This is a genomic window from Pedococcus sp. 2YAF34, assembly GCF_052114585.1.
Taxonomy (GTDB): domain Bacteria; phylum Actinomycetota; class Actinomycetes; order Actinomycetales; family Dermatophilaceae; genus Pedococcus.
Genome location: NZ_JBFRFA010000029.1, coordinates 1 through 47,912 on the forward strand (window position 1 = coordinate 1; position 47,912 = coordinate 47,912).

Genomic DNA, 47,912 nt, shown 5'->3' on the forward strand with positions numbered 1-47,912 from the left:
GCGCTGCACCGGGCGCGTCGGGGTCCAGCCCGGCGCGTCGGCACCGTCTCCGCGCCCGGTGGTGGGGGAGGGCGCGGGGCCATCGGTGGCCGGCCGGCTTCCGCGCTCGCCGTGGGCGGAGCGGGGTGCCGGGGCGTCCCCGTCCGTCGTCGCGCGTTCGTTCGGTGCGGTCGGCCGCCACCCCGGGCCCGCCGCGACCGTGGTCGTCGTGGTGGTCTTGGTGCTGGGCATGGTGGTGGTCAGGGGTGGGGGCGTCGTCGAGGCCATGGCGGCGGCGGGCGCCAGTGCGCCACCCACGGCGACACCGACGAGTGCTGCGGCGACGCGACGGGACACCGCAGGCGCGGCGCCGGCGGCGAGTCGCCCGCACCATCGACCCGGTCGCCCCTGCAGGTGGGACCCGACCGCGACCAGGGTTCCCAGCCCCCACCACAGCACCAGTGCGGCAGCAGCTGCGGAGGACGTGAGGCCGAGGACCTCGTCGAGGGTGGCCGGCCCTGGGGCGGCGACCGCGTCCCACGCCCAGCGCGTCGCCGCCACCAGCCCCACCTGCAGGGCCACCGTCGCCGCCCCAGCCACCGTCGCCGCTCCGGCAACCCGTGCCGTCGTCACCCTACGACGTCCTCTGTCTTCTTTTCGTCGCCTGCTCATGTCAACCCCCTGATACATGCATTTGCTTACGTTTGCTTATGTTAGAACGTAGCAAGGTGCGTTGGCGAACGCAATGGGTGCCTACTACAGTCACCAGCGGGGGTCGGGTGGGCTCGGACGCGGCTCGACATGATGGGCACGGCGACAAGGGGGATGGCGCATGCGGTGGGACGAGCTGTTCGGCGACCTGTCGGCGCAGTGGGATGCCGAGGTGCGCCGCGAGCTCGATGCCGAGGTGGCCGACCGCACGCGCCGGGAGAGGGCGGCGCTGGGTCTCTACGAGCGGCTGGGCGCTGCAGGCGACGCCCGGGTCGGGCTCGGGCTGCGTACCGGCACGACGCTCAGCGGACGCGTCGCCGACGTCGGCGACGGGTGGGTGCTCCTGACCGGTGAGGCCGGGCGGATGGCGCTCGTGCCCTTCGGGGGCCTCGCCGCGGTCACCGGCCTCAGCGGCCGGACGGGTGGGTCAGCGATGGGCCGCTCGTTCGGGTTCGGCTACGCGCTGCGCGGCCTGAGCCGCGACCGGGCCGTCGTGACGCTGACCGACCACTCGGGGGCGGGCGTCACCGGCACGATCGACGGGGTCGGCCGCGACGTGCTCGACCTCTCCGAGCACGCAGCCGACCTGCCCCGGCGCCCGGAGAACGTCACGGGCCGCCGACTTGTCCCGTTCGAGGCCGTCGTGGTCGTCAGCGCGACCTGAGCCCTCACGCTGCGAGCCCGGGCCGCGAGGGTCCGGGCTCGCACCATCGGGCTCCGGTCAGTCGGTGCCCTGGCCGAACGGGTGTGCGGCGACGAAGGTCTTGGTCTCGGAGTACATCCGCTGGATGTACGTCTCGAGCTCGGCGACCTCGACGCGCCACTGGCCGCGTCCGCCGACCTTGATGGCCGGGAGCTCTCCGGACCGGACCAGGGCGTAGGCCTGGGCCGAGGAGATGTCGAGGATCTCGGACACCTCTGACAACTGGATGAACCGCTTGGCCATCATGGGCCCCCTGTCTTTACCTGCCATCGACTGCTCTTGACGGAACCATGGCGTCCCTTGACCAAATTTTTACCATGTCGGTGTGTCCGCGTCCGGTCGATCGCCAAAGTCTCTCATTGTCAGCCGTTTGGGGGAGTTGGCGCCCAAGACCTGTGGATGACCCCGAACCTGTGGATTCGCTGGGCGGCAACCCGCCGCCCTGCGCCATGATGGCTCCGCCGGCTGCCCAAAGCCGGGCAAACCATGCCGTAGGGGGACGACGACGTGAGTGACCTGCCGGTGCCCAGCGCACGACGACTGCAGAAGCCGGGATGGCGCGACGCGAGACTGGTCGTCGGGCTGGTGCTCGTGCTCGCCTCGGTGGCGCTCGGTTCGGTGGTCGTGTCGTCCGCCGACGACCGCACCCCGGTGTATGCCGCCCGTGGGCCGCTGGTCCCCGGCCGCCCCCTCAGCGCCGACGACCTCACGCGCGTCGACGTGCAGCTGGGCTCCAGGACGGACCAGTACCTCCCGGCCGACTCCGGGCTGGCGCCGGGGCGCTTCGTCCTCCGGGAGGTGGGCGAGGGCGAGCTCGTCCCGCGCGTGGCGGTCGGCAGCCGGGAGCAGGTCGGGGTGCAGCCGCTGGTGCTCTCCGTCGACGCGGGGTCCGTCGCCGCCCTGACCGTGGGCAGCAGGGTCGACGTCTACGTCAACCCCGTCGACCCGGCCGCGACGGGGGCGACCAAGTTCACCGGTCCCGAGCTGGCGCTTGCCGGCGTCTCCGTCGGGGGCCTGCCGAAGGCCGCGGGAGGGCTCTCCGGTGGTGCCGGAGGCGATCGTCCCGTGCAGGTGATGGCGCCTTCGTCCCGCATCAAGGACATCATCGGCCAGGTCGACGCGGGCGCCCGGGTGACCCTCGTGGCGGTGCCGGGCGGCACCGCCGAGGCCGACCAGTGAGCCACCCGGTCGTCACGGCACTGACCGGCCCCGGCGAGTCCGACCTCGTCACCGCGCTGGGGGCCACGGCCGAGTACGCCGTCGCCCGGCGGTGCGCGGACCTGCCGGACCTCCTCGCGGCTGCGGCCGCCGGGCTGGGTGAGGTGGCCCTGGTCTCCCCGGACCTTCGTGCCCTGGACCGCAGCGCCTTGCACGAGCTGGCCAGCCACGGCGTCGTGGTCGGGGGTGTGACCGAGCCCGGGGACGAGCTGGGCGAGCGTCGGCTGCGGCAGCTGGGTCTCGACGTGGTGGTGCGCACCGACATCACGGCACCGGAGCTCGAGGACCTCCTCGACGGCCTCGTCCGCGACGGCCTGGTCCTCGCCCACGGCGCGCACCTGACCCAGGACGGACCGGCTGCCGACGCGCAGGGGGAGGCACCCGACGTGCCGGACCTGCCCGCCCCGCCCGAGGCGCCGTGCCGGGTCATCGCCGTCTGGGGACCTGCCGGCGCACCGGGGCGCAGCACGGTCGCCCTCAACCTGGCCGCGGAGCTGGCGGTGCACGGGCCCACCCTGCTCGTCGACTGCGACACCTACGGCTCGTCGGTGGCCCAGGCACTCGGCCTGCTCGACGAGGCGCCGGGGATGGCAGCCGCGTGCCGGGCGGCCGACCAGGGCACGCTCGACCTCATGGCCCTGGCGCGGCTCGCGCCGGAGGTCACCCCGGACCTGCGGGTCCTCACCGGGATCCCGCGCGCCGACCGCTGGACCGAGCTGAGGGCTGCTTCCGTGGCACACGTGGTCGAGGTCGCCCGGCAGCTCGGGGCCTACGTCGTCGTGGACTGCGGCTTCTGCGTCGAGGACGACGAGGAGCTCTCCTACGACACCCTCGCGCCCCGCCGCAACGCCGCCACCCTCGTCGCGCTGGAGTCGGCGGACGACCTGCTCGTCGTCGGTTCCGGTGACCCCATCGGCCTGCAGCGGCTGGTCAGGGCGGTGCAGGACCTCGCCTCGGTCCCGTCACCGGCATCGCCGCGGGTCGTCGTCAACAAGGTGCGCGCTTCGGCCGTCGGCTCGCGGCCCGAGCGCCGCATCGCCGAGGCGCTCGGACGGTTCGCCGGGATGGAGGAGCTGAGCTACCTGCCCTGGGACCAGGCGACCCTCGACGGCGCCATGTTCGCCGGGAAGTCGCTGGCAGAGTACGCACCGGCGAGCGAGCTGCGCCGCGCGTTCGTCGGGCTCACCGAGGCGTATGCCGCGGTGGAGCCGCGCTACCGCCGCCGGCGGCGTCGCCGCTGAACACCACGACGGACGGGTCAGGAGCTGAAGAGCAGCGTCAGGCCACCCACGGTGTAGACGACCATGAGGGCGAGCAGCGGGAGCTGACCGAGGACGGCCGCCCGCCGCGGGAACAGCGCGACGGCCCGCTCATGGGCCAGCACGACGCCGAGCACGTGCCCGGTGATGATCGAGACGACCTGGACGCCGGCGACGAACCCGGGGGCGATGAGGGACTGCGGTGCCTCGAGACCTGCCGTCCCGAGCAGGTTGGCGCCGGTGCCGAGGGGGTCGGACATCTTCGCCAGCCCGTGCGTGCCCTCCCAGACCCACAGCGACCAGTAGTGGGCGATGAGGTACCCGGCGGCGATGGGCACCAGTGACGGCGCGAACGCGCTGGCGACCCCGCGCGGCGACACCCCTGCCAACCGTGCGGAGAGCACGGCGGCCAGGGCGAGCGAACCAGCCACCACGAGGCAGAATGTGACCAGCGCGGTCGTCTCCCAGAAGGCGGCAGGGAGGCTGGAGGACTGGACGAAGGAGTACCAGCGGGTCTCGCCGGAGAAGCCGTCGTAGGCGGTGGTCCCCAGCATCACCGAGGTCACCGCGAGCAGGCCCGGTTGCGCGTCGATCATCAGCGGGCCGTGCAGCGGCGTCCGCAGCACCCAGCGACCGTCGGCGCGGCGGCCGAGCGGGCTGAGCGTGCCGTAGACGGAGGACCAGGCGGTGAAGGGGTCGCCGGTGCGCAGGTAGGCCGGCCCGAAGGCGAGGCCGAGCACCAGGCTGACCAGGAGGTAGCCGAAGACCGCGATGCGCATCGTCAGCAGGTCGGCGTTGTTCGGCGCGACCAGCTCCAGCCACGCGAAGGCGAGCAGCCCGGCCGCGGCCGGCCAGTACCCGAGCCGGTACTCCGTCAGCGCGAAGTCCTCCTCGATGCGGCCGAGGGCGAGCAGCCCGCGACGCAGCCAGCGCACCGGGTTGACGAGCCTCCAGTAGCCACCGAACAGCATGGAGGAGAACGCCAGCCCGACCCAGAGCCAGACGTAGACGACGCTGGGCACGGGGTTGTTCGCGGTGTCGGCGCCTGCGACGAGTGCGACCAGGGTCCATCCGGTGATGACCAGCGAGAGGGCGACGAAGACTGCCCGCACGGGCGCCGAGTCCAGCGCCAGCGACACCATGATCGGCAGCAGGCGGCCGTCCTCGCGGCGCAGGCGGGGTTGCTTCCACAGCGCGCCCAGGGCGACGAACGACACGACGAGGGCGAGTCCGGCGCCGACCAGCAGCAGGTGGAACGGCAGGGGCAGGTCCTCGCGCGACCCCACGCCGTGGGCCGGCAGCATCGCGAGGGGCCCGACGGCTGGGGTCACCGGACCGCGATCTTGAGCAGCCGCAGGGGCGGCTCGTGGGTCTCGACCTCGTAGACGCCCGGGTCCTTCCCGGTCACCGTCACGGTCGTCGGCACGCCCGCCTTGAGCTTGTCCTCGACGTCGAAGCCGTGCAGGTGCAGCTCGTCGTCGTGGTCGCTGGTGACCACGAGGGTGAGCTTCTCGCCGACGGCGAGGTCGACGGTGGCGGGGGCGGGGACCACCTTCTTGCCGGTGATGGTGATCGTCAGCCCGCGGCCCTGGGACGCCGGGCTGGTGGAGCTGGACGACGACGAGGACGAGGACGACGAGGGGGATGACGAGGACGTCGAGGAGCTCGACGTCGTGGACCCCGAGACCGCCGAGTCGTCGCCTCCACAGGCGGTGAGGCCGAGGGCGAGCACCAGCCCGGCGGCATACGGAGTCGTCGTGCGCAGCGTCATCTTCGTCACGAATCGAAGTCTAGACAGCGGGTTCTGCCACGATGTGGGGGTGCCTGACCGCCTGAGCTCCCTCGACGCGTCGTTCCTCTACCTCGAGGAGTCGACCACGCCGATGCACGTCGGGTCCGTGATGGTGTTCGACCCGCCGGAGGAGGGCTTCGACTACGACCGGCTGGTGCAGCTCATCTCGACGCGGATCGCCTTCGTGCCGCGCTACAGACAGCGGATCAGGCAGATCCCCGGCCGGCTCGCCAACCCGGTCTGGGTCGACGACGAGAACTTCGACGTCACCTACCACGTGCGCCGCTCGGCGCTGCCCAAGCCGGGCACGGACGAGCAGCTGCAGGAGTTCGTCGCGCGGATCCAGCCGCGGGCCCTGGACCGCAAGCGACCGCTGTGGGAGGTCTACCTCGTCGAGGGGCTCGAGCACGGCCGCTTCGCGATCGTCACCAAGTCCCACCAGGCCCTCGTCGACGGGATCAACGCCGTCGACATCGCGCACGTCATCGTCGACGGTGACCCCGCGGCCGAGGGGCTGGTCACCGACACGTGGCGGCCCTCGCGGGAGCCGAGCGACGTCGAGCTGCTCACCGGTGCGCTCGTCGACGCCGTACGGCGCCCCAGCGAGATCGTCGAGAACATCCGCGGCGGCATCGTCGACGTCAAGGCCGTCGGCAACCGGGCGCTGTCGGCTGCGGGTGACGTGGTGTCGACGCTGGCCCGGACCGCCGCCCGGCCCGCCCCCCACTCGCCGCTCAACGCGCACGTGGGCGAGGCGCGCCGCTACGTCATGATCGGCACCGACCTCGAGGACTACCGCAAGGTCCGCAGCAGGCTGGCGCGCGGGCGCTACGCCGACGACGTCAGCATCAACGACGTGGTGCTCGCGACGATCTCGGGCGCATTCCGCTCGTGGCTGCTCACGCGGGGCGAGGCGGTGCACTCCGGCACGACCGTGCGCGCGATGGTGCCCGTGAGCATGTACGACGCGGAGGCACGGCACGTGGGCAGCCGCCTGACCGCCTGCTTCGTCGACCTGCCCGTGGGGGAGCCGGGCCCCTCGATGCGGCTGCACCAGATCGCGTTCGCGATGCGCCAGCAGATGGAGGGCGGTCAGGCGGTCGGCGCCGAGTCGCTCGCAGGCCTCGCCGGGTTCGCCCCACCGACCCTGCACTCGCTCGGGGCGCGGCTGGGCTCGGCCGTCTCGCGGCGCCTGTTCAACGTCGTCATCACCAACGTGCCCGGCCCGCAGCACACCCTGTACGCCGGGGACGCACGGATGCTGTCGACCTACCCCGTGATGCCCCTGGCCCGGGGGCAGGCGCTGTCGATCGGGCTCACGTCCTACGACGGCGGGGTCTACTACGGCCTCAACGGCGACCGCGACTCCATGCCGGACGTCGACGTCCTCGGCCAGAGCATCGTCGACTCCCTCGCCGAGCTCCTCGACAGCCACCGGTCGCCGTCGAGATGAGCCCGGCGCGTCGGACCGCTGCTCCACGCCGAGGCCTGGTGCTCGGTGGGGGCGGCGTGCTCGGGGCAGCCTGGATGGTGGGTGCACTGTCGGCGCTGCAGGACGAGCTGGGTGTCGACGTGCGCGAGTTCGACGAGGTCGTCGGCACGTCGGCGGGATCGGTCGTGGCCGCACTGGTCGGCGCGGGCGTGTCCGTCACCGACCTGCTGCACCACCAGCTCGTCGGCGACATCGACGTCGGGCCGCTGGCCGGGTACTCGTGGAACTACGAGCGCGACACCGGCGGCGACCGCCCAGGCCGACCGCGGATGGCGCTGGGGTCACGAGAGCTGTTGCGCCGCAACGCCCTCCACCTGCGCTCGCTGCCCCCTACCGCCGTCCTCTCGGCCATCCTCCCCGAGGGCAGGGGCAGCATCGAGGCCGTCGGTGCCCTGGTCGGGCACGTCGTCCCGTCCGGGTGGGCGCCACGCACCGGGGTGACCGTCGTGGCGCTCGACTTCGACACCGGCGCCCGCGTGCCCTTCGGCCGGCCCGAGGCGCCGGCGGTCGACCTCGCGCCCGCCGTGATGGCCTCGTGCGCGATCCCCGGGTGGTACCAGCCGGTCCGCATCGGCGAGCACCGCTACATCGACGGCGGTGCCTGGTCCTCGACCAACCTCGACCTCATGGTGGGCAGGGGGCTCGACGAGGTGTACGTGCTGGCCCCGCAGGTGAGCTTCGTGAAGGACGCGCCGACCCAGTGGCGCACGCGGGTGGAGCGCCAGTGGCGCAACCGCGTCACCCTGCGCGCGCTGCGCGAGCTGGCACGGGTGCACGCCGACGGTGCCGAGGTGACCATGCTCGGTCCCGGCGAGGAGGACCTGGAAGCCTTCGGCTCCAACCTCATGGACGTCACCCGGCGCCCACGCGTCATCGAGACGTCCCTGCGGACGTCGGCGGTGGCCCTGCGCGACCCCGCACCACTGCCCGACCGCTCCGCTTTCGAAGATGTTGGACGACTCAACGAGGACGTGGGATGACCCAGACCCGGATCTACCTCCCCCTGGACGCCGAGGGCGTCCGCCGGCTCGCGAGCGAGCGCGAGGTGGCATCGCCACCGATCGCGGCGTTCGCCGTCACCGAGCGGCTCGAGCGCTCGCAACCGGCCGGCGACGAGGAGGAGTGGGAGTACGCAGCGATGGGCGAGGCGCTCGCCGCAGCGGCCCGTGCGCAGAGCGGCCCCGCCCGCAAGCGCGTCGTCCTGGCCGCCGACGTCGACCCTGCCTGGGTCTCACCGAGACCGGGTGACGACCTGGCCGGGGTGCTCGTTGCCGAAGCGCTGCCGCTGGCTCGCGTCGTCTCCTTCCACGTCGACGAGACGGCCGGTGACGACGGCATGGACGACCTGCTCTGGTACGACGTCACCGAGCTCGACGAGGTCCTGCGCCTGCTCTGACCACGGCGAGATCCTGACCTCGGAGACCGCCCCGGAACGCGGGCTCAGCGGGCGTGCTCAGTGGGCGTGCTGGGCCAGGAACGGGTCGACCAGGGCGTGGTAGGCGTCGGCGTCGTCACGGCGGATGCAGTGACCGGTTCCGGCGACCACGTGCAGGTCCAGGTGGGGGTTGTCGAGCTCCACCGCCCGGAGACGCGCCTGCGGTGACACCGGCCCACCGCGCCCGGCGAGCAGCACCAGCGCGGGGACAGTGATGGCGGCGGCGATGTCGTCCCAGGGCTCGAGCAGGTTGGCGATGCCAAGCTCGAGGAAGCCGAGGTCGACCTCGGTCTTGGACCGGGCCCACGGCTCGAGCTCGGCCTCGGGCCAGGTGGGGTTGTCGGCGCGGCCCTGCTCGAGCTCGGCGTCGAGGTGCTCGACGAAGGCGAGGCAGTCCGCGACCCGTTCCCGGACGACGTCCCGGGGCTGCACCCGCTCGGCTGGGTCGCGCCAGGCGGGGTCCTCCAGGACGGCTGCCGCCACGAGGTCGGGGCGACGCGCGGCCAGAGCCGCGGCGATCCCGCCGCCCATCGAGTGCCCGACCAGCACGACGGGGCCCCCGTGCGCGGTCACCACCTCCGTGAGGGTGCGCTCCGTCGCTGCATACATCTCCTCCATGGGGTCAGGTGCCGCGAGCTGCTCAGGGGTGAACCGCGGCGAGCGCCCGTGGCCGGAGGCGTCGACGCCCACGACGCGGTGCGTGGGGGACCACCGGCGTACCGCGTCGGGCCAGCAGTCGCCGGAGTCGCCGAGGCCGTGCAGCAGGACGAGGGTGGGCGTGGCGGGGTCCGCCGGACCGGCCCAGCGGTAGGCGAGGGATGCGTCGTCGGCGTGGTGGGGGCTGCTCGGCATACGTGACACCATAGGTGCGCCCTTCCGCCGTCCGACCACCGTCGAAGCAACCCGAGGAGCTCCCCGCCATGGATGCCGTCACCCAGGTGCCCACCCCCGTCAACGAACCCGTCCTCGACTACGCGCCCGGCAGCCCCGAGCGCGCGTCGCTGGAGGTGGCGCTGGCCGAGCTGGGGAGCACGAGCATCGACCTTCCGCACACCATCGCCGGCAAGCGGGTCATGGGCACCGGTCGGAAGATCGACGTGCGCCAGCCGCACGCGCGGCGCAAGGTCCTCGGCACCATGCGCAACGCCACCCTCGGCGACGCCCAGGCCGCGGTGGACGCCGCCAAGGCCGCGGCCCCCGGCTGGCGTGAACTCTCGTTCGACGACCGGGCGGCGATCCTGCTCAAGGCCGCCGAGCTGCTGTCGGGTCCGTGGCGCGCCCACCTCAACGCCGCCACGATGCTCGGCCAGAGCAAGACGGCCTACCAGGCCGAGATCGACGCGGCGTGCGAGCTCATCGACTTCTGGCGCATCAACGTCCACTTTGCCCGCCAGATCCTCGCCGAGCAGCCGCCGCTCAACGCCAAGGGCATCTGGAACCGCACCGACCACCGCCCGCTCGAGGGCTTCGTCTACGCGATCACGCCGTTCAACTTCACCGCCATCGCCGGCAACCTCCCGACCGCCCCCGCCCTCATGGGCAACACCGTCGTCTGGAAGCCCAGCCCCACCCAGCAGTTCGCCGCGCACCTCACCATGGCGCTGCTCGAGGAGGCGGGTATGCCGCCGGGCGTCATCAACCTCGTCACCGGCGACGGCCTCAACGTCTCGAAGGTGGCGCTCGCTGACCCCGACCTCGCGGGCATCCACTTCACCGGCTCGACGCCGACGTTCCAGCACCTGTGGCAGGAGGTCGGCGCCAACCTGCCGAAGTACCGCACCTACCCGCGGCTCGTCGGCGAGACCGGCGGCAAGGACTTCATCCTCGCCCACCCGTCCGCGGACCCGGATGTGTTGCGCACGGCCATGATCCGCGGCGCGTTCGAGTTCCAGGGCCAGAAGTGCTCGGCCGCCTCACGGGCCTACGTCCCGCGCTCGCTGTGGAAGAAGATCAAGGCCGACCTGGTCTCGATCACCGACGGGCTCACCCAGGGTGACGTCACCGACCTGTCCAACTTCATGGGCGCCGTCATCGACGACCGGGCGTTCGCCAAGCACAAGGACGCGATCGACCGCGCGCACGCCTCGGCCGGCGTGGACGTCGTGGCCGGTGGCACCTACGACGACAGCGAGGGCTGGTTCGTGCGCCCGACCGTCCTCGAGGTCGACGACCCCACCGACGAGTCGTTCCGCACCGAGTACTTCGGCCCGATCCTGTCGGTGCACGTCTACCCGGACCGCCAGTACGACAAGGTCCTCGACCAGATGGAGTCGTTCGCGCCGTTCGGCCTGACCGGCTCGATCATCGCCCAGGACCGGATGGCCATCGCCGACGCCACGAAGCGGCTGCGGTTCGCCGCCGGCAACTTCTACGTCAACGACAAGCCGACCGGTGCCGTCGTCGGGCAGCAGCCCTTCGGTGGTGGTCGCGCGTCGGGCACCAACGACAAGGCCGGCGCCGCGCAGAACCTGCTGCGCTGGACCAGCGCCCGCTCCATCAAGGAGACGTTCGACCCGCCGAAGTCGCACGGCTACCCCCACATGGGCTGAGCGTCGCCGCAGGCGCTGCGGAGCGCCACACGACGAAAGGCTCGGAACCGTTGCGGTTCCGAGCCTTTCGCGTACCCGGTGTGGCCGGGTGAGAGAGGGTGCGTCAGCGCGCGAGCCACTCCTTGACGGTGGCGGCCTCGATGTCGATGGCCTCCTCGATCGGCGGAGCCGCGGCCTTCTCGATCTTGCCGCCGATGAGCGGCACCTTGGCCTTGAGCTCGGCGTCGAGCTTCTCCACGGTGCCGGCGCCGCCCGGGCCGAGGGCCAGCGTCCCGTTCAGGGCGACGGGGACCCCGGCCACGGACATCTCGACGGTGCCGCTGCGGCTGCCGTCGGCGGCAGCCGCGCCCCAGGTCTGCGTCTCGACGACCTTGAGCGTCTCGCCCACCATGTTCCGGGCGAAGTCGGGCAGGCCGTCGGCGGGGAGGATGCGCTCGGTCGTGATGGTGGCGCCGCCGCCGTTGGCCTTCACCGCCGCCGTGTACTTGATGGCTGCGGTGGCAGCGCACTTGGCCTCCTGGAAGGCCTGGTCGGACAGCACCGCGAACACCTCCTCAGGGGTGCCTGCGTAGTCCATCGTGGTGGCGATCTTCATGCGTCTCTCCTCGGAAGGGGCGATGCCGCTGGGCCCCCCAGGGTCTGGCGGCGGACCGCGCCAGCGTAGCGACGTCAGCGACGACCCCGCGCGGCGAGGAGCCGCAGCCGCACCGCCTGGCCCGGTGCGAGCTGCGCAGCGTGGTCGGAGGCACGCTCGGTCAGGACGGCGACGACGGGGTAGCCGCCGGTCACCGGGTGGTCGGCGAGGAAGACGACGGGCACGCCGTCGGCAGGGACCTGTACGGCGCCGCGCACCAGCCCCTGGCTGGGCACCTCTGCCTCCCGGTGGGCCGCGCCACGGACCAGCGCCGCCCCGGCCAGCCGGACGCCCACGCGGTCGCTGTCGGCCGCCACGGTCCAGGTCGGGGCGTCGACCTGTGCGGTCTCGGCCAGCCAGTGCAGGTGCGGGCCGGGGAGGGCGTCGAGGACGACGGTGCCGGGGGTCCGCTGGTCGACCGGCGCGATGTCGACGAGCAGGTGGCCCCGCCGCGGTCCCACGACCAGCCGGTCGCCGGCACGCAGCGGGGGCGGACCCAGGCCGGCGAGGGTGTCGTGCGACCGCGATCCGAGGGCTGCAGTGGTGGCGATGCCTCCGCGGACCGTGAGGTAGGAGCGGAGCCCCGAGCTCGGTCGCCCGATCCGGAGCACCTGGCCGGCGCGGACGAGGACGGGGGCGTTGCACGGCACGGGGCGGTCGTCCACGTGGACCGGGCACGGCGCACCGGTCACCACCGCGGTGACGCTGCCGTGGGCCCTCACGACCAGGCCCCCCAGCACCTCGACCGCGGCCTCTGCCGCGTCCTGCCCCACGAGCCGGGCGCCGAGCGCGAACGCCGCACGGTCCGCGGCGCCGGACGGCCCGACGCCCAGCGCCGCCAGTCCCGGCCGCCCGCCGTCCTGGACCAGCGAGAGGATGCCCGGGTCCAGCACCTCCAGCCAGGGCCCGACGGGGTCCGGACCGTCGGCGGAGGTCGGCGGGTCGCCCGCCGACGAGAGGGCACCCTCCGACGGAGGGTCACCCGCCGACGACGGGGCGCCTGCGGCGCGAGGGACTGCGGCGTCGTCAGCGTCGGTGAAGCGCACGCGGAGGCCTGGCCGCAGCAGCGCGGGTGGGTCACGGTCCAGGTCCCAGAGCGCCACGTCGGTGTGCCCGACCAGCTGCCACCCACCGGGCGAGGTCCGGGGGTAGACCCCGCTGTACTCGTCGGCGAGGCCCACCGCGCCGGCGGGAACGCGCGGGCGCGGGCTCGACCGGCGCGGTACCCGCAGTCGTGGGTCGCCGCCGACCAGGTAGGCGAAGCCTGGGGCGAACCCCACGAACCCGACCTGCCAGGCCTGACCCGTGTGCGCGTCGACGACCTCCTCGGGCGTGAGTCCCGTGTGCTCGGCGACCTCGTCGAGGTCGTCGCCGTCGTAGTGCACCGGCACCTCGACGACCTCGGGCTCGGACGGTGGATCGGCCTGCTTGGCAGCATCATCGACGCGCGGGTCCACGCGTGTGAGGTGGGCGAGCGCGCGCTCGGCTGCTGCCCGCACGGCCGGCAGGGATGCCGGGGTGTCCGCGACGAGCACCACTGTGCACGCACCGGGGACGGCGTCGGCCAGCCCCTCCAGCGCCACGTCGCGCAGGACCAGCGCGTGCACGGCCAGCGCGGCGGCCAGGTCCTCCAGCTCGACGAGGAGGGCCCGCTCGCCGTACGACAGCAGTCGCCGGGGCATCAGCCCTCGCGCGGCGGCACGAACGCCCGGACGTCGACCCCGGCCGACTCGAGCGCACGACGGACGGCGGTCGCCATCGCGACCGCACCCGGTGAGTCGCCGTGGACGCAGACCGAGTCCGCCTGCACCTCGACCCGGCTGCCGTCAGCAGCGGTGAGCGACCCCTCGACGACGAGCTCGACGACCCGGGCAGCCACGACGTCGGGGTCGTCGAGCACTGCGCCGGGCCGCGAGCGCGGCACCAGCGTGCCGTCGGGCTGGTAGGCGCGGTCGGCGAACGCCTCGGTGACCGTGGGCAGGCCGGCGGCTCGGGCCAGCCGCAGGGAGGCCGCCCCCGGCAGTCCGACGAGGGGCATCGTCGGGTCGACGAGGCAGACCGCCTCCACCACGGCGGCCGCCTGGCGCTCGTGGCTCACGACGGCGTTGTAGAGGGCGCCGTGCGGCTTGACGTAGCCGACGCTGGTGCCGGCGGCACGGGCCAGCGCGTCGAGGGCGCCCACCTGGTAGACGATCTCGGCGGTGAGCTCGGCCGGGTCGACGTCGATGAAGCGGCGTCCGAAGCCAGCGAGGTCGTGGTAGCTGACCTGTGCGCCGACCCGCACCCCGGCGGCAGCCGCCGCGCGGCACACGCGCAACAGCGTCGAGGGGTCGCCGGCGTGGAAGCCGCAGGCCAGGTTGGCGCTGGTGACGACCTCGAGCATGGCGAGGTCGTCACCGAGCTCCCACCGGCCGTAGGACTCCGCGAGGTCGGCGTTGAGGTCGACGGCGGTCATCGGCACAACCCGTCGGTGGTCACCGGCGCAGCCCGTCGGCGTGCCCGGCCAGGACGTCCGTCGAGGCGGTGACGGCCGATGCCAGCCGCTGGCGCCGCGCGGCCAGCACGTGGCGGAGCTGGTCGAGCTCGCGCTGCAGCTCGGCACGGACCTGCTCCCGGTCCGCCGTCGCGGCGACGTCGGCGAGACCGCTGACGCCCCAGACCGGAGCCACCACGCCGTCGACCACCCGCAGGCCCGCGGCCTCGGCCCGCGCCTCCAGCCGTCGGGCGTCGGCAACGGCTTCCGCGAGGTCGGCCGCGTGGTCCTGCAGGACGGACCCGACCCGGTCGAGCTCGTGGGCCGCGGCCGCAGCGGCGTCGCCGAGCCTCCCGGCCCGGCGCAGCGAGCGCACCACGACGGCGCCCGGCCGGGGCTCCTCGCGTGCCTGCGCCACGACGGCGTCGACAGCCCGCGCCTCGGTGCGCAGCGACGCGGCGAGCCGGCGCAGCGAGCCACCGACGCGAGAGCAGGATGCCGCGTCGCCGGCCACGGCGCTCACCGTGCGGTCTCCCTCGACGCGCGCGGCCGGCCCTCCGCGGACGCGGTCGGCCCCGCGGTCGGCTCGGGCGCCGCCTTGCTGGGGGTGGCGAGGTCGAGGCGGTCCGCGACCTCGGAGGCCGAGGCGTCGACCTCGCGCAGGAGGTCGGCCACCTGGTCGAGGTAGGCGTCGACCGCCGACTGCAGCTCGCGGTCGCCGAGATCCGGCAGGTGGGAGAGCACCTCGTCGGCGCCATCGCGCGCGCAGTCGCGCAAGGGCCGCAGAGCGGCCCCGAGGGTGGGGGACCGGTCGCGACCGTCCTGGGCAGGCGGCATACCGGCCACTCTAGTGAGGAACGACGAACGGCCCCCGCCGAAACCCACATGGGGTCGGCGAGGGCCGCACGAGGTGCTCCGGCCAACGATCAGTACCAGTGCTTCCTGCCACCGATGGCACGGCCCGTGCCACCGAGGACGGCCAGGACGAGCCCGACCACGATGAGGATGGCACCGATGGTCACGAGGACCTTCAGGCTGGCGACCAGCAGGCCAATGATCAGCAAGATGATGCCGAGGATGATCACGTGGAGCTCCTTCTTCTGTTCGTGAGCTGAACTGCAACTCTTCACCACACATCGGGTGCACCACATACTTTGACGTGCACCGATGTATTGCGCCACTCGGGGAGCCGACGGGTTCTGCGGCCCTGTCCCCGGCGGCTGTCCCGGGCGATAGTCTCGAGCCGGTGCACAACGACGTGCGCCGTGCATGCACGACGACCCCGTGAGGATGACGACCACAAGCATGTCTGCGTCGCTGGAGCAGTCCCGTCAGCAACTTCTGCACTCCGCAGCGGAGCGCGTGGAGCACGGTGGGGGTGAGGCGGTCCAGCAGTTCCTGCAGGCCTACTACCGCCACGTCGCCACCGAGGACCTCCTGGCCCGCGCGCCCGAGGACCTGCTGGGCGCGGCGCTCGCGCACCGCGACCTCGCGCGCAGCAGGCCGGTCGGCACGGCGAAGGTCGACGTGTTCAACCCCGAGCTCGCCGAGCAGGGCTGGACGAGCGGGCACACCGTCGTGCAGGTCGTCACCGACGACATGCCGTTCCTCGTCGACTCCGTCAGCGCCGAGCTCCAGCGCACCGACCGTGCGGTCCACCTCGTGGTGCACCCGACGATGCGCGTACGCCGCGACGCCGCCGGCGAGCTCGAGGAGGTGCTCCTCGGCAACGGCGACGGCCTCGAGGGGCGCGGTGACGGCCGTGGCTTCGGTGAGGTGCGCGAGTCGTGGATGCACCTCGAGATCGACCGCGACAGCAACGAGGACGACCTGAAGGCGATCGCGGACGGGCTGCGCGGTGTGCTGGCCAACGTCCGCGAGGCGGTCGAGGACTGGCCGAAGATGAAGGCCATGTGCGGCCGGGTCGCGGACGAGCTCACCACCCACCCGCCGCACGGCATCCCACCCGAGGAGGTGGCCCAGGCCAAGGGCCTGCTCGAGTGGCTCGACGACAACCACTTCACCTTCCTCGGCTACCGCGAGTACGCCCTGCACCACGGTGGCGAGGCCGACACCCTGCAGGCCGTGCACGGCACCGGGCTGGGGCTGCTGCGCTACGACCCCACAGGTGCGGGTGTACGGCTCAGCGAGCAGGCACGCACGGTGGCGCGCGCCCCCGAGCTGCTCGTCATCACCAAGGCCAACTCGCGGGCGACCGTGCACCGCAACACCTACCTCGACTACGTCAGCGTCAAGCAGTTCGACGACGCGGGCGAGGTGACGGGGGAGAAGCGCTTCCTGGGCCTGTTCACCTCCAGCGCCTACACCGAGTCGGTCACCCGCGTGCCGGTGCTGCGCGACAAGGTGGAGGCGGTCTTCCGGCGCACCGGCTTCCTGCCCGACAGCCACTCGGGCAAGGACCTGCTCGAGGTCCTCGAGACCTACCCGCGCGATGAGCTGTTCCAGGCCGACGAGGAGTCGCTCTACGACAACGCGACGGAGGTGCTGCACCTCCAGGAGCGTCGCAAGACCAAGCTCTTCCTGCGCCGCGACCGCTTCGGCCGCTTCGTCTCCTGCCTCGTCTACATCCCGCGCGACCGCTACAACACCGCGGTGCGGCTGAAGATGGACGCCATCCTGCGCAGGGCGTTCCCGGGCGCGACGGTCGACTACACCACGCGCGTCTCGGAGTCGGTGCTCGCCCGGCTGCACTTCGTCGTGCGCGTGCCCTCCGGGGAGTCGATCCCCGAGGTCGACGAGGCGGTGCTCGAGCGCCAGCTCGTCGACGCGACCCGCACTTGGGAGGAGGACCTCAACGAGGCCGCCCGTGCGGAGCACGGTGAGGAGGTCGCCGGCCGGCTGAGCGGTCTGTACGGCCGCGCGTTCCCCGAGGCCTACAAGGAGGACTTCTCCTCACGCGTCGGGGTCGTCGACATCAGGCACATGGACGCCCTGGACGACGAGGACGCCACGGGCCTGAACATGTACCAGGAGCCCGGCGCGCCCGCCCACGAGCGCCGCTTCAAGCTCTACCGCCGCAGCCCGCTGTCGCTGACCCAGGTGCTGCCGATGTTCACCCACATGGGGGTCGAGGTCGTCGACGAGCGACCCTATGAGGTGCACCGCTCCGACGGCGTCGACCTGTGGGTCTACGACTTCGGCCTGCGGGTCCGCAACGACAAGATCTGGTCCGGCGAGGGTGGCCGCGACCGGCTGCGCGACCTGTTCCAGGACGCTGTCGACGCCGTGTGGAACGGCCGGGCCGAGTCCGACGGGTTCAACGCACTGGTCCTCGGTGCCGGGCTGACCTGGCGGCAGGTCGTCATCCTGCGCACGGTCGCCAAGTACCTGCGCCAGACCGGGTCGACGTTCTCCCAGGACTACGTCGAGTCGGCCCTCGTGCAGAACCTGCGGCTCGCCGGGCGCCTCGTCGCGCTCTTCGAGGCGCGCTTCGACCCCCGGTACGGCGCCGCTGCCGGCCCCGAGCGCGAGGCCGCGCAGGGCGCGCTGTGCGAGGAGATCACCAAGGACCTCGACGAGGTGCGCTCCCTCGACCACGACCGGATCATCCGGGCGTTCCTGGGGGTCATCACGGCGACGCTGCGGACGAACTTCTACCAGGCCGACGCCGACGGCCACGACAAGCCGTACGTGTCGATCAAGCTGAACCCCAAGAAGGTGCCCGACCTGCCCGCGCCACGGCCGCAGTTCGAGATCTTCGTCTACTCGCCGCGGGTCGAGGGCGTGCACCTGCGCTTCGGGCCCGTCGCGCGAGGCGGCCTGCGCTGGTCGGACCGGCGAGAGGACTTCCGCACCGAGGTGCTCGGGCTGGTCAAGGCGCAGATGGTCAAGAACGCCGTCATCGTGCCCACCGGTTCCAAGGGCGGCTTCTACGCCAAGCAGCTCCCCGACCCGTCGGTGGACCGCGACGCCTGGCTGGCCGAGGGCATCGGCTCCTACAAGGTGTTCATCTCCGGCCTGCTCGACCTCACCGACAACCGCGTCAGCGGCGAGATCGTCCCGCCTGCCTCGGTGGTCCGCCACGACGAGGACGACTCCTACCTCGTGGTCGCCGCCGACAAGGGCACCGCCACCTTCTCCGACATCGCCAACGGCGTCGCCCAGTCCTACGGGTTCTGGCTCGACGATGCGTTCGCCTCCGGCGGCTCGGCCGGCTACGACCACAAGGCCATGGGCATCACCGCCCGGGGCGCCTGGGAGTCGGTGAAGCGCCACTTCCGCGAGATGGGCGTGGACACCCAGACGCAGGACTTCACCGCCGTCGGCATCGGCGACATGAGCGGCGACGTCTTCGGCAACGGCATGCTGCTCTCGGAGCACATCCGGCTCGTGGCGGCGTTCGACCACCGCCACATCTTCGTCGACCCGGATCCCGTTGCGGCGTCGAGCTTTGCGGAGCGCAAGCGGCTGTTCGACCTGCCGCGGTCCTCGTGGGCCGACTACGACAGCTCGCTCATCAGCGCGGGCGGCGGTGTGTTCGACCGGTCGCTCAAGGCGGTCCGCGTCACGCCCGAGATGACCCAGGCGCTGGGCCTGCCCAACGGCACGACGTCGATGACGCCGGCCGAGCTCATGAAGGCGATCCTCCAGGCCCCGGTCGACCTGCTGTGGAACGGCGGCATCGGCACCTACGTCAAGGCGGGCAGCGAGTCCAACGCCGACATCGGCGACCGGGCCAACGACGCCATCCGCGTCGACGGCAACGCGTTGCGCTGCAAGGTCGTCGGCGAGGGCGGCAACCTCGGCCTGTCCCAGCTCGGCCGTATCGAGGCGTCGCTGCACGGCGTGCGCGTCAACACCGACGCCATCGACAACTCGGCCGGGGTCGACACCTCCGACCACGAGGTCAACATCAAGATCCTGCTCACCGACCTGGTCCGTAGCGGTGACATGACGCTCAAGCAGCGCAACACCCTGCTCGCGTCGATGACCGACGACGTCGCCGCCCAGGTGCTGCGCGACAACTACGAGCAGAACGTCCTGCTGGGCAACGCCCGGGCGCAGGAGCACCCGATGCTCCCGGTCCACGCGCGGCTCATCCACTGGCTGGAGGAGCGCGGCGACCTCGACCGCGGGCTGGAGTTCCTGCCGGGCGACAGCGAGATCGACCGGCGCCACCAGGAGGGCCTGGGCCTGAAGTCGCCCGAGTTCTCGGTGCTGGTCGCCTACGCCAAGCTCGCGCTCAAGGAGGACCTGCTGCCGTCCGAGCTGCCGGACGACCCGTGGTTCCAGCAGACGCTGACCGACTACTTCCCGCCCGCGCTGCGTGAGCAGTTCGCCGGGGAGCTGGCCGACCACCCGCTGCGTCGCGAGATCATCACCAACTCGGTGGTCAACTCGATGGTCAACCGCGGTGGCATCACGTTCGCCTTCCGCGCGATGGAGGAGACGGGTGCGACGCCGGAGCAGATCGCCCGCGCGTTCGTCGTCTGCCGCGAGATCTTCGACCTGCCGAGCTTCGTGCGCGAGGTCGAGGAGCTCGACAACGTCGTCGCGACCGACGTGCAGAGCCAGCTCTACCTCGAGTTCCGCCGTCTCATCGACCGCTCGATCCGCTGGTTCCTCACCTCGCGGCCCTCGCGGCTCGACGTCGCCAGCGAGGTGGCCCGCTTCGGTGCCGTGGCGCGCGAGTTCGCCCCGAGGATCCCCGAGCTGCTGCAGGGCGCGGAGCTGAAGCGCCTGCAGCGCAACGCCTCCAAGCTCGAGAAGCGTGGTGTGCCGGAGGAGCTCGCGCTGCGCTCGGCGAGCCTGCTCGACCAGTTCTCGCTGCTCGACATCGTCGACATCGCGACCGACACGGGGGAGCAGCCCTCCGACATCGCGTCGCTCTACTTCGTGCTGTCGGAGAAGTTCGGGATCGACGCCATGCTCACGCGCGTCACCAACCTGCCGCGTGACGACCGCTGGGACGCCCTCGCCCGTGGGGCCCTGCGCGACGACCTCTACGCGGTGCTCGAGAGCCTCGTGCGCTCCGTCATGGACGCGTCGACGTCGGGCGGCGCCCCCGTCGAGCGCTACCAGCAGTGGGCGCGCGCCAACGCCGAGTCACTGACCCGCGCCACGACGGCGCTCTCGGGCATCGAGCGGCTCGACAAGCCCAACATCGCGGCGCTCTCGGTCGCCCTGCGCACCCTGCGTTCGGTCATCCGCTCGGGAGCCGCCACCTCGTGACGACGTCTCCTGACAAGGCTCCTTCGGGTGCCGTCGTGGCGCTGCAGTGCTTTCCCGTGAAGTCGATGGGTGGCGTCGCCGCGCCCGGCCTCGACGTCGCCGCGCACGGGGTCGTCGGCGACCGGGACTGGGCGGTGTACGACGCGGCGGGCAAGCTCGCGAGTGGCAAGCACACGCGCCGGTTCCGCCGCATGGACCCGGTGTTCGCCCTCGTCGCGCGCCGGGAGGGTGGCGATGTCGTGGTCACCCGCCCCGACGGCACCGAGCTCGTGGCCGGTCACCCCGCGACCGACGAGGTCCTGTCGGCCCACTTCGGTGAGCCCGTCCGGCTCGGGCGGGACGACGGCGTACGCCACCAGGACGCCGCCGCGGTCTCCCTGGTGGGCACCGCCACCCTGGCCGAGCTCGGCCGCTACGAGGGTGACGGCCGCGTGCTCGACCCGCGTCACCTGCGGGCCAACCTCGTCGTGGAGACCGACGAGCCGTACGCCGAGGACACCTGGGTCGGCCATGAGGTCACCGTGGGTGGGGTGCGGCTGCGCGTCACCGGGAGGACCCAGCGATGCCGCATGGTCGGGGTCGCGCAGGTGGGGCTGGCAGCGCGCGCGGACATGCTGCGGGTGGTGTCCGAGCAGCACGGGCTGATGGCCGGTGTCTACGCCCAGGTGGTCGAGCCGGGCCGGGTGGCCCTCGGCGACGAGGTCGCGCCCTCCTGACCTAGGCTGCGTGCGTGCCCACGTTGAACGAGGTGCTCCACGCGTCGACCGACCTCGCCCCGGGCGAGGTGGAGTGGCTGCAGCTCCTCGTCGGGGACTGGCAGCTCATCTCCGACCTGTCGTTCGCCGACCTCGTCCTGTGGGTCCCGGGTGGCCTCGAGGGCTGGCTCGCCGTCGCGCACGTGCGCCCCACCACCGGCCAGATGGTGTTCTTCGAGGACGTCGTCGGCCGGCGCACGCACCGTGGGCGGCAGTCGCTGCTCGACCAGGCGTATGCCGACCGGCGCATCGTGCGCGAGCGCGACCCCATCTTCCGCGAGGACATGCCCGTTCGCGAGGAGGCCATCCCGGTGGTCAAGGCGGGAAGGGCGCTGGCGGTCATCACCCGCCACACCAACCTCGCCGCCATGCGCACCCCGAGCCGGCTCGAGCTGACCTACCAGGCCCTGGCCGACGCCCTCGCCCGGATGATCGCCGCGGGGGAGTTCCCCAACGTCTCCGCACCGACCGGGCAGCGTCGCGGCGCACCCCGGGTCGGTGACGGCGTGATCCGCCTCGACGTCAACGGGGTCGTCTCCTACGCCAGCCCCAACGCCCTGTCGGCGATCCACCGCCTCGGCCACGTCGGCGACGTCATCGGTGAGCTGCTGGCCAAGGTCATCGCCGACCTGCTGCGCGACGAGTCCCCGGTCGACGAGTCGCTGGCCGTCGTGGTCACCGGGCGCGCGCCGTGGCGCACCGAGGTGAGCTCCCGCGGGTCGAGCGTCTCCATGCGCGCCATACCCCTCACCGAGGGGGGCCAGCGCGTCGGCGCCCTGCTGCTGCTGCGTGACGTCTCCGAGCTGCGCCGACGCGAGCGCGAGCTGATGACCAAGGACGCCACGATCCGCGAGATCCACCACCGGGTGAAGAACAACCTCCAGACCGTGGCGGCGCTGCTGCGGCTGCAGGCCCGGCGGCTTCCCGAGGGGGAGGCCGGGCGGGTGGCCCTGGAGGAGGCGGTGCGCCGGGTCGGCGTGATCGCCCTGGTGCACGAGACGCTCAGCCAGGGGTTCGACGAGGTGGTGGAGTTCGACGACATCGCCGTGCGCGGGCTGCAGGCCATCACCGAGGTGGCCAAGGTCGAGCACCCCATCTCGACCAAGGTGGTCGGCTCGTTCGGCAAGCTGCGTGCCGAGGACGCGACCGCGATGGCGATGATCCTGTCCGAGCTCGTGCAGAACGCGGTCGAGCACGGGTTCACCGGCTCCGCCGAGGGCACGATCTGCGTGGAGGCCCAGCGGTCCACCGACGACCGGGGTGACGAGCTGCTGTCGGTGACGATCAGCGACGACGGGGTGGGGCTGCCGTCCGACTTCCGGCCGGGCACCTCCGGCCTCGGCACCCAGATCGTGGAGTCGCTCGTGCAGGACCTGCGCGGCCGCATCGCCTGGGAGAAGGCCGAGCCGCACGGGACGCGGGCGCGGTTCGTCGCACGGCTGCGTCCGTTGGGCCGCGACGGCTCCTAGGCCGGCAGCGGCTCCCCGCGGCCGGCCGCGCTTCCTGCTTCAGGCGGCCGGGGGCGGCTCCGCAGGTCGCCGGCACGCACGAATGTGCCCCAAGTCGCGGGGTCCGCGTCCCGGGGCACGGGAGGTGTGGGGTCGTGGGGCCTCAGCCGGCGCGGCGGGCGCGGGCGTTGCGCCGCTTGAGGGCGCGGCGCTCGTCCTCGGACATGCCGCCCCAGACGCCGGCGTCCTGACCGGACTCGATGGCCCACTTCAGGCACGTGTCGACGACCTCACAGCGTCGGCAAACAGCTTTGGCCTCCTCGATCTGCAGGATCGCCGGGCCGGTGTTCCCGATGGGGAAGAACAGCTCGGGGTCCTCGTCGAGGCAGGCAGCGCGGTCGCGCCAGTCCATGGATCGTGCTCCTTGGTGTGCAGGGGGTTGCGCCGGCTCGGGAGCCCAGGGATGACGGGCCTCGGGGCACGGCGCGTCATTGCGGGGTGTGCAGGGGGACTTCTCGTGGCCGCGGGGCCGACCGGCTAGCCTAGCCGACCTGGTTTCGCCACGGTGAAACATGTGACTAGTCATTCTGGGGGGCCGGACACAGTTCTGCCAACGGCCCGTCTCATGTTTCTGTTCCAGCCTCACAGATCGAGACGCTTTTGGGGACCTCTTGGCCGATGCAACCAGCGCGTGACGGTGAGGTTTTGGTCACATTGTCCCCGATTGCCCCTTGGCAGACCTTGGCCTGGCCCCGAATGTCGCAGATGTCCCGGGACGTAGGTCCCCATCGCTGCCCCGCCGTCGGTGGGTGGCCTCACGGCCGGCGGCCGTGACTAGCCTTGCGGACGTGAACGACAAGCCCGCGTCGCCAGACCTCCCCTACGACCCTGTCGAGGGTCACGGCGAGCGACACCCGGTACGCCGTGGGCGTGACACCGCGCGGGACGTCGCCGCGGCGGTGTGCGCCCTGCAGGCGCTCTCACTCGTGGGTTTCGTGGTCTTCTACCTCGTCGAGCTGGTGCAGGGTGCCGGCGACGACCCCACGCGGGTGGTCATGTCAGCCCTGCTGATCCTCGTCTTCGCCGTCGGCATCGGAGCGCTCGCGCGTGGTTGGTGGCGGGGCGCCAGCTGGCCGAACACGCCGACCATCGTCTGGAACCTGCTGTTGCTGCCCGTCGCCTGGAGCCTCTTCCAGGCCGACCGCCTCGTGGTGGCCCTGCTGGTCGGTGTGGTCGCCGTCGTCGGCATCGTCGCGGCGGTCCGCGCGGACACGACCGAACCGACCCAGGCGTAGCTCAGCCCGCGGCGGTGGTGCCCGGGGTGATGCGCAGCATCACGCGCTGAGGGCTGCCCCGTCGCAGGAGGCGCTCCATACCCATCACGATGCGGTACTCGAGGGCGTACTTGGGCCGGAGCACCTCGTCGAGCCGGCGCATGACGCCGTCCCCCTCGACGACCTCGGCCACGGCGGTCACCGTGGGCGCGTCGTCATCGACAGCGCCGCGCCGGTTGCAGGGCTGCAGCTCGACCACGTTGTTGTTGCGCAGGCGCTTGACCTTGCCGCTGCCGGCCGGGGTCGTCACCACCAGGGCGTCGCCGTCACGCCCGATCCAGACCGGGGTGGGGACCCTGACACCGTTCTTGCGGAAGGTCGTGAGCGAGACGAACTTCTCGTCGCCGAGGGAGTCCAGGGTCGTGGCGGTGGGCACGGGTCGACGCTACCCGGGCGCGGCTCTCGTCGCCCCCGGAGCGCCGGCGGTCGCTGGCCCCGGAGTGCGGCCGGTCGCTGGCTCGGAGGGCTGAGCGGTTGCCGGCCCGGAGGGCTGAGCGGCTGCCGGCGCCGAGGGCCGGGCGGTCGGGAGGGCGACCTGCAACGGTGTGACCTCCCCGCGGAGCACGAGGTGGCCCCGACCGGGGCGTGCACCACGGTCCACGGGGACACGTGTGCCGAGCACCTCGCCCTGGGCGGCGGACGCGGCGCCGAGGAGCACGCCGGTGCGGTGGCGGGCGACCTCGACCACCACGCCGCGGTACATCGCCGACAGGGCTGCCGCGTCAGCACCCACGACCACCAACCCCTCGTCGCGGTCGACCAGGAGGAGGACCTCCCGCAGCACCTGTTCGACGGGGTGGTCGAGCAGCTCGTCGCCGGCGTCGACGACCACTGCGAGGCAGGGGTTGCGGCGACGGGCCACGACGAGGGCCTCGGGGTCCGCCCCGCACCAGGCGATGCGGTCGTCCTGGCGCAGGACGTCGAGGGGCCCCGGCCGCGGCGAGACGACGGCCACCGTGTGCTGCTGGCGCAGCAGCTCCTGGGCCAGGTGGAGAAGCGTCGTGGACACTCCCGCGCCCCGCGCACCGGCGACCAGCCAGCGCCGTCCGTCCGTCCCGGGCCGCAGGCTCAGGGTCTGCCCCTCGTCCCCTCCGGCGCCCACCGCGAGTGCCCCCGCAGGTGTGCCGGTGCGGTCCAGGTCGTCCGCGCCGAGGCGGTCGGGGAGGGCGTCGACCCGCCACGGGAGGCGTCCCCCGGCACGTGTCGTGCGCTGGGGCTCGACGGTCGGGGGAAGTGCGAGCTGGACCTCCGCGCGGTCGTGCAGCCGCCCCCGGCCGGGCGGGATGGCCGCGCTGGTCATGGACTCCGGCACACCGGCGACGGCTGCGTCGCCACGATCGGTGAGTCGCAGTACCACGCGGTGAGCGGCTGCTGCCGCTCCGCGTCCGACGAGCAGGGACCGGTCGCCGGAGAGGAGCGCGGTCAGGCCCAGGCCGTCGCCCTCCCTCAGCACCGCGAGGAGCCGGTCGGCCAAGGTGCCCAGCGCCGGCACGCCTCCGCTGATCCCGGCTGCGTCGGTGTGGTGGACGAGCAGGTCCCAGTCGTCGACGAGCACGACCAGCGGCGGTGGTGCGTCGTCTGCGTCGTCTGCGTCCCACCAGTGCTGCATGGAGCTGTAACCCTGTGACTGCAAGGCTTCTCGACGGCGCGCGACCTCAGCGGCAAGCCGGTCGACGAGACGGCCGAGCCTTGCACTGTCGGTCCAGTCGACGTGCGCGCCCAGCTGCGGAAAGGTGGTGAGGGGCGACAGGCTGCCGCCGCTCACGGCATACAGGTGCAGCTCGGTAGGGCCACGTCGCGCGGCGAGGGCCTGCGCGGCCGTGAGCAGGGCGTTGGTGCGGCCGCTGCCGGCCGAGCCGACAAAGGCCCAGTGACCCGGCCGTCGGAGGTCGAGGTCGAGATGCTCCTGCGACTGGGTGTCGGGACGGTCGACAAGACCCAGCGGTACCCGGTAGCCGCGGTGTGGCGTCCCCGCCTGCACGTCGCGCGGCCTCTCCGGCCCCGCCCCGAGGAGCTCGGCGTGGTCGAGGTGGGTGGGCAACGGCGGCAACCACGCCGCGGGCGGGGGCGACGCGAGCAGCAGGTCGCTGGCGCCCCGTACGGCTGCGACGACGGCCGCGAGCTCTGTCGGTGCCTCGTCCGTACCCGCGCACGGCCAGGGCGGTGAGGCCGCGCCGAGTCCGAGCGGACGGACCCGGGGTCCGGCCAGGGTCTGCCGCGTCACCGGTCGTCCGACGTGCGCCGCCTGGAAGCGGACGAGGCCGCCGCCGCCCACGCGGGCGAAGGCGCGCCCCGGGAGGGACTGGTCGAGGGACGCCGCATCGGGGGCGTCGATGACGTCCTCGGAGTCGGCCCGGTCCCGCACCCGGAGGGCGATGCGCAGGTTGACGTTGGCCTTGATGTCGGCGGTCACGACGCCGGCCGGGCGCTGGGTTGCGAGGACGAGGTGGATGCCGAGGGAGCGGCCGAGGGCAGCGAGCCGGACGAGCCCGTCGACGAAGGCCGGCAGCTCCTCGGCAAGGGCCCGGAACTCGTCGATGACCACCACGAGCCTCGCGAGCGGTGTCCGACGGCCGGCTTCGCTGCCCTGGTAGGCGACGAAGTCGCTCGCGCCCGCCGCTGCCAGCAGGCGCTCGCGCCGGGTGAGCTCGGCGGTGAGCGACCTCAGTGCGCGGTCGGCGAGGGAGCCGTCGAGGTCGGTGACGACACCCGCCACGTGCGGCAGGTCGGCGCACTCGCGGAACGCGGCCCCGCCCTTGTAGTCGACCAGCACCAGGGACAGGTGCTCGGGGCGGTGGTGGAGCGCGAGGCTGGCGACGAGGGTCCGCAGCAGCTCGGACTTGCCCGCGCCGGTGGTGCCGGCCACGAGGACGTGCGGCCCGTCGGTCGCGAGGTCGACCCGTAGCGGCTCGCCGCCGCTGACGCCCAAGGGGACGTCGGTACGGTGCGGCGTGCGCTGCCACCGGGCTGCGAGCACGCTCGGGTCGACGTGCCCCTCCTGCGCTCCGGACGTGGCGGGCGTGAGGTCGCAGAGGGGGAGCAGCCCGGCGGAGGTCGGGAGGGCCAGGGCCGCTGCCACAGGGCTGGCGTCGCGCAACCCGGCGAGCGAGCGGCTCAGCCTGTCGCTCCACCAGGCGCCCACGCCGTCGAGGACGAGGTCCTGGTGTCGGTGTCCGTCGAGGTCCAGCAGCGGTGGCTCTCCACCACCGACCGCTAACACCGCCCGGGCCTCCGCTGGCAGGTGGGTGCCGTCGCGGTCGAGGGCCAGGGTCACCACGCCGACGGCCGGACCATCCGCGAGGATCGTCCCCAGCTCCTGGTTGCCCCGGAACCGGGCGGCGCCGTCGACCACCAGCAGGACGCGCGAACCGGACCACGGTCCCGTCCGGCCTGGGCTCGTCGCCAGCTGCGCCCGGCGGGTCCGCACGATGTCCGCCAACGTCGCGAAGCACACCGCGGCGGTGTCCTGTGATCCTGGCGTGGCCGGCGCCGTACCGGTCGCCGCCGGACGTACGCCGCCGTCGGCGGTGCGGAGGTGGGGGAGCCGCAGCAGCCATCCCCACCGCTCGGAGGCGTCGGCGTCGGAGGTCACCACTGCCAGCTCGAGGTCGTGGGGTGAAGCCAGCGTCACGAGCCGGCCCACGACCTGCCGGGCCACCGGCGATCGTGACGCGACGTCGCCGCACACCCCGAGCACGCCGACCGCGTCCAGGGGGACCGTGCAGGGTGCATCGTGCAGCGTGGGGTGCTCGGGGCCGTCCTCCCCGGGAGGCCGCATGACGCGCACCCGGGCCGGCCGCGTGCACCGGCCGATGGCCACGGTGAGCAGGTCGGCGTCGGCGGCGCAGCGCTCCCACAACCGGTCGCCGGGGCCGGAGGCGAGCGCCAGCAGTGCTGCGGGGTCGGGGTGGGACCGCGTGGCGGCGCGCACCTCGGTGGCGCAGGCATCGTCGACGCGCCCCTGTGCCTCCCGCAGCAAGGTGGCGTGGTTCGCCAGCTCTGCCTCGTGGGTCCGTCGCGCGCCCCAGCGGTCGCTCAGTGCGCTCCCGACCATGATGACCGGACCCATGAGGGCGAACGCCAGCATCGTCGGGCCGAGGAACACCGCCATCACGCCCGCCACCGGTATCGGCAGCAGCACCGCCACCCACGGCACCCGGAGAGGGCGGGGAGGTGATGGCGGGGTCGGCAGGGCGAGGGCAGGCGCGGCCTGGTCGTCGCGGACCCGTGGCCGGCGGTTGACGGCGCGGGTGCCGTCAGCCCTTCTCACGGTTGCCGCGGGGATGCTCGGTCGCACCCCGAGCACGAGGCTGCTCGCGCCCACGGCCAGCGTCGATCCGGCAGTGAAGGTGACGGCTACCTCGCCGAGCCGACGGCCGTCGAGGAGCGACCCGTTCGTCGAGCCGAGGTCCCGTACGGTGACGCCGTCGGGCCCCACCTCGATCTCCGCGTGCAACCGGGACAACCCCCCGTCGTCGAGCCGCAGGTGGGCGGCGGGGGAGCGGCCGACGAGGTGTCGCCCGACCGGCAGCTCGCGCACGTGACCCGCGTCCGGCCCGTGGGTCACGGCGACGGTGACCGGTGTCCGCGGACGGCTGCTCGACGTGCTGGCGGCGGCCAGGCTCGGGTCGTCGGCGGTGGTCAGCACGAGCGCGGCACCGTCGACCAGCGGTGGCAGACCGACGACCGCCTCGTCGTCCACGACCGTCCCGGAGACCGCCAGGACTCGGTCGACGTGTGGGTCCTCGGGTGCCGCGAGGGCGCGCACCAGCTCGCGGGTCGTGCACCCCTCGGGGGCCTGCACCTCGACCTCGTGCACTCCGTTGGTGTCGCCGTCCGTGGACCACGGCGGCGCGCCGGCCCGGTAGGCCACGGTGAGGTGCAGTCGCATGCCGCGACGGTAGGGAGCGGGGCCGACGCCGCGGCCCGGTTTTCCACCCCTGTGGATCACGGCGGGCGCGGTGTGGTGATTCGCCCTAGTATGCGCTGACATCCGAGTTCGGGGACGACGGCCCAGCGCCGTCGGAGCTCAGTGGCACAGGGGGAAGGGACGATGACGGACGCGGTCATGACCGTGGAGTCCGAGGTGCGGGAGCTGATCAGGCGGTCAGGTCTCGACCCGGTCCGCGACGTGCGCCAGCTCGACCGGCTCGTGCGTGACGCGGTGGCGGACTACGACGAGCGGTCGCTGCACGGCGGGCTGCCGACGCTGCCCGACATCGAGGACGCGGTGAAGTCGGTCGTCGACGCGGTCGCAGGCTTCGGGCCGTTGCAGCAGTACTTCGACGACCCCGAGGTCGAGGAGATCTGGATCAACGAGCCGACCAAGGTGTTCATCGCCCGCGGTGGCGTCGCCGAGCTGACGACGACGTTCCTCACCGCCGACGGGGTGCGAGACCTGGTGGAGCGGATGCTCAAGACCAGCGGGCGCCGGGTCGACCTCTCCAGCCCGTTCGTCGACGCGGTGCTGCCCGACGGCTCCCGCCTGCACGTCGTCATCCCCGACATCACGCGCGCGCACTGGAACGTCAACATCCGCAAGTTCGTCGTGCGCGCCTCGCACCTCGACGACCTCGTGGGGCTGGGCACCCTCACACAGCAGGCGGCCGCCTTCCTCGGGGCTGCGGTCGCGTCCGGCCTCAACATCCTCGTGGCCGGCGGCACCCAGGCCGGCAAGACCACCCTTCTCAACTGCCTCAGCTCGGCGATCCCTGCGCGTGAGCGCGTCGTCACCTGCGAGGAGGTCTTCGAGCTAGCCACCCCTCGATAACCACATACTCTTCGCCGACACAGGCTTCGTGACGGGCCCATGGCCCCGGCTGGTCAAGTTGACTTGACCTTTCATTTGTTCCGGGCAGGCGGGGAGAGTCCACCTCCGCACTAGCGGGGTAGGCCTGCTGAAACCCCGGCTGGGGTGTGCCGGGGGCTCATAGATTGTGAACAGGCATGGGTCAATGTAACTTGACCCCATGCCGCGAGATGTGCTGCAGCGACTCCAGAATCGGGTGGAGTCTGCCCGGCGACGCGTGGGGGACTCTCACCCGAACGTCGGCAGCCCAGCGGCACTAAACCTGCGCGAGCTCCGCAAGCTCCGCCAAGTCATCGAGGAAATGATCGACGAGGAGACAATCCGCGGAAGGGCTGACGGTGAGGCATGGGCCAGGCTGGGCAACAGCAAGCAGCAGGCTCAGCAGCGACACCGAGCTGCAGTGGCCCGCCGAGACGGGAAGTGGATTCGTCCCCACAGGTCAAGAGTGGTTGCCAGGGATTCTGATGGCACCGGGGCGGAGACCGCTGAGGTGCACCTTTAAGGCTTGGGCACCACGGGCGGATCGCTGACCTTCGCCGCCGCGTACGAGGAACGGAGGGCGGCGTCCCAGTGCTCGGCAGCTTCGGCGTAAACCACAACGAAGCCCTTCAGCGCGGACGCCGAACCGGCCCCGTTTGGCTGCCTGCTCACCTGACGAGCTAGAGGAGGTGCTGAGGAATCAGCAGAAGACCGCCGGCGTCCCCCAAGGCAAAGGCCATTGTCGAGGCGGCCAAGTGACCTAGCACAGGACGTGTCACCGGACGAGCACCGACGTGCGTACACCGGGGTTCCCGGCCTCGGCGGTGTCACGTGGGAGTACTTCTCGATGCTGTTAGGCCGCCCGGGTCTCAAGGCAGACACCTGGATCATCCGGTGGGTCTCGGAGGCCGTCGGTGCCGATAGGCAGTTAAGCAGTAACGACGCCGACGCCTTTGCTCAAGCGAGCGGCGGTCGAGCTGGGCATAGTCGCTGGCACGCGGCATCGTCCCAATCTGACCCAGTTGGACCACGCCGTTTGGACGGATGCGCGACGCTCTCTCGCATAGTGCCCAAACCGCCCAGGTCGCCGTGCCTTCAGGCTACGCTCAGCGCGCTATCGAGCAACGATGTGGAGAGTATGGGATGCGCGGGTTGCGCTTGGTCTTGACGCTGTTGGTTGTCGCCGGACTCGCAGGTTGTGGTGGGGGAGAGAAGGACCGGAGCATGCCCGATGTCACGGGCAAGCGGCTTGATGTTGCCAAGAGCGACGTAAAGCGCGCGGGCTTTCAGGACGACGTCGAAGTCCTTGGAGGAGGCGTCTTCGGCGTAGTGAACGAGTCCAGCTGGGAGGTGTGCGAGCAGACCCCGGCGCCTGGCGAGCCCCTCACGGCGGCCCCCCGACTCACCGTTGGACGGGAGTGCAAGAAGGATGGCGCCAAGCAGACTAAGACCCCTTCTGCGTCACCCTCTGACAAACCGTCATCGCAACCGGAGGCGGGGGACTCTGCGACCGCCAAAGCCGTGCCGACCCTGACGGTAAAGAACAACCCCGAGCTTGCGAAGCTGCTCCGCTCACCGCAAGACGACGAACTGGCAACAGCCTTCGCCGCGAAATACGCCGACAGAACCATCGAGTTCGACGGCAACCTGGGAGCGATGCAGCACCACGGCAACCAAAAGACGCGATACGACATGTTGATCCTGGCGGGGGACTTCAGCGAGGACTCCGCGATCGGGCCGAACTTCAGGTTTGTAGATATCTCCCCGGTCCTCGATCTGCACCCCACGGCCAAGAACGTTCCCGACAGCATCTCCGTGGGAGACAACCTCCACGTCGTGGCTAGAGTCGGTGAGTTCAACGAACAGGCCGGCACCTGGGAACTTGAGCCCATCCACGTGGACTCTCGCTGAGACGCTGTTATGTACGACGTCGCCAGCCCCCTTGACCGAAAGGTTCGTCATGTCCCGCAGGCGCTACGGCCCGCTCAACTTCGCCTTCGACGTCGTCCTGTGCGTCCTCACCGGCGGATTCTGGCTCATTTGGATCTTCGTTCGAGAGATGCGCAATCGCTAAGGGGCACACCGCTCATGCGCCATGCGCCGGTGGGCCTCGTCCCGTTCAGCGCGCTGGTCAGTAGACGCCTCCTCGCCTCGCGGACCGGCGCTCCACAGTCAGCGCGCCCTTGCTCGCTCATGCAGGCGTACTTGGGTCCGTTGTCACTTCCCGCCGACGCCAACGCACCCGCGCGCCGACTACCAGGTCGAAAAAATCGCTCAACCGACGCGGCTGGGCGCCACGCGAACGGGCTACCCTCGACGGTCAAGAGCGGTTGACTCCGAGGAGCGCGTTCCTCCTAGAGGGAGGAACGAATTGACAATAGATGGATAACCCTGGGACTCGCTTACGCCAGGGTCCGCCGCACGAGCAGGCCTAGGAGAGCACCCGTGTCGCAAGCGAAGCAGCAAGATCCGCAGCAGGTGATGCGACTGATCGACACCGTCAGGTCGATCGGCCGAGAGAACGGGCTGGATCTCCTGCTCAGTTTGACCTACCTCCGCGGCATGTCATTCAGAGCCGAGTCGGAATTGGAGGGCTGGCGCAGGACGGTGGATGACCTCCTGTCCCATGGACGACCGGACGAGTGGCTCGACCGCTACTTGATGGATGCGACCAACGGGTTGTGGCAGCCTGGTGGGCACCGGTCAATCACCTCAGACTCAGGCAAGGCGCTACACCTCACTCTCGATGCGCTCACGCAGGTGTCGTCGCCCCGGGCTGCGCAACAGCTCTTCGAGGGCCTGCTCGAGAAATGGTCATCCGCCACCAGCCGTGCCACCGCCGAGCATGAGACTCCCGCAGAGGTCGCAGACCTCATGGCACGTTGCGTCGACTCACGCGGACTCGTAGGCGACCTAGCATGTGGAGTAGGCAACGCGCTGCTCGCCGCCAACACCGCCGGGGCCAGCGGGCTGCGAGGCACGGACGTCAATGCTTCGGCCGCGGCGCGGACGTTCATGCGTCTAGATCTCGCCCGTGTCGGGGACTTCCGCATCGCGGTTGCTAATGGACTTCAGTTGGGGGCGCGAGACCTTGATGCCGTAGTACTGCACCCGCCGTTCGGTGTCAGGCTCACCCCCGAGCAACAACACGGCTTGTATGGGCTGCCCCTTGGACCCCCTAGCGGCGGTGCAAGCGACGCCGCATGGCTCCAAGTCGCGTTGTCCCACCTGGCCATCGGTGGCCGCGCGGCAGTGCTAACCCCTGTCGGCACGCTCTTCCGGGGCGGCTACGACCTACGGGTGCGCGAAGGGCTGCTGGCCGCCAACTCCGTCGAGGCAGTGATTCTCCTGCCCGACGCGCTGCTTACGGCAACCAAGATTCCCAGCTGTATATGGCTGTTGCGCGCCCGACTCCAAGATCCGGATCCGAAGGTGCTATTTGTCGATGCAGCTCCCCTTGCTCAGCGTCACAAGGGCAGGACACGGCTGCTGCCAGAGGCGCTGGAGCGGGTTGCGAACATCGTCCGCACCTTTCGCGACACCGGGTCCTGCAACGAAGAGCCTTACCTGGCGCGAGCCGCGCGGGTGGCTGATCTCTTCCAGGACGACGCCGCACTCTCGCCACGGCGGCACCTGCAGCCTGCGCCGAAGACGGTGGCTGCTCGGCCCAAGCCACCACAACGTCTGCTGTCGGAGTTGCGTGTAGAGAATTTCAAGTCCTTTGGAAGCCCTGAACAGCGCATCCCACTGGGGCCCATCACGCTGATCTACGGACCCAACTCAGCAGGCAAGTCGAGCTTGATGCAAAGCCTGCTCCTGCTCAAGCAGTCGTTGCCCTCATCCACTCTGGTCACTCAGGGCAAGTGGGCTGACGCGGGCAGCTTCACGGGTGCTCTGCACCGACATGAAGCCTCCCGGATCATGTCCTTGGGTGTGACGTTCGGGATTCTGGACGACTGGCACCTCGGTGCCGAACTACCCGACCCCGGTCTGTTGCGGTCGGTCGACCTCTTCTTTCAGGGCAACGGACTCGGTCAACCGCAACGCAGTGAGATCCGATACCGGATAGGGCCTTGTGACCTCACGTTCGAACGCGACGCCACCGAGTCTGGTGAGGAGCGCTTGAACGCAACCTCCGAGGACTTAGATCGAGTGTTCGAAGCGATCGCCAGCGGCGCGTTTCTCTACCCGTTCAAGGACGACCCCAACTCGGGCGAGGAACGTCCTGTTCAGGGAGGCCGTCACCAAAGAGCGCAGCAGGTCGCCGCCGCGGGCCGACTGGCCAGACAATTGCGCAAGCTCAACCTCGACCCGCTGGGCTTCGCGGCGGACGGAATCCTGGTAGGGATACCGGACCTTTCGATTCTGGAACAACATGCCGAAGACGGCCGGGGTACGGCCACCCTTCGGCGGAACTTGCGCCAGACCGGTGGCGCGCTTCAAGCCATCAACAGCGAGCTCAGTAGGCTTCTTAGGGATCTGCGCTACCTGGGGCCGCTGCGGGAGGCCCCAGGACGCTTTCACAATCGAAGTTCAGCTGGCGACTCTGAGAACGACGGCAGCGGTCTCGCGATGTACCTGTTCGACAACTCCTCGGAGGTGGAACGGGTAAACGCGTGGCTAGCCCGAATGGGCATCCCTTACACGCTCCGTATCGTCCCTGTGAACGCCTTGGGCGCGGAGCATGCCGTTGGCGACCTGGTCGCTATCGTCCTCACGGATGCGCGTTCTGGCATTGATGTGAGCCCAGCCGATGTCGGGTTCGGGGTCAGTCAGGTCCTTCCCATCGTCGTGCAAGCGTTGGCCAATGAGAGCGCCGTCGTCTGCGTAGAACAGCCAGAGATCCATTTGCACCCCGCCTTGCAGGCGGAGTTTGCCGACCTCCTCGTGGAGTCAACCCATCCAGAAGGGCGCGCGAATCAGTTCTTGGTGGAGACCCACAGTGAGCACCTCCTGCTGCGCTTGCAAAGGCGCATCCGGGAAGGTGTCCTGGATGCCGATCGCCTGAAGGTTCTTTACGTCGACCAGCCTGAGGGCGCCCCGTCCGCGCGGTGCTCGGAACTGAGGCTGGACTCGCGGGGCGAGTTCATCGACACCTGGCCGCAGGGCTTCTTTGAAGAGCGCCTGGAGGAGATCTTCGGAGAGTCGCCGTGATTGCCCGCATCGCCCTCAGCCCTGGAAGCTTGAACGACCTCTCTGTCGGGGAAGATATCGAGGCCACAGAGGCTCTACACGAACTGCTCCTTAAGGCCATGCAGTCACATGGAGCGCTCGTGCTCGGTACTGGCGCGGACGGCACTGCTTTGCTCGACCAGATCCGTTCGCAACCGCCGGCGGTACGCAAGCGCTGGGAGGTGGTCATGTCGACCTTGGCCAGCTCCCGACGACTGGTGCGGCGGCAACCACCGTGCGAGGTGCCGCTGTATGAGATCGCAGAGCTTGCCCAGATGCGCCAACTGTGGACCGACCAGGCAGACGTGATTGTGGTGGACGGAAACCGGGCTCAGCAGTACGGCATAGCCGAGCCACCCAACCGACTGTCAGACCGTCCGTCGGCCCTCGAGTTGGCCACCGGTCGGGCGGCGCGGCGGAGCGAAACGATTGAAAATTTCCAAGCGCTCGCGGAGCGCGCTAACCACGAACAAGGCGCAGCGAGGGAACAGTTCTGGCGCGAGGTGCTGGAACCGATGGCTCGCCTCTCCAACGAGGTAGTGGTACTTGACCGGTACCTCTTCCGCCAGCTGGTACAGCAAGACACCGGACGACGCCCGGCTCAGCCTGAGCACGTGCAATGGCTGGCAGAGAAACTAGACGCCACCATGCTGCCTGGGTCACGCGTTGTCTTGCTCGCCGATGATGAGGCGCCTGCCGACCGCTCTCGAATGGCACCACCTCGCCAAGTGAGTGCCGGCGAGCTCGCTGACACTCTGCGCCGGGCGGGAGGCAACCGCCCGTGGCGCCGATTGGAGCAGGTCAAAATAGTCGTGGGACCGTGGAGGCAAAGGGGTTCTCTGTTACCGCACGATCGACACATTCGGTTCAATATCAATGCCGCCATCTCTATTCCTCAAGGCTTCTCCAGACTCAGCGCTCCAGTAATTGAAGACGAGGACGGCCTGAACTGGCATTACCGCCACGGCGCCAGCGCGGTCTCGCCGCTGGTGGCCGCGGAGAGGCGTGTACAAGACCCCGGTCACCGCGGCTTCAGCGAATGCTGCATCCGTTAGCGCCCTCCCTCACCCCAGAGTCGCTCGTGGAGCCTGGGGGTCGGTTGCCCACCGAGCCAAGCACGATCGGTCGTCGACAGACTGCCCGCCTCGGCCGCGTGGCGTTTCGGCCACTGTCGTAGGACCTTGACAGACTGCCCTGACGTGCCCAAGCAAGAGGATGTGTTGCACCCGTGTCGCAGATGACCAAGGAAGCCGAGCGCTCCGAGCTTCACAAGACGATCTGGAAGATCGCGAACGACCTACGCGGGAGTGTCGACGGCTGGGACTTCAAGAGTTACGTGCTGGGAATCCTGTTCTACCGGTTCATCTCTGAGAACCTGACTGGCTACCTCAACGAGGCCGAGCGCAGTGCCGGGAACCCCGACTTCGACTATCGCCATCTCTCCAGCGCGGAGGCAGAGTTCGGCCGTGAGGAGACGATCAAGGAGAAGGGTTTTTACATCCTTCCCCAAGACCTCTTCGCAAACGTCCGCGCCAAGGCGCGGCACGACGCGAACCTCAACGAGACCCTGTCGAGGGCTTTCGGAAACATAGAGGGATCCGCGATCGGCACCGAGTCGGAGGATGACATCAAGGGTCTCTTCGACGACCTCGATGTCAACAGCTCCAAGCTCGGTCCCACCGTCGCTAAGCGCAACGAGAAGCTCGTAAGACTGCTCGACGCGATCGGTGACCTGAATCTCGGGAATGGTGGTTTCAGCGAGAACACCATCGACGCCTTCGGTGACGCGTACGAGTACCTCATGGGAATGTACGCCTCCAGCGCCGGCAAGTCGGGCGGTGAGTACTACACGCCTCAGGAGGTCTCGGAACTCCTCGCCCGGATCACCGTTGTCGGCAAGACCGAAGTCAACAAGGTCTATGACCCTGCCTGCGGCTCCGGCTCCCTGCTGCTTAAGTTCGCGAAGGTGCTTCCTGGTGGGGTCCGGCAGGGGTTCTTCGGTCAGGAGATCAACCTCACCACCTACAACCTGTGCCGGATCAACATGTTCCTGCACGACGTGAACTTCGAGCACTTCGACATCGCCCACGGCGACACGCTGATCGACCCCGCCCACTGGGACGACGAGCCCTTCGAGGCGATCGTCTCCAACCCGCCCTACTCCACCAGGTGGGAGGGCGACGCGAACCCGCTGCTGATCAACGATCCGCGGTACGCCCCGGCCGGCATCCTGGCGCCGAAGAGCAAGGCCGACCTCGCCTTCACGATGCACATGCTGTCGTGGCTCGCAGTGAACGGCACTGCGGCAATCGTCGAGTTCCCTGGCGTGCTCTATCGCGGCGGCGCCGAGCAGACGATTCGCAAGTACCTCATCGATAACAATTTCGTCGACACCGTCATCCAGCTGCCGCCGGACCTGTTCTTCGGTACGACGATCGCAACCTGCATCATCGTGTTGAAGAAATCGAAGGCCGACAACAAGACGCTGTTCATCGACGCGTCCGCCGAGTTCGTCCGTCAGGGCAATAAGAACAACTTCACTGTCGACCACCAGCAGAAGGTCCTCGACGCTTTCACCGCTCGCGAGGACATCACGCACTTCGCGACGCTCGTCGACAACGCCGACATCGCGGCCAACAAATACAACATCGCAGTTAGCTCGTACGTCGAAGCAGAGGACACCCGCGTCGCTGTCGACATCAAGGAGCTCAACGCCGAGATCGCCGGGATTGTCGCCCGGCAAGCCAAGCTGCGCGCCGAGATCGACGCCATCGTCGCGGACTTGGAAGGGAGGATGTGATGCAGGCCAACCCGGCGAAACTGCTGGACGCGCTGGGCATCGGTGGACGCCAGTTCGTGGTGCCGATCTACCAGCGGGTGTACTCGTGGCGCCCCTCCGACGTACGGCGGCTATGGGAGGACGTCCTCCGGGCCGGCACGAGCAGCGCGATGGCTAATCACTTCACCGGCTCGATCGTCTACATCGGCAAGGGTCAGGGCACCCGGACATCGACCGAGCCGGATCTACTGATCGATGGCCAGCAGCGAGTCACCACAGTCAGCCTCCTCTTGCTTGCGCTCGCCGAGCACTTGGAAACCCTTCCCGAAGACAAGCGCGAACCGGCCGACGGATTCACGTCCCAGGAGATCCGCGCGAACTACCTCACCAATCCGCTGAAGGAGGGCGAGCGGTTCTTCAAACTCGTGCTTTCGAAGGCTGACAACGAGACCATGAAAGCCCTGATCAAGGGTACTCCGCTGGCCCCCGGGCGTTCGCGCATCCGCGACACCTACGAGTTCTTCGCCGACAGACTCAAGGATCCCGCTGTCGGCCTGGAGGACGTCTGCACTGGCCTAACCAAGCTCGAGGTGGTGGACATCGAGCTGGCACGAGGAGTTGACGACCCGCAGCTGGTCTTTGAGTCAATGAACGCCACCGGCAAGCCGCTCGAGCAGAACGACCTCGTTCGGAATTACGTCCTTATGGACTTGGAACAGGAAGCTCAACGACAGCTCTACGAGGCGTACTGGCGGCCAATGGAGGAGTTGTTCACGGGTGATGACGAATGGTGGTTCGGCGAGTTCGTCCGGAGCTACCTCACGCTGAAGACTGGGGCAGTCCCACGACTCGGGGACATCTACGAGGCATTCAAGTCGTACACGCGATCCCTTGATTCGGACTGGCGAGCAAGCGAAGCGGCCGAGCTGCGCGAACACGCAATGTGGTTCGCTCACATGGTCCTGGGAACCGAGCCAAACGCCCAGCTCCGGCGCCTGTTTGGAGAGCTACGGCAGCTCCAGGACACCATCTTCTACCCCCTTGGCCTGCGGCTCTACTCCGAGTATCAGAAGGGCGAAGGCGCACTGTCACGCGTCGACTTCATCTCGATCTTGCAGGCGGTGAGGACATACCTACTGCGGCGCAGCATCTGCCGCATCCCGACCAACGTGCTCAACAAAACCTTCGCGGCACTGGCGGTCGTCACAAGCGACGCACCGATCACGGACGAGGTCATCGGACGGCTGCTCGCGTACGGCGGCAGTCAGGAATTTCCCTCCGATGAGCAATTCGCCGAGGCACTCCGCACTGGCAACCTCTACAACCTCGGCCGCAAAAGTTACTTCCTCCATGAGATGGAGAACCATCTCGAGACGGGGAGCGGACTGAAGCGCCGGAAGGAGGAAGTCCAGACGCAGGGTTTCACCGTCGAGCACATCATGCCCCAGAACGAGAACCTGTCGCCGTGGTGGAGGAGCGCGCTAGGCGAGAACTGGCGCGACGACCACCAGCGACTGCTGCATACGCTGGGCAACCTGACGCTCACCGGATACAACCCGGAGTACTCCGACAGGGACTTCCCGGACAAGCGCGACATGGACGGCGGCTTCAAGATGAGCCCTCTGTTGCTGAATCAGGGCCTCGGGAAGCTTGACTCGTGGAACGCCGTGTTGATCGAGGAGCGAGCGGAAAGGCTGGCGGCGAAGGCGGTGCAGCTGTGGCCGCGACCGCAGTTGCCCGAGGAAGTGGTCGACGCGTACCGCACCCAAGTCTCGGTCGGTCGGGGCTTCGACTGGAGCCTGCTCCACCAGATCCTCGACGTCCTCCCGGCCGGACGTTGGACCGGGTACTACTACCTGGCCGAGATCGTCGGCACGGCGTCGCAGCCGCTCGCCAACCACGTGTCGAAGTGCACCGAGTGCAAGCATGCCTACCGGGTGATGACTTATGACGGCCGCATCGCCGAGGGATTCAAGTGGGGCGCGGACTCAGAGCATGCCGGGAAGGACCCGGTCAACGTCCTTACCGAGGAGGGACTCCAGTTCATCGACGGCAAGGCCGATCCTGCCCAAAAGATGCAGACCGACGAACTGCTGGCGCTCGTTGCTGAGCCGATCGAATGAGCAGGATCGACGAGCTGGTCGCCGAGCTCTGCCCAGCGGGAGTGCCGTGCAAGGAACTTGGCGAGGTCGGCACGTTCGTGCGCGGCAGTGGCCTCCAGAAGAAGGACTTCGTAGACGACGGGTTCCCGTGCATCCACTACGGACAGATCTACACCTTCTACGGCACGTCGACCTGCGTCACGAAGTCCTTCATCTCACCTGAGTTGGCCGCTCGACTGAAGCAGGCCGAGACTGGCGATCTCGTCATAACTACGACCAGCGAGAACATTGAGGATGTCTGTACGGCGGTCGCCTGGCTCGGGGACGGCCCGATCGCCATCGGCGGGCACTCGTGCGTCTTCAAGCACACGCTGGACCCGATCTACGCGGCCTACTACTTCCAGACCGAGCAGTTCGAGGTGCAGAAGCGAAAGTTCGTCACGGGCACCAAGGTCAAGGACATTAAGATCTCTGACATTGCTCGGGTGAAAATCCCCGTGCCCCCGCTGGCGATCCAGCGCGAAATCGTTCGCATTTTGCAGCACTTCACAGAACTGGACGCGATCCTCTCCGCTGAGCGCGAGATTCGTAGGGCGCAGCGAATGGAACTCGCCAGAAGACTGATTGTGACCGCCGGCCATGGGACCACTTCCCGCTCCGGAGTTGAACGCGTTCGTCTTGGTGACATCGCAACGCAGTCCGTTGAACCCCTCCGAGTTAAGCCCGACCTCACCTACACCAATCTCGGTGTGAGGTGGTACGGCGAAGGAGCGTTCGCTCGCGCCCCCAGGGTGGGCAGTTCAATAAAGGGCACCACCCTGTACAGAGTGAAGCCCGGCCAATTGATTTACAACCGCATGTTCGTAACCGAAGGTTCCTTCGCCTTGATCTCCGATGACCTGAGCGGCGGAGTTGTTTCGAACGAGTTCCCCGTTTACGACCTCGATCGGTCGCGCGTTCTTCCGCAGTGGTTGATGCTTTATCTGTTGGACGAATACTCGTTGAAGCGAATCGAGGCCGAGACCACTGGCACGGAGCGCGGCACGATGAAAAGTCGGCGACGTTGGAAGGAACAGCAGTTCGAGGCTTTCGAGATCGATCTTCCGCCAATGGAGGTGCAGCGGAGGGCAGCCCGCGCCCTGGGTGCCGTGAGAAGTCTCGAGGCTGTCATCCGCGAAGAGCAGGCCGCGCGCCAGACGCAGTACCAGTACTACTGCGACAGGCTGCTGACCTTCGAGGAGCTGACTGCGTGAATTTCGACGAACTGGGCGAGCCGGGAACGGCGGCGCACTTCGAGACGATCTTGGTAAGCGATGAGAGCACCGTCGTTGCAGAGTACGTGCCAGCGGCGACCGGCCCTCCGGCGAAGGCTTCCTATCAGTCCGAGGCCGAGCTAGAGGCTGTACTCATCAAGCAGCTCCAGGGGCAGGCTTACGAGCGGCTCCCGATCACCAGCAACGAAGCGCTCCTCGCGAACCTGCGCAAGCAGCTCGAAGCTCTGAACAAGATCGAGTTCACCGACGCGGAGTGGAAGCGGTTCTTCGAGGTCATCGCAGGCGCGAACGAGGGCATCGTCGAGAAGACCGCCCGGATCCAGGAGGACCATGTCCAGGTCCTCAAACGAGACGACGGCACGAGCAAGAACATCTACCTGATCGACAAGCTGAACATCCACAACAACCGCCTTCAGGTGATCAACCAGTACGAGGTCGCAGGCGCCTACAAGAACCGCTACGACGTGACGATCTTGGTCAACGGACTGCCCATGGTGCACATCGAGCTCAAGCGCCGCGGTGTCGACATCCGCGAGGCGTTCAACCAGATCAACCGCTACCAGCGCGACAGCTTCTGGGCCGACTCGGGCCTGTTCAACTACGTCCAACTCTTCGTCATCAGCAACGGCACACTCACGAAGTACTACTCGAACACCACGGCCGCGTCCGCCCACGCGGAACTGAGCGGCGCCCGGCCGGCGAAGCGTCGCACCTCCAACTCGTTCGAGTTCACCTCGTGGTGGGCCGACGCGTCGAACAAGCCCATCACCAGACTGACCGACTTTACGACCACCTTCTTCGCCAAGCACACGCTGCTGAACGTGCTGACGAAGTACTGCGTCTTCGACGTCGACCGCAAGCTCCTGGTGATGCGGCCATACCAGATCGTCGCCGTGGAGAGGATCCTCCAGCGGATCGAGACGTACACCAACTACAAGAAGACAGGCACGGTCGCGGCCGGGGGCTACATCTGGCACACGACTGGCTCGGGCAAGACGCTGACCAGCTTCAAGGCAGCCCAGCTCGCCTCGAAGCTGACGCACGTCGAGAAGGTCGTCTTCGTGGTCGACCGCAAAGACCTCGACTACCAGACCATGCGGGAGTACAACCGCTTCGAGAAGGACTCGGTCAACGGCTCGAAGAACACCGCAGAGCTAAAGCGCCAGCTGGAGAAGCCGTCCGCGCGCATCGTGGTCACCACGATCCAGAAGCTCGCCCGGTTCATCGCGAGCAACAAGGGCCACGAGATCTACGGCGGACACATGGTGCTGATCTTCGACGAGTGCCACCGCAGCCAGTTCGGTGACATGCACACCGCCATCACCAACGCGTTCAAAGACTTCCACCTGTTCGGCTTCACCGGGACGCCGATCTTCGCGGAGAACGCGGGCACGTCGGGCAACCTGGATCTACGCACCACTGAGCAGGCATTCGGGGACCGGTTGCACACGTACACGATCGTCGACGCGATCAACGACCAGAACGTCTTGCCCTTCCGCGTCGACTACGTCAACACGATCAAGGTGCCAGACGGTCTCACAGACAAACAGGTCGCCGCGATCGACACCGAGCGAGCGCTACTCGCACCCCAGCGGCTCAGCCAGGTCGTGGCTTACATCCGGGAGCACTTCGACCAGAAGACCAGGCGCAATTCGACGTACGCATTGGGGGAAAGGCGCGTCGCCGGGTTCAACTCGATTTTCGCCACCGCATCGATCACTGCTGCGAAGCTCTACTACGAGGAGTTCCGCAAGCAACAGGCTGACCTACCGGCGGCACAGCGGCTCAAGGTCGGCCTCATCTACAGCTTCGCGGCAAACGAGGACGAGGGCGACGGCATCCTGGGTGAGGAGGACTTCGAGACCGGAGCCCTCGACGTCAATTCGCGCGACTTCCTCGAGTCGGCAATCAAGGACTACAACAGCGCTTTCGGAACGTCGTTCGACACCTCGGCCGACAAGTTCCAGAACTACTACAAGGACCTCTCGCTCCGGCTCAAGAACCGGGAGCTAGACATGGTGATCGTCGTCAACATGTTCCTCACCGGGTTCGACGCGACCACGCTGAACACGCTCTGGGTCGATAAGAACCTGCGTTCCCACGGCCTGATCCAGGCCTACTCGCGGACCAATCGCATCCTCAACTCGGCCAAGACCTACGGCACGATCGTCTCCTTCCGCGATCTGGAGAAGGTGACCAACGACGCCCTCGCGCTGTTCGGCAACAAGGACGCGCGCGGCGTCGTCATCCTCAAGCCCTATGCCGACTACTACGGGGAGTACGAAAAGCAGGTCGCTGAGCTGCTTCAACGATTTCCCCTCGACGACGCGCCGTACGTCGGTGAGGCGAACCAGAAGGCCTTCATCGCGCTCTTCGGTGCGATCCTGCGGCTTCGCAACATCCTCACCTCCTTCGATGACTTCGCTGGGCATGAGCGGATCAGCCCACGGGAGTTCCAGGACTTCCAGAGCGTCTACCTGAACCTGTACGCCGAGTGGCGCGGAGCCGAAGACGCCGAGAAGGAGTCGATCAACGACGACGTCGTCTTCGAGATTGAGCTCATCAAGCAGGTCGAGGTCAACGTCGACTACATCCTCACCCTCATCCAGGCATTCCGAGACTCGATCGGCAACTCCGACCGGGAGATGGACGCGCTCAGGACGATCCAGCGCGCGGTCGACTCCAGTCCTAGTCTGCGTAATAAGAAAGACCTGATCCTTCAGTTCGTCGACTCGGTCTCGGTCGCCGGCGACACCGCCGCGGACTGGAGGATCTTCGTCGCCGCCAAGCGCGACGCCGAGCTCGACGCCCTCATCGCCGAGGAGTCGCTGAAGGCCGACGAGACCAAGACCTTCGTCGCCAACGCCTTTCGCGACGGCGCCGTGCCGACGACTGGCACCGCGATCACCCGGATCATTCCGCCTGCTTCACGCTTTTCTCCCGGCGGTGACCATGGCACCAAGAAGCAACGGGTACTCGACAAGCTCACGGAGTTCTTCACTCGCTACTTCGGGGCCGGGTGACATCCATGCGTCACCGCGCTCGACTGCCGTACGCGAAGCGCCTGCCATGCTCTGCAGTGATTTCCGCACACCAGCCGGCCGACAACTCTGCGGAGCATCACCCGTGACCGACACCCCCAACGACCGGGATGAACACGGCTGGCTCATCACTTGGCACGTCCTGGACGAGTCACTGCCTGACGGCTTCCCGATTCCAACCTTGCACAAGAGGAGTCGTGGTGACTACAGCCACGTGGGGGCGGGCGGCTGGAGCGGCTACATGCCCCCCGAGGACTCCGCTGTTCAACCGGACATGGACTGGACCGAGGCCCACAGAATCCTCGTCCTTGCCGGATTTACAAAGAAGTGGGGCCGGTTCCTCGAACCGAACCAGACTTACGACATCGTGTGGCCGCCACGGGCATACCTAACTACGGATGGGTATGTCGCGCAGGGTCATCCCGGCGGATGCCTCGACCACGGCTGTGAGGACTGTGAGGACTGCGATGAGTTCGAGTGGATCCCTGGCGAGGCCACACCTGCCGAGTGGAGCTGGTCGGTCCAGATCGAGACATATGAGTGGGACGGTAACTCAGGGTCGCTCGAGGACAGTGAGTGGTTCCAGTTCCTCACGACGCATATGGACCCACGGGTCGTTGATTACGACATGTAGCTAGTTCTCCGGGCACCCCATGAGGCACGAGCGCGTCGGGGCAGCGGTTGACCCATCCAGGCGGTCGAACTTCCAATCCTGCCGTTAGATCGACGTTAGAGCGCGGGGCGTCGTTGCACGTAGAAGGGACAGCATCGGATACCGGGTCCGATACCAGCCGCAAGCAACTCTCGCTGCAAGTCGCCGGTCCTCGGGCCTGGAAGCGTGTGCCACGGGGCGCGACTCGACGTTTGGCGTGCCCGGGCGCTGGGCATGAGGGGGTTGTTGCGACCCGGGGCGCGGGTCGGTTATCCCCCCCCGGATCGATCCCCCCGGGTCGTGACCAAACTCTGTGTGGCGTGGTAGCTACTGAGTCCATTGATCGGATCAGGCGCTGGGCTGAAAGCGCTGAGATCTGGCAAGTTGGGCGTGGTGCTAGCGCTTTCGCGCTACAACGAGGTCATGACGTCACAGCGCCAAGCAGCCCAGCTACGCTGGGACACCGTCGTCCGGGTTCTCGGCGTCAGCGGCGTCGTCGTGTTGGTGGCATGTGCTGGGCCTGCAGACAACACAACCGCAATCCGCGCCAGTTCCTCGGTACCCGCCACCTCCTCGGCGGCTGCCGCGTCTGCAGCCGCACAATCGAAGAATTGGCGCATCACGGCGACGTCGACGATGAGGAGCGCGACGCCATCACCAGCGCGAGTGCTTCACTCCACTCCCTCGACGAGGTCCACTGCAAGGTCGTCGGAAGACCAAGGCAGCCTCAAGAACCCGCCCAGCAGTTCCAGCGCGTATGCCAGACGGACAGGAGCCACCCGGGCAGCCGCGTCGACATCGCCAACGCCGCGTTCGACGCCGATGCCGCGGCCTACCTCGTCGCCCAGACCGTCACCATCACCATCACCCTCAGCAAGCGGTTATACAGTTGCCGACTGCCAGGGCTCGGTAGTCGCCTACGCGCATGTCAGTTACTCGAGAGGCCAGGTGACGCTCTCTGGGAGCGTTGTCAACGACACCGGCATTCCCGTACACGTCACCGGGGTCCCGACAGTGGACGTCTGGTCCTCCGACGGTGGACATGTCCGTCTGTTCGGAGACTTCGCGAACCCGCCTCAGGAGTTTGGAGACGGAGACATATTCGCTGACCTCGGGCCAGGCGCGTCGGTCTCATTCCATAGCCTCGCACAGCCCCTTCCGAGCGTGGGGCGCGCTGACGCGATGTGGCGACCCATTACTGCGATTGATGACCAGAAGCTCATGCAGCTTTGCAGCACCCGTGATGTGCCGAACTTGGTCATCCTTCGGTGAGGCCTGGACGCGCAACGCCCGGAGGTGGACGACGCCACGCTGAGGAGTTGCCGTGACGCACGCAAAGTCACGCCGACGACAACGACGTGATGGCCCCGTCCCGCCGCCCTGACCTGAGTTGCCGAATCGCCTGCGAGGTGGGTGAGGTTGGCGACACCCCCTCAATGAGCCCGCAGCGCCCTGAGTCATCAGACAACCGCATGCGGAGCACCGCCTGACCGTCGGTAAGGCGGGCTCAGCCGATGCTGATGGATACCTCGTCGGCGACCCCGTTGAAGAAGTGGGTGTCGTTGGGCTTGCCGCCGAGGGTCACGTCAACGGTATTCGCGATGTTGCCCACCGTGCGGTTCAGGTAGGCCCCGGACACCCCGTCCGAGTGGTGGGGGCCTTCCGGTTGCTCATCTCCGGTGCGGCGTCGGCGGGATGTCACGTACGCATATGGGTGGAAGTGCGCTCTCGATGCTCGGGCATACCGTGGGGGCGTCGCGCAGCGGGCGACGCTGCCCCCCTCGGCCGTCCCCGCTGCGCGACGGCCGAAGCGACGCTGGGGACTCACGATCCTCCAGGGGAACGTCGACCACGGTCGCAGTCGCGCCCCCACCCAACGGCCTCCAGGTGGGGGCGCTCTCGTTGTGACCTCACGCTCGCGCATTTCGGGAGCCGGACTTACGCTGCAAGGGCGGTCGCCCCCCGCTCAACCTGCGCTGTTGAAGTCTCCGAGGGGCGACCTGCCAGTCTCGTACCCCTCGTGGGCTGGGGCATTCATGCTGAGGAGCCTCTTCTGTGGAGGGCCCGCTCCTATCCAACTCGCCCACGCGCGGAGTACCTTGTCTGCATTCGACCTCGAGGCTGACCTCACGCAGGGTAACGCCGCCTCCCGACCGTCCGGGGGCTGGTGGACGTCAGGTCGAATGGAAGCGCCCCAGCACCGACGGCGACTGTGCGGGGCGCTTCCTCACAGCAGAAGGCGGCACGACGGGCGCCAAGCGTGCGGCCCACGAGTTGAGCTACACATCCTGACGCCCGCCGCTTTGCCACGATCAGGGGCTCGCGGCGCCTCTGGGGCGCGGCGCCCTTCCCGCCAATCACCCGCAATTGAGCCTGAGCCCGTCGGGGTGTCACCGCTAGGGACCTCTTGCCCTATCGCCGCCTGCCGAGGTTGTCAATCTCGGGGAACTCGTTGACGTCCCGCTGAGGACTGCTTGGTCCAGTCAGGGCGCTGCACTGGTGGTTGGCGTCCTGCGGGCACCGGAGTGCAGCTTGAAGGCGTCGGTCTCGTCGACGCCCCGGCCTTGTGGCGGGCTCAGGGCTCTTGTGGGTCGTGGCACAGCGAAGCCCCCGACAGGGGGTCGGGGGTTGCTGCGTCCGCGGGTGCTGGCTGTGTCAGCCGACAGCGGGAGCAGGAGCGGCTACGCGGCCGGCTCCGAGGCGGACCTCCTCCTCGACCGGCACGGTGCGACGGTGCCAGATCCCGAGGAAGCCGAGCAGGAACATCAGGCCCGAGCCGACGAAGGCCGCGACGGCGCCCCACCAGGCGATGACGCCCATGGTGCCGAAGGCGTAGGCGTTCAGGAGCAGGCCCCGCAGGGTGTTGCCCATGAACAGGGTCTGGCGCAGCTGGCCGAGCTCGGCGACGGTGGCGGGGTCGGCCGTCTTGTCCTGCGACATCGCCATGAACTCGCCGCTGACCTCTTCGTAGGTCTTGCCGGCGCTGGCCTTGTTCATGTGGACCAGGATGTAGTGGTCGGCGTAGGCCTTGGCCTGGGCGCCGGTGGTCAGCTCCTGGCCGGCGTACTGCGACAGGTAGGGCTTGATCGCCGGGTCCTCGATCGCCTTGCCGGACGGCATCGTGATCTTC

General features: G+C 69.1%; 34 protein-coding genes and 2 pseudogenes. 20 read left to right on the top strand and 16 right to left on the bottom strand.

The features are described 5' to 3' along the window. Nucleotides 1-612, bottom strand: a pseudogene (locus tag AB4Z02_RS14250) (hypothetical protein); the annotation flags it as partial. A gap of 199 nt (nt 613-811) precedes the next feature. Here AB4Z02_RS14250 and AB4Z02_RS14255 point away from each other — a divergent pair. After that, complete coding sequence (locus tag AB4Z02_RS14255; protein ID WP_441971709.1) at nt 812-1,354, top strand: hypothetical protein; 543 nt, start codon at nt 812-814, stop codon at nt 1,352-1,354. A 57-nt stretch (nt 1,355-1,411) separates the two neighbouring features. On the opposite strand, the gene AB4Z02_RS14260 is transcribed toward AB4Z02_RS14255, so the two are convergent. Then, the gene (locus AB4Z02_RS14260) at nt 1,412-1,636 is read right to left on the bottom strand and encodes a helix-turn-helix domain-containing protein (protein ID WP_056882743.1); all 225 of its coding nucleotides are present in this window, start codon (nt 1,634-1,636) and stop codon (nt 1,412-1,414) included. Between the two features lie 264 nt (nt 1,637-1,900). Between AB4Z02_RS14260 and AB4Z02_RS14265 the strand changes: the two genes are divergently transcribed. Together AB4Z02_RS14265 and AB4Z02_RS14270 are read left to right on the top strand one after the other, a co-directional pair. Beyond that, a complete protein-coding gene (locus tag AB4Z02_RS14265; RefSeq protein WP_441971711.1) occupies nt 1,901-2,572 on the top strand; it encodes a hypothetical protein in 672 nt (223 codons plus the stop codon). Next, the gene (locus AB4Z02_RS14270) at nt 2,569-3,852 is read left to right on the top strand and encodes an AAA family ATPase (RefSeq protein WP_056882610.1); all 1,284 of its coding nucleotides are present in this window, start codon (nt 2,569-2,571) and stop codon (nt 3,850-3,852) included. Before AB4Z02_RS14265 ends, AB4Z02_RS14270 begins: the two co-directional genes overlap by 4 nt. Before the next feature lie 17 nt (nt 3,853-3,869). Here AB4Z02_RS14270 and AB4Z02_RS14275 read toward each other — a convergent pair whose 3' ends face one another. Together AB4Z02_RS14275 and AB4Z02_RS14280 are read right to left on the bottom strand one after the other, a co-directional pair. After that, nucleotides 3,870-5,201 (bottom strand): hypothetical protein, encoded by a 1,332-nt coding sequence (locus tag AB4Z02_RS14275; protein ID WP_441971713.1) that lies wholly within the window; start codon nt 5,199-5,201, stop codon nt 3,870-3,872. Further along, nucleotides 5,198-5,641, bottom strand: coding sequence for a hypothetical protein (locus tag AB4Z02_RS14280; RefSeq protein WP_441971758.1), 444 nt, complete (start codon nt 5,639-5,641; stop codon nt 5,198-5,200). Before AB4Z02_RS14280 ends, AB4Z02_RS14275 begins: the two co-directional genes overlap by 4 nt. Nucleotides 5,642-5,690: 49 nt before the next feature. On the opposite strand from AB4Z02_RS14280, the gene AB4Z02_RS14285 reads away from it, so the two are divergent. Genes AB4Z02_RS14285 through AB4Z02_RS14295 form a run of 3 tightly spaced genes read left to right on the top strand, consistent with a single transcriptional unit; the run spans nt 5,691 to nt 8,550 of the window. Beyond that, a complete protein-coding gene (locus AB4Z02_RS14285; protein WP_056882745.1) occupies nt 5,691-7,115 on the top strand; it encodes a WS/DGAT/MGAT family O-acyltransferase in 1,425 nt (474 codons plus the stop codon). After that, nucleotides 7,112-8,134: a patatin-like phospholipase family protein gene (locus tag AB4Z02_RS14290; protein WP_441971716.1), complete on the top strand. Its 1,023-nt coding sequence runs from the start codon at nt 7,112-7,114 to the stop codon at nt 8,132-8,134. The genes AB4Z02_RS14285 and AB4Z02_RS14290 overlap by 4 nt, the downstream gene beginning before the upstream one ends. Continuing rightward, nucleotides 8,131-8,550 (top strand): DUF6912 family protein, encoded by a 420-nt coding sequence (locus AB4Z02_RS14295; protein WP_056882613.1) that lies wholly within the window; start codon nt 8,131-8,133, stop codon nt 8,548-8,550. The genes AB4Z02_RS14290 and AB4Z02_RS14295 overlap by 4 nt, the downstream gene beginning before the upstream one ends. Before the next feature lie 57 nt (nt 8,551-8,607). Here the strand turns inward: AB4Z02_RS14295 and AB4Z02_RS14300 are convergent, their stop codons facing one another. Then, complete coding sequence (locus AB4Z02_RS14300; RefSeq protein WP_441971718.1) at nt 8,608-9,441, bottom strand: alpha/beta fold hydrolase; 834 nt, start codon at nt 9,439-9,441, stop codon at nt 8,608-8,610. A gap of 68 nt (nt 9,442-9,509) precedes the next feature. Here AB4Z02_RS14300 and pruA point away from each other — a divergent pair, with 68 nt between their 5' ends. Continuing rightward, nucleotides 9,510-11,138, top strand: a complete 1,629-nt coding sequence (pruA, locus tag AB4Z02_RS14305; RefSeq protein WP_056882615.1) for an L-glutamate gamma-semialdehyde dehydrogenase — start codon at nt 9,510-9,512, stop codon at nt 11,136-11,138. Between the two features lie 103 nt (nt 11,139-11,241). On the opposite strand, the gene AB4Z02_RS14310 is transcribed toward pruA, so the two are convergent. From AB4Z02_RS14310 to AB4Z02_RS14335, 6 genes are all read right to left on the bottom strand, one after another. Continuing rightward, the gene (locus tag AB4Z02_RS14310) at nt 11,242-11,733 is read right to left on the bottom strand and encodes a DUF2505 domain-containing protein (protein WP_056882616.1); all 492 of its coding nucleotides are present in this window, start codon (nt 11,731-11,733) and stop codon (nt 11,242-11,244) included. A gap of 74 nt (nt 11,734-11,807) precedes the next feature. Beyond that, nucleotides 11,808-13,454, bottom strand: a complete 1,647-nt coding sequence (locus AB4Z02_RS14315) for a 5-oxoprolinase/urea amidolyase family protein (protein WP_441971721.1) — start codon at nt 13,452-13,454, stop codon at nt 11,808-11,810. Further along, on the bottom strand, nt 13,454-14,227 hold the full coding sequence (locus AB4Z02_RS14320) for a LamB/YcsF family protein (protein ID WP_441971723.1): 774 nt from the start codon (nt 14,225-14,227) through the stop codon (nt 13,454-13,456). Before AB4Z02_RS14320 ends, AB4Z02_RS14315 begins: the two co-directional genes overlap by 1 nt. A 19-nt stretch (nt 14,228-14,246) precedes the next feature. Continuing rightward, nucleotides 14,247-14,768: a hypothetical protein gene (locus AB4Z02_RS14325; RefSeq protein WP_056882619.1), complete on the bottom strand. Its 522-nt coding sequence runs from the start codon at nt 14,766-14,768 to the stop codon at nt 14,247-14,249. Next, nucleotides 14,765-15,082, bottom strand: a complete 318-nt coding sequence (locus tag AB4Z02_RS14330) for a hypothetical protein (RefSeq protein ID WP_441971725.1) — start codon at nt 15,080-15,082, stop codon at nt 14,765-14,767. The genes AB4Z02_RS14325 and AB4Z02_RS14330 overlap by 4 nt, the downstream gene beginning before the upstream one ends. A gap of 89 nt (nt 15,083-15,171) precedes the next feature. Further along, on the bottom strand, nt 15,172-15,330 hold the full coding sequence (locus AB4Z02_RS14335) for a DUF6131 family protein (RefSeq protein WP_200949181.1): 159 nt from the start codon (nt 15,328-15,330) through the stop codon (nt 15,172-15,174). A 220-nt stretch (nt 15,331-15,550) separates the two neighbouring features. On the opposite strand from AB4Z02_RS14335, the gene AB4Z02_RS14340 reads away from it, so the two are divergent. Genes AB4Z02_RS14340 through AB4Z02_RS14350 form a run of 3 tightly spaced genes read left to right on the top strand, consistent with a single transcriptional unit; the run spans nt 15,551 to nt 22,661 of the window. Then, entirely contained in the window at nt 15,551-20,437 is a 4,887-nt protein-coding gene (locus tag AB4Z02_RS14340) for an NAD-glutamate dehydrogenase (RefSeq protein ID WP_441971727.1), read from the top strand. Further along, nucleotides 20,434-21,153, top strand: a complete 720-nt coding sequence (locus AB4Z02_RS14345; protein WP_441971729.1) for an MOSC domain-containing protein — start codon at nt 20,434-20,436, stop codon at nt 21,151-21,153. The genes AB4Z02_RS14340 and AB4Z02_RS14345 overlap by 4 nt, the downstream gene beginning before the upstream one ends. 14 nt (nt 21,154-21,167) lie before the next feature. Beyond that, nucleotides 21,168-22,661 carry a sensor histidine kinase gene (locus AB4Z02_RS14350; protein WP_056882622.1) on the top strand — a complete coding sequence of 498 codons (1,494 nt, stop codon included), beginning with the start codon at nt 21,168-21,170 and terminating at the stop codon, nt 22,659-22,661. Between the two features lie 142 nt (nt 22,662-22,803). Here the strand turns inward: AB4Z02_RS14350 and AB4Z02_RS14355 are convergent, their stop codons facing one another. Further along, nucleotides 22,804-23,052: a WhiB family transcriptional regulator gene (locus tag AB4Z02_RS14355; RefSeq protein ID WP_056882623.1), complete on the bottom strand. Its 249-nt coding sequence runs from the start codon at nt 23,050-23,052 to the stop codon at nt 22,804-22,806. Nucleotides 23,053-23,488: 436 nt separating this feature from the next. Here AB4Z02_RS14355 and AB4Z02_RS14360 point away from each other — a divergent pair, with 436 nt between their 5' ends. Continuing rightward, entirely contained in the window at nt 23,489-23,935 is a 447-nt protein-coding gene (locus tag AB4Z02_RS14360; protein WP_441971732.1) for a hypothetical protein, read from the top strand. A gap of 1 nt (nt 23,936) precedes the next feature. Here AB4Z02_RS14360 and AB4Z02_RS14365 read toward each other — a convergent pair whose 3' ends face one another. Together AB4Z02_RS14365 and AB4Z02_RS14370 are read right to left on the bottom strand one after the other, a co-directional pair. Beyond that, nucleotides 23,937-24,350 (bottom strand): PPOX class F420-dependent oxidoreductase, encoded by a 414-nt coding sequence (locus tag AB4Z02_RS14365; RefSeq protein WP_441971734.1) that lies wholly within the window; start codon nt 24,348-24,350, stop codon nt 23,937-23,939. Between the two features lie 9 nt (nt 24,351-24,359). Next, nucleotides 24,360-28,865 carry an FtsK/SpoIIIE domain-containing protein gene (locus tag AB4Z02_RS14370; protein ID WP_441971736.1) on the bottom strand — a complete coding sequence of 1,502 codons (4,506 nt, stop codon included), beginning with the start codon at nt 28,863-28,865 and terminating at the stop codon, nt 24,360-24,362. A gap of 162 nt (nt 28,866-29,027) precedes the next feature. Here AB4Z02_RS14370 and AB4Z02_RS14375 point away from each other — a divergent pair. The 9 genes and pseudogenes from AB4Z02_RS14375 to AB4Z02_RS14415 form a co-directional block, all read left to right on the top strand. Beyond that, a pseudogene (locus tag AB4Z02_RS14375) lies at nt 29,028-29,738 on the top strand (CpaF family protein); the annotation flags it as partial. Between the two features lie 1,248 nt (nt 29,739-30,986). Beyond that, entirely contained in the window at nt 30,987-31,673 is a 687-nt protein-coding gene (locus tag AB4Z02_RS14380; protein WP_441971738.1) for a DUF4839 domain-containing protein, read from the top strand. A gap of 534 nt (nt 31,674-32,207) precedes the next feature. Next, nucleotides 32,208-34,916 (top strand): N-6 DNA methylase, encoded by a 2,709-nt coding sequence (locus tag AB4Z02_RS14385; protein WP_441971740.1) that lies wholly within the window; start codon nt 32,208-32,210, stop codon nt 34,914-34,916. Further along, on the top strand, nt 34,913-35,989 hold the full coding sequence (locus AB4Z02_RS14390) for a hypothetical protein (RefSeq protein WP_441971742.1): 1,077 nt from the start codon (nt 34,913-34,915) through the stop codon (nt 35,987-35,989). Before AB4Z02_RS14385 ends, AB4Z02_RS14390 begins: the two co-directional genes overlap by 4 nt. Nucleotides 35,990-36,162: 173 nt before the next feature. Further along, nucleotides 36,163-37,734 carry a type I restriction-modification system subunit M gene (locus AB4Z02_RS14395; RefSeq protein ID WP_441971744.1) on the top strand — a complete coding sequence of 524 codons (1,572 nt, stop codon included), beginning with the start codon at nt 36,163-36,165 and terminating at the stop codon, nt 37,732-37,734. Then, nucleotides 37,734-39,836 carry a DUF262 domain-containing protein gene (locus AB4Z02_RS14400; RefSeq protein WP_441971746.1) on the top strand — a complete coding sequence of 701 codons (2,103 nt, stop codon included), beginning with the start codon at nt 37,734-37,736 and terminating at the stop codon, nt 39,834-39,836. Before AB4Z02_RS14395 ends, AB4Z02_RS14400 begins: the two co-directional genes overlap by 1 nt. Then, nucleotides 39,833-41,068 carry a restriction endonuclease subunit S gene (locus tag AB4Z02_RS14405; RefSeq protein ID WP_441971748.1) on the top strand — a complete coding sequence of 412 codons (1,236 nt, stop codon included), beginning with the start codon at nt 39,833-39,835 and terminating at the stop codon, nt 41,066-41,068. The genes AB4Z02_RS14400 and AB4Z02_RS14405 overlap by 4 nt, the downstream gene beginning before the upstream one ends. Continuing rightward, complete coding sequence (locus tag AB4Z02_RS14410; protein ID WP_441971750.1) at nt 41,065-44,112, top strand: type I restriction endonuclease subunit R; 3,048 nt, start codon at nt 41,065-41,067, stop codon at nt 44,110-44,112. The genes AB4Z02_RS14405 and AB4Z02_RS14410 overlap by 4 nt, the downstream gene beginning before the upstream one ends. A 103-nt stretch (nt 44,113-44,215) precedes the next feature. Next, on the top strand, nt 44,216-44,764 hold the full coding sequence (locus AB4Z02_RS14415) for a hypothetical protein (RefSeq protein ID WP_441971752.1): 549 nt from the start codon (nt 44,216-44,218) through the stop codon (nt 44,762-44,764). Nucleotides 44,765-46,289: 1,525 nt separating this feature from the next. Here the strand turns inward: AB4Z02_RS14415 and AB4Z02_RS14420 are convergent. Further along, complete coding sequence (locus AB4Z02_RS14420; protein ID WP_441971754.1) at nt 46,290-46,421, bottom strand: hypothetical protein; 132 nt, start codon at nt 46,419-46,421, stop codon at nt 46,290-46,292. Between the two features lie 1,016 nt (nt 46,422-47,437). After that, nucleotides 47,438-47,912, bottom strand: a 475-nt coding sequence (locus AB4Z02_RS14425) for a hypothetical protein (protein ID WP_441971756.1), incomplete at its 5' end; no start/stop codon positions are given.

Bases quoted from the DNA above. Each gene is read 5' to 3' on its own strand.
- AB4Z02_RS14320 (WP_441971723.1), bottom strand. From the start codon at position 14,227: ATGACCGCCGTCGACCTCAACGCCGACCTCGCGGAGTCCTACGGCCGG.
- AB4Z02_RS14405 (WP_441971748.1), top strand. From the start codon at position 39,833: ATGAGCAGGATCGACGAGCTGGTCGCCGAGCTCTGCCCAGCGGGAGTG.
- AB4Z02_RS14330 (WP_441971725.1), bottom strand. From the start codon at position 15,082: ATGCCGCCTGCCCAGGACGGTCGCGACCGGTCCCCCACCCTCGGGGCC.
- AB4Z02_RS14255 (WP_441971709.1), top strand. From the start codon at position 812: ATGCGGTGGGACGAGCTGTTCGGCGACCTGTCGGCGCAGTGGGATGCC.
- AB4Z02_RS14400 (WP_441971746.1), top strand. From the start codon at position 37,734: ATGCAGGCCAACCCGGCGAAACTGCTGGACGCGCTGGGCATCGGTGGA.
- AB4Z02_RS14295 (WP_056882613.1), top strand. From the start codon at position 8,131: ATGACCCAGACCCGGATCTACCTCCCCCTGGACGCCGAGGGCGTCCGC.
- AB4Z02_RS14310 (WP_056882616.1), bottom strand. From the start codon at position 11,733: ATGAAGATCGCCACCACGATGGACTACGCAGGCACCCCTGAGGAGGTG.
- AB4Z02_RS14300 (WP_441971718.1), bottom strand. From the start codon at position 9,441: ATGCCGAGCAGCCCCCACCACGCCGACGACGCATCCCTCGCCTACCGC.
- AB4Z02_RS14290 (WP_441971716.1), top strand. From the start codon at position 7,112: ATGAGCCCGGCGCGTCGGACCGCTGCTCCACGCCGAGGCCTGGTGCTC.
- AB4Z02_RS14380 (WP_441971738.1), top strand. From the start codon at position 30,987: ATGCCCGATGTCACGGGCAAGCGGCTTGATGTTGCCAAGAGCGACGTA.
- AB4Z02_RS14355 (WP_056882623.1), bottom strand. From the start codon at position 23,052: ATGGACTGGCGCGACCGCGCTGCCTGCCTCGACGAGGACCCCGAGCTG.
- AB4Z02_RS14340 (WP_441971727.1), top strand. From the start codon at position 15,551: ATGTCTGCGTCGCTGGAGCAGTCCCGTCAGCAACTTCTGCACTCCGCA.
- pruA (WP_056882615.1), top strand. From the start codon at position 9,510: ATGGATGCCGTCACCCAGGTGCCCACCCCCGTCAACGAACCCGTCCTC.
- AB4Z02_RS14370 (WP_441971736.1), bottom strand. From the start codon at position 28,865: ATGCGACTGCACCTCACCGTGGCCTACCGGGCCGGCGCGCCGCCGTGG.
- AB4Z02_RS14280 (WP_441971758.1), bottom strand. From the start codon at position 5,641: ATGACGCTGCGCACGACGACTCCGTATGCCGCCGGGCTGGTGCTCGCC.
- AB4Z02_RS14315 (WP_441971721.1), bottom strand. From the start codon at position 13,454: ATGCCCCGGCGACTGCTGTCGTACGGCGAGCGGGCCCTCCTCGTCGAG.
- AB4Z02_RS14260 (WP_056882743.1), bottom strand. From the start codon at position 1,636: ATGGCCAAGCGGTTCATCCAGTTGTCAGAGGTGTCCGAGATCCTCGAC.